Genomic DNA, 56,502 nt, shown 5'->3' with positions numbered 1-56,502 from the left:
CCCCGGGCCACGAGCCACAGCAGGTTGACGAAGCCGGCGACCAGAACCAGCACCACGACGCCCAGCGCCGCCATGGCGCGCAGGTCCGGCTCCTCCGGGTCGGCCAGCCGGGCCAGCAGGCGGGCGGGGCGGCCGCCGCGGCCTGACGCCCAGCGGTGGACGCGGTGCTGGGCCCAGCCGAGCAGCGGCACCAGCCGGCGCCAGATCCAGCGGGTCAGGACGATCAGCAGCCATAGCGCCAGGGCCAGCGCCGCCAGCAGCGCCACCAGCCGGCCGCTGACGGCGCCGAGCGCGCCCAGCGAGGCGCCCAGCACCGCGCCGCCCAGGATATGGGCCGGCGCCCAGACGAGCGCCGAGGCGATGTTGACGGCGTAGAACAGCCCCGGCCGCAGCCCCAGCGCGCCGGCCACCATCGGGATCATCGGCCGCAGCATCGGCAGGAAGCGGCCGAGCGCGATGCTCTTGCCGCCGTGCCGGCGGAAGAAGGCCTCGCCGCGGGCGACCAGCCCCGGATACCGGCTCATCGGCCACACGTTGAGAATCGTGCCGCGATAGCGCCGCCCCAGCTCGTACGACGCGCCGTCGCCGAGGATCGCCCCGGCCGTGGCCCAGATCAGCATGGGCCAGAGCGGCAGGTGGCCGAGGCCGACCACGGCGCCGACGCCGATCAGGATCGGCGAGCCGGGAATGAACAGCCCGACCACCGCCACCGATTCGGCCAGGGCGATCAGGAAGATCAGAATCCCGGCCCAGTGCGGATGCTGGCCGATGAACTCGATGACCGCCTGCGCGATGTCGGTCATGTCCTTGTCCGTCCTGCGGTCATCGCGACTCCATTCCCATGAACCGAGGCCATAGCTCGCGGCTTCCGCAGCTTTGTGCAACCCCGCCGGTTGCCGCGCGCGGCAAAGGCTGCCACATGAGAGCGGTTCTCGGATGGAGCGCGGAATGAAGACACGGGGGAGGATCCTGGCCCTGGCGGTGGCGGCCCTGCTCGGCTGGTCCGGCGCCGGCTGCGCGACGGCGCCCGAGGCGCCGCGGCCCGACGGCGGCGTGGTGCTGCTCGGCGAGACCCATGACCGGGTGACCGACCATCACTGGCAGCTGCAGCGGATCGCGGCGCTGCACGAGGAGGAGCCGGGCCTCGCCATCGGGCTGGAGATGCTGCCGCGCAGCCGCCAGGCCGCGCTCGACGCCTGGGTCGCCGGCACGCTCGACGAGGCCGGCTTCCGGCGCGAGGCCGACTGGGACCGGTCCTGGGGCTTCGATTTCGGCCTGTACCGGCCGATCTTCGCCTTCGCCCGGATGCACCGCATCCCGCTGATCGCGCTGAACGTCGACCGCACCGTGGTCCGTGCGGTCGGAAAGGACGGCTGGGCCGCGCTGCAGGCCTGGCCCGATCTCGATCTCGGCCGGCCGGTGGCGCCGTCGCCGGACTACAACCGCATGCTCGCCGCCGCCTTCGCCGGCCATGGCCGGGCGGCGGAGGGAGACGCCCTCAACCGCAGCTTCCGCCGCTTCGTCGAGGTCCAGCTGCTGTGGGACCGGGCGATGGCGGCGCGCATCGCCGAGGTCCGCTCGGCCGGCACGCCGCTGGTCGTCGTGCTGGCCGGCAGCGGCCATGTCCGCGACGGTATTCCGCGCCAGCTGCGCGACCTCGGCTACGGCAGCACCTCGCTGGTGGCGCCGGGCGGCGAGCGCGGCTCCTGAACTGGCGCATTCCGCCTGAATTGTGACATGAAGTTGGGCGATCGTCTGGTCCGGTTGCTGTGAATATTGAAAGGCGACTGGCGTGATTGCCCTCCGGCAAAGTGAATCCGATTCACTTTTTCATCGAATGACTGTCTCGGTCCGCACGAAGGGGCTGGCCTGTACGGCCGCTGCCGCACTGGCCCTGCACCTCGCCGTGCCGGCCACGGCCGCGGCGGCGACGCCGGTCGAGCTGACGCAGAAGCACCTGACTGCCGGCTCGATCGCCGAGGGCGAGAAGGCCCTGGCCGCGATCCTGGCGAAGAAGCCGGACGATGCCGAGGCGATCGCCGGGCTCGGCCTGATCCGCCTGGCCAAGGCGACGGAGCGTTTCAGCCAGTCCCTGTATCGCTACGGCTTCCGGCCGCCCGAAGATCCGATGATGACGGTACCGCTGCTGACCATGCCGGTGCCGCCGAACCCGGATCCGGAGGTGATCCGCTACGAGGACGCCCGCGCCATCCTGCAGGCGCTGGTCGACGACCTCGACGCCGTGGACCGCACGCTGCAACCGCTGGGGGATCGGCCGGCGAAGCTGCCCGTCGCCATGGGGCGGGTGAAGCTCGACCTCGCCGGCAACGGCCGGGGCCAGGCGACGCTGTACGAGGTCTACAACGCCGTGCTGCTGGGTGGGCAGGGCGATCCCGCCGATGCCGGCAAGCTGGTGATCGCCTTCGACACCGGCGACGTGCTGTGGCTGCGCGCCTACACCCATGTGCTGCGGGCGGGTGCCGAATTCCTGCTGGCGCGCGACTGGCACCGCAGCTTCGACGCGGCCGCGCATCTCCTGTTCCCACGGCCGGATTCGCCGCTGGCGGCGGCGCTGTCCCTGCCCACCCAGGGCGTGTTCACCGGGGCGGAGGACGGGCGGATCGCCGATGCCATCGCCTGGATCCACCTGCTGAACTGGCCGGTGGCGGAGGCCGACCGGCTGCCGCGGGCGCGCGAGCATCTCCTGGCCGCGGCGAAGCTCAGCCAGGAGATGTGGGCGTCGATCCGGGCCGAGACCGATGACGACCGCGAATGGCTGCCGAATGCGAAGCAGGCCAGCCTGATCCCCGGCATGACGATCACCGACGATCGCATCGAGTCCTGGCTGGCGCTGATGCAGGAATCGGAGGCGATCCTGAACGGCGACAAGCTGCTGCCGCACTGGCGCTTCGACCAGGGCTTCAACCTGCGCCGCCTGCTGGACTCTTCGCAGCCCTTCGACCTGGTGCTGCTGCTGACCGGCACCGACATGGTGCCCTATCTCGAAGACGGCCCGGTCAGCGAGCGGTCGTTCTGGGAGCAGGCGACCGAGGCCTTCGAGGGCGAGTTCCTGAGCTTCGCGGTCTGGATCAACTGACCGGCGTCAATGCGTCAGGATATTGACCAGCCGGCCGAACGGGTCGCGGACAAAGAAGCGGCGCACGCCCCAGGGCTCGTCGGCCGGGCCGTACTCGATCGGCAGGCCCAGCTCGACCGCTTTACGATGCACCGCGTCGACGTCGTCGACCTCGATCGACAGGTCCGGGACCGGGGTGCCGGAGCCGCCCTCGCTCATCACGCTGATCTGCGGCGTCATCGTGGTGTCGGAGGTGAAGGTCAGGATCCAGCCCATGTCCATGGCCAGTTTCAGCCCCAGCAGGTCACCGTAGAAGGCCTGCGCCCGGGCGACGTCGTCGGTGGCGATGTTCGTGACGATCCGCTTCACGGCCATGGGTGTCCTCCCGTCTTGGTCGCACACGAGCTCGACGGCTCGAGGCCGATACCATACGCGTTGCCTCTCCCGCTTGCGGGAGAGGTCGGAGACGCGAAGCGGCTCCGGGTGAGGGCCAGCGGCCGCGACGACCGGAGCCGCAGTGTCGGATCGTCCGCTCGCCGTGGCAAGGCGGCGCTTTCGGCAAGATCGCGCCACGCCCTCACCCGGACATCCTCCGGATGTCCGAGCTCTCCCGCCGTCACCTGTTCTGCCTCCGCATCATGCCGCGGCCGGCCGGCGCCCCTCCAGCAGGTCGCGCTGGCGGGCCAGGGCGGCGGCGGCGAATTCGGTGAAGGCGCTGACCCGCGCCGTGCGGCGCAGATCGTCATGAGTCAGCACCCATAGGGCGGCGCTCTCGGGAACGGTCGGGACCACGATCCGCACCAGCCCCTCGCTGCTGTCGCCGAGATAGCAGGGCAGGGCGGCCAGGCCGATCCCGGCGCGGGCCGCATTGCGCAGTTCGACCAGCGAATCCGCCCGCAGCGTGACCGCCGCGTCCGGCAGGGCCCGACGCATCCAGCGGGCGACGGCGGTGCCGGCCAGGCTGTCGTCCGGCGCCACCCAGGGATGCGCCGCCGGGTCGGCCGCGCCGACCCGCGCCGCCGGGTGGCTCGCCGCGGCGTAGACGGCGAAGGCGATGCCGGCGACGCGGCGGCCGACCAGCGTCTCCGGCGGCTCCAGCACCGGCCGGATGGCGACGTCGGCGTCGCGCCGGGTCAGGTTCGCCATCAGATTGGCGGTCGTGACCTCCAGCACGATGCCCGGATGCAGCTCGCGGAACTGGGCCAGCAGCGGCGGCAGCACCGACGCCATCAGCGTGTCGGCCGTCGCCACCCGCAGCGTGCCTTCGAGGCGCAGGTCCTGGCCGGCCAGGCGGCGCTCCAGCGCCTCGACCGTGGCCGCCATGCCGCGCGCCGCGGCCACCAGCTCCTCGCCGCCGGCGGTCAGGGCGTAGCCGCCGGGCAGCCGGTCGAACAGCCGCAGGCCCAGTCGTTGCTCGAAGCCGCCGATCCGGCGCAGCACCGTGGTGTGGTTGACGCCCAGCCGCCGCGCCGCCCCGGCCAGCGATCCGGCCTCGGCCACCGCCAGCACCGTGTGCAGGCCCTCCCAGTCGATCCGGTTGTCCATGGCATCCTGTGCGTGGGTGCAGTCGGATCTTGCGATATTACAGATCGAACTGCATGGGCGCACGGATCATCTTCGAACGGGCGGATGATCCGCCCTTGAGATCTTTTCGGAACGCCCATTCCCCATCGTCATCGCGAGGACCCCGGCCTTGAGCCGGGGGACGTGGCGATCCAGAGGCCGGTGCCGCTGGACGGCCGCGCCCCTTCGGGGCTCGCCATGACGGGGTGGGAGACGACGAAGAGGTCTCGCCTTGCGGAGAGACAGAGATGACCCCGATCCAGCTCTACACCTGGCAGACGCCGAACGGGCACAAGGCCTCGATCATGCTCGAGGAGACCGGCCTGCCCTACGAAGTCCATGTCGTCGACATCGAGCGCGGCGACCAGCACGACCCCGCCTTCCTGGCGCTGAACCCGAACAACAAGATCCCGGTGATCACCGACCCGGACCGCGGCCGCACCGTGTTCGAGAGCGGCGCGATCCTGACCTATCTCGCCGAGCGCTCCGGCAAGCTGCTGCCGGCCGATGCCGGGGAGCGGCTGACGGCGCTGCAATGGACCCTGTTCCAGGCCGCCCATCTCGGCCCGACGCTGGGCCAGCTCTGGAATTACAAGATCTTCGCGTCCGAGAAGATCCCTTACGTCATCGGCCGCTTCGAGAAGGAGGCGGCGCGGGTGTTCCGGGTGCTGGACGGCACGCTCGGCCGGCGCAGCCACCTGGCGGGCGAGGCCTACGGCATCGCCGATATCATGAGCTGGCCCTGGATCCATGCCGGGCTGGTCCATATCGGCCTCGACCTCGAGGCCAGTCCGAACCTGCGCCGCTGGTACGAGGCGATCGCCGCCCGGCCCGCCGTGCAGCGCGGCCTGCGCGTGCCCGTCCTCGACGGCCGCGACTGACCGAACGTCCGGTCGGAGAATCCGCCATGGAAACCCTGTTCGTCCCGATCGCGCTGCTGGCCGGCGGCCTGCTCGCGGTCCAGGCCGGCGCCAACGCCCAGCTCGCCAAGGCGACCGGCAGCCCCTTCGCCGCCACCACGCTGCAGCTTTCGGTCGGCACCGCGATCCTGCTGGCCGCGGCGCTGGTGACCGGCACGGTCTCGGCCCTGGCCGCCCTGCCGGGCGTGGTCTGGTGGCACGCGATCGGCGGCGTCGCCAGCGCCGTCTATGTGGTCTCGACCATCCTGCTGTTCCCACGGCTCGGCGCGGTGGTCAGCGTCGGGCTGTTCATCGCCGGCCAGATGCTGGCCTCGCTGGCGCTCGACGGCTTCGGCCTGCTCGGCGTGCCGGCGGCGGGCTTCGCCCCGGCGGCCCTCGCCGGCACGGCGCTGGTGCTGGCCGGGGCGGCGGCGATCGTGCTCGGCCAATCGGGCGGCGCCGCGGTGCCAGCCCTGTCGCGGGCCGGCTGGATCCTGCTGGCGCTGGCCGCCGGCGCGGTGCTGCCGGTGCAGGGCGCGGTCAATGCGCTGCTGCGCCGCGACCTCGGCGCGCCCTTTGCCGTCGGCGCGGTCAGCTTCCTGGTGGCGACCGCGGCGATGGCGGCGGTGCTGCTGCTGGCGCTGGCCCTGCCGCGCCAGCCCCGGCCGAGCCAGCCTCGGCTGCGTCTCGACGGCATCGCGGCGATGCCGTGGTGGGGCTGGCTCGGCGGCGTCGCCGGCGCCACCTACGTCACCACCGTGTTCACCGCGATCCCGGTGATCGGCACCGCCGCAGCGGTCGGGCTGACCGTCGCCGGCCAGCAGGTCGCCTCGGTCTTCGTCGACCGGCACGGCTGGTTCCGGCTGCCGCGGCGCCCGGTCTCGGCGCTGCGCCTGGCCGGGGTGGCGGCGCTGCTGGCCGGCGTCGTCGTGATCAAGCTGGGCTGAGTTCGTCCCACCGCCCGAGCCGGCCGGCCGACAGCCGCAGCGTGTCGGCCAGCGCCCGGGCCGGCTCGGACGGATCCTCCGCGGCGGTGCAGACCACGAACTCCGCCTCCGGCAGCGGCGGCAGCCCGTCCTCCGGCCCAACCACCCGCAGCCCCGGCCCGACGGCGCTCAGCGGCAGCGGCGTGGCGGCCAGCCCGGCCAGGGCCGCGGCGCGGACCCCGGCGACGCTGGGGCTGACATAGGCGATCCGCCAGGGGCGCCGTGCCCCGGCGAGCGCCGCCAGCGCCGCCTCCCGGTACGGGCAGGGATCGGGGAAGAAGGCCAGGGGGATCGGGTCGGGCAGGGGGCCGGCATCCCCGGCGACAGCCCAGGCCAGGGGCTCGCGCCACAGCGTCCAGCCGCGGCCGTCGCCGCGGCAGCGGCTGCACAGGATCAGGTCGAGCCGCCCGCCATCCAGCGACTGGAACAGCGATGTGGCGATGCCGACCTCGACCTCGATCCGCACCGCCGGGTGCTGCGCCCCGAAACGCCGAAGCACCTCCGGCAGCCCGGATCCGGCGACATCCTCCGACGCGCCGATCCGGATCCGGCCCGCCAGCGAAGACTCCGACAGGCTGGCCCGGGCATCCTGGTTCAGGCGCAGGATGCTGCGGGCGTAACCCAGCAGGGTCTCGCCGGCCTCGGTCAGGGCCACCGAGCGGGTGCTGCGGCGCAGCAGCGGCCGCCCGGCCTGGGCCTCCAGGCGGCGGATCTGGGCGCTCACCGTCGACTGGGTGAGGTGGAGATGCTCTGCGGCGCGGGTGAAGCCCTGCAGCTCCGCCACCGCCACGAAGCTGCGCAGCAGCTCGGTCTCGAACATGCGGTCAATATATCGTGGTTCGCCATCAATATCATGGGATCTATTCGTTTATCCTCTGAACGGCGAGCCGCTAGCCTGACTCCAGTCCCGCATAAGGAGAACCGCCATGGCACGGCTGCTCTATGTCGAAGCGTCGCCCCGCAAGCAGCGCTCGGCCTCGATCGAGGTCGCCCGCGCCTTCCTCGCCGCCTATCGGGAGGCCCATCCCGCCGACGAGATCGAGACGCTGGATCTCTGGGCCGTCGACCTGCCGGAATTCGACGGCGCGGCGATGGAGGCGAAATATGCCGGGCTCTCCGGCACGTCGCTGACCGAGGGGCAGGAGGCGGCATGGCGGCGGATCCGCGCGCTGGCGCAGCCCTTCCACGCGGCCGACAAGCTGCTCTTCGCCGTGCCGCTGTGGAACTTCGGCATCCCGTACAAGCTGAAGCACCTGATCGATGCGATCTCGCAGAAGGATGTGCTGTTCTCCTTCACCGATCAGGGCTTCTCCGGCCTGCTGCAGGGCCGGAAGGCCGCGGTGATCTATGCCCGCGGGCTCGATTACGGCCCCTCGGCCTTCACCCCCGCCGCCGGCTTCGACTTCCAGAAGCCCTATATGGAGATGTGGCTGCGCTTCATCGGCATCACCGACGTCACTGCGGTCACGGTCGAGAAGACCCTGTTCGGGCCGGAGGTCGACACCCAGGCTCGGGCCGAGGCGAAGAGCTGGGCGGAATCCGTCGCGAAGACCTTCTGAGGGGCTTCCCCGGACGGCTGCGGTGCCGATCCCTCCCGCTTGCGGTAGGATGGCCGGATCCACAGGGAGGCGGCCATGGAAACCGAGCAGGCGGTCGCGCGGCATTACGGCCGCAGCGGCATCGAGCAGGCGGTGATCGAGGCGCTGCGGGCCAGCGGCAAGGATGTCGACCGGCTCGTGCCCGGCGACCTCTCCGGCGCCGACGAGTTCCATCTCGGCTGGTACGCCGCCACGGCGGAGCTGGCGCAGGACCTCGGCCTCGGGCCGGATCTGCATGTGCTCGAGGTCGGCTGCGGCATCGGCGGGCCGGCCCGGCATTTCGCCGCGGCGCATGGCTGCCGGGTCACCGGCATCGACCTGACGGCGGAGTTCGTCGAGGCGGCCGAGGCCCTGACCCGCCGTTGCGGCCTGGCCGGACTGGTGTCGTTCCGCCAGGGCAGCGCGCTGGCCATGCCCTTCCCGGATGCGGCGTTCGACGCCGCCACGCTGATCCATGTCGGCATGAACATCGCCGACAAGGCGGCGCTGTTCGCCGAGGTGCGGCGGGTGCTGAAGCCCGGCGGGCGCTTCGGCGTCTACGACATCATGCGCGCGGGGCAGGGCGACCTGCCCTATCCGATGCCCTGGGCGGCGACGCCGGAGACCAGCTTCGTCGAGCCGCCCGAGACCTATCGGCGGCTGCTCGGGGAGGCCGGCTTCACCATCGAGGCGGAGCACGACCGCAGCGCGCTGGCGCTCACGCTCGGCCGCGAGATGCGCGAGCGGGCGGCCATCGAGGGCGCCCCGCCGCTCGGCCTCCACATCCTGATGGGCCCGGCGACGCGGGAGCGTATCGGCAATGTGATGGCGGCGCTGGAACGCGGCCTGATCGCGCCGGTGGAGATGGTGGCAAGGGCGGGGTGAGGCCGGTCGAGGTTGCATCCGGCAACCCCGACCGTCATTTGCGAGGAGGCGAAGCCGACGAAGCAATCCAGGGGCCACGCCAAACTGCCCTGGATTGCTTCGCTGCGCTCGCAATGACGGCATTGGGGGCTGGCGCAATCACCTACAAAATGATTTCATAATGAAATCATTTGTATCGGAGCGCGCCATGGCCTCGTCCTCTGCCGCCCCCACCCTGGAGCTCGGGCGCTGGCTGCCCTACCGGATGTTCGTCGTCGCCAGCCGGGTGGCGGAGCTGCTGGAGAGCTTCTACGGGCCGCGCTGGGGCCTGGGGCTGCCGGCCTGGCGCATCCTGGCGGTGGTGGCCGACCGGCCGGGCGTCAGCGCGCGGGAGATCGCGCGGGCCTGCGGCCTCGACGCGGTCGCGGTCAGCCGCGGCATCGCCCAGCTGGTCGCCCTCGGCTTCGCCCGGCGCGAGGCCGGAGCGCAGGACCGGCGCTACGCATCGGTGACCCTGACGCCGGAGGGGGAGGCCGCCTTCACCGAGATTGCGACGCTGGCGCGGGCGATCGAGGCCCGGCTGCTGGCGGCGCTGCCGGAGGCGGAGCAGGCGGCGCTCGACCGCGCCCTCGACCGGCTCGACACCGCCAGCGGGAAGCTCGTCGGCGCCGGCTGGCGGGCGCTGCTGGCCGAGGCCGCCGAAGCCGGAGAGGCGGGGCGGTGACCGCGGTCCTGTTCCTCGCCACCGCGCTGCTCTGGGGCGGCGGGGCGCTGGCCACCGCGCTGCAGGCCGGGCCGGTGGCGGCGACCGTCTCGGTCGGCTACCGCATGGCCGCGGCCGGCCTACTGATGCTGGGCCTCGGCGCCGCCACCGGCGCCCGGCTGCGCCTGTCCCGCGCCGACCTGCCCTGGGTGCTGCTGCAAGGCGTGCTGTTCTTCGGCCTCGCCTTCATCGCCTTCTACAACGCCACGCGGCTGATCCCGAGCGGCCTGGCGGCGCTGGTGCTGTCGCTCTCCGCCGTCTTCGCCGGGCTGCTCGGCCGGGTCTTCCTCGGCACCGCGCTGACGCCGCGGCTCTGGGCCGGGCTCGGCTGCGGCGTGCTCGGCCTGGCCATCGTCTTCGGCGGCGATCTTGGCAGGGTGGCGGCCGACGGGCGCAGCCTGACGGGACTCGCCTGGGCCGCGCTCGCGGCGCTGGCCACCGCCGGCGGCACCATTCTCGGCGCCCGCAACCAGAAGCGCGGCATCCCGATCCAGGCGGTGATGGGCTGGGGCGCCCTGACCGGAGCCGCCGTCGCCTTCGCCTGGTCGGCCGCAGCCGGGCGGCCTTCGCGATCGATACCTCGCCGCGCTATCTCGGCAGCCTGGCCTATCTCGCCGTCGCCGCCTCCTGCGTCACCTTCCTGATGTATTTCGACCTGGTCCGCCGTATCGGCCCGGCCCGCACCGCCTACACCCTGGCGCTGGTGCCGGTGGTCGCCCTGGCGCTGTCCGCCGGCTTCGAAGGCCTCGCCCTCGGCCCCGGCCTGCTGCTCGGCGCCGCCGCGATCCTCTGCGGCAACGTGCTGGTGCTGCGAAGCTAGGCCCTGAGGGCCGGGTCGGCGCGCAGCCCCTCCGCCAGGAAGTCGACCAGCGCCCGCACCCGGGCGGAGGCGCGGCGGCCCTCCTGGTGCACGACATGGATCGGGATCGGCGGCGGCTCGAACTCCTCCATCAGGACCACCAGCTGCCCGGCCCGGATCGCCGCCGCCGCCTGATAGGACATCACCCGGGTCAGGCCGCGCCCCGCCACCGCCGCCGCCACCGCGACATCGGCCTGGTTCACGATCAGCCGCGCCCTCGGCGTGATCGTCTCGGTCCGGTCGCCGTGATGGAAGGTCCAGTCGCGCGGCGTGTAGCCCTGGAAGAAGGGGATCGCCTCATGCTCCGCCAGCTCGGCCGGGCTGCGCGGCGCGCCATGCGCCGCCAGATAGGCGGGGGAGGCGCAGACCACCCGCCGCACCGAGCCGACGCGGATGGCGCTGAGGCCGGAATCCGGCAGATCGGCGATGCGGACGGCGACGTCGTAGCCCTCCTCGGCCAGATGGACGATGCGGTCGATGAAGAAGCTGCGCACCACCAGCCCCGGATAGCGGCCGGCGACATCGAACAGCACCGGCGCCACATGCAGCCGGCCGAACAGCACCGGCGCGGTGACCGCGACCGGCCCGCGCGGTTCGGCATGCAGACCGGCCGCCGCGGCCTCGGCCTCCTCGACCTCGGCCAGGATGCGGCGGCAATCCTCCAGGAAGCGTGACCCGGCCTCGGTCAGCCGCACGATCCGGGTGGTCCGGTGCAGCAGGCGGGCGCCGATCCGCTCCTCCACCGCCGCCACGGCGCGGGTCACGGCGGGCGGCGACAAAGCGAGCCGCCGGGCCGCCGGGGCGAAGCCGCCGGCCTCGGCGACGGCTACGAAGATGCGCATGCCATCCAGCCGGTCCATCATTCCCCCATTTGAAACGGTGATCTGCTGGCGGCGATTATTATCTACAGCGGGTGTAATGGACAAATCTTGCGGCGAACTCTCTGCCGAAAGGACGCCGCCATGCCGGTCCCCGCCCAGCCCATCCGCTTCTACCGCTTCGCCCTGTCCGGCCATTCCCACCGGGTCGAGCTGTTCCTGTCGCTGCTCGGCCTGCCCTTCGAGACCGTCGAGGTCGATCTTCGCCAGGGCGAGCATAAGACGCCCGAGTTCCTGGCGAAGAGCCCCTTCGGCCAGGTGCCGGCGATCGAGGACGGCGACGTCGCCCTGGCCGACAGCAACGCCATCCTGGTCTATCTCGCCGGCCGTTACGACGAGACCGGCCGCTGGCTGCCGCGCGACCCGCTGGCCGCGGCGGAGGTGCAGCGGTGGCTCTCGGTGGCCGCCGGCTTCCTGGCCTACGGCCCGGCGGCGGCGCGGCTGGTCACCGTCTTCGGCGCCCAGCTCGACCATGAGCGCGCCAAGGCCATCGCCGCCCGGCTGTTCGGGGTGATGGAGGCGCATCTGGCCCGGGGCGGCTTCCTCGCCGGCCCGGAGCCGACCGTCGCCGACGTGGCGATCTACAGCTACACCGCGGTGGCGCCGGAGGGCGGGGTCTCGCTGCAGCCCTATCCCAACATCCGCGCCTGGCTCGCCCGGATCGAGGCCCTGCCGGGCTTCGTGCCGATGCCGCGCAGCGCCGTGGCCGCGTGAGCCGACCTTTTTTCTCCCGCCAACCCAGCACGTCATTGCGAGCGCAGCGAAGCAATCCAGGGCCGCAAGAGCGGAAGCATGGATTGCTTCGTCGGCTTCGCCTCCTCGCAATGACGGTTGGGGCAGGCCTTTCGGAGACACATCATGCCCGACACCGTCACTCCCCCGCCGCTGCCCGGCTGGCCACATGAGGAGCCGCCCTTCCATCCGGGCGAACTGGCCGCCCAGGCCCGCGCCGGGGTGCGCGAGCGGCTGGCGGCCGCCGGCCGGCGGGTGATCCGCGGCATCATGCCGGACCAGCACCGCGACTTCTTCGCCATGCTGCCCTTCGTCGTGGTCGGCAGCCTCGACCGGCAGGGCCGGCCCTGGGCCTCGATCCTGTCAGGCCGGCCGGGCTTTCTGCAGTCGCCCGACCCGCGCACCCTGACCGTGGCGGCGCGGCCGGCCTTCGGCGACCCGCTGGGCGACAACCTCGCTGAGGGATCGCCGGTCGCGCTGCTCGGCATCCAGCTGGAGACGCGGCGGCGCAACCGGATGAACGGCACGATCACCGAAAGGGCCGAAGGCCGCTTCGCCGTCACGGTCGGGCAGAGCTTCGGCAACTGCCCGCAATACATCCAGGCGCGCACCCCGAGCTTCGTCGCGGAGCCGGAGAGCCTGGGCGCGCCGCGGCCGGTGCATGCCGAGGGACCGGTGCTGTCGCCACGGGCGGCGGCGCTGGTCGCCACGGCCGACACCTTCTTCATCGCCACCCGCTCCGCCGAGGCCGGAGAAGGCGGGGGGCCGAGCGAGGGCGTCGACGTCTCGCATCGCGGCGGCCGGCCCGGCTTCGTCCGGGTGACGGAGGAGGGCGGGCGCACGGTGCTGACCGCGCCGGACTTCGTCGGCAACTTCTACTTCAACACCTTCGGCAACATCGAGGCTGACCCGCGCGCCGGACTCGTCTTCGTCGATTTCGACACCGGCGGCGTGCTGCTGCTGACCGGCACCGCCGAGGTGGTGTGGGACGGGCCCGAGGTCGCGGCCTTCGCCGGAGCAGAGCGGCTGCTGCGCTTCCGGCTGGAGGAGGGGCTGTGGATCGAGGAGGCAGTGCCGCTGCGCTGGTCGGCGCCGGAACAGGCGCCGCAGCTCGCCGCCACCGGCATCTGGGACGAGGCCGAACGGGCGGCGAAGGCGCAAGCCGCGCGCAACACGCTGCGGCCCTTCACCGTGACCCGGATCGTGGAGGAGAGCGCGACCATCCGCTCCTTCATCCTGGAGCCTGCCGACGGCGGCAGCGTCGTGCCGTACCGGCCCGGCCAGTTCCTGCCGATCGCCCTCGACATCCCCGGCCGCGACCAGCCGGTGCGCCGCACCTACACCCTGTCCGACGCGCCGGACGGCCGTTCCTACCGGATCAGCGTCAAGCGCGAGACCGGGGGCTTGGCCAGCCGGTGGCTGCACGACCATGTCCGGGCCGGCGATACCATCCGGGCGCTGGCGCCGCGCGGCGATTTCACGCTCGACGCCGACAGCCGTAGGCCGGTGCTGCTGCTCTCGGCCGGGGTCGGGGTGACGCCGATGATCGCGATGCTGAACCATCTGATCGGCCGCAACCCCGACCGGCTGCGCCATCCCGGCCGCGGAATCTGGTTCGTCCACGCCGCGCGCGACGGGGCCGAGCACGCCTTCGGCACCCATGTCCGGGCCCTGGCGGCGCGGGCGCCGAGCCTGACCGTGCATGTCCGCTACAGCCGGCCGCGGCCGCAGGACGTCGAGGGCCGGGACTATGACGATGCCGGCCACATCGACACCGTTCTGCTGCGCCGGCTGCTGCCGCTCGACGATTACGACGTCTATCTCTGCGGCCCGGCCGGTTTCATGCAGGCGATGCGCGAGGTCCTGTCCGGCCTGGGCGTGCGGTCGGAGCGGATCCGCAGCGAGGCCTTCGCCGCCGGCTCGGCCGAGCCGATGGACCCGGCCGCCCTGCCGCCGGCGGTCGCCGCGGCCGAAGTCGAGTTCCGCGCCTCCGGCCGCAGCGCCGCCTGGGACTCGTCGAAGGGCTCGCTGCTCGACCTCGCCGAGGCAGCCGGGATCGCGGCGCCATGGAGCTGCCGCTCCGGCCTGTGCGGCACCTGCGCCGCGCGGGTGGCGGAGGGCGCCGTGACCTATGCCGAGCCGCCGGCCGGCGCACCGCAGCCGGGCGAGGCGCTGGTCTGCTGCGCCGTGCCCGCCAGCGGAAGGGTGGTGCTGGATCTGTGAGGCGCCGGGCAGGGATGCCGCCGTCCCGCCGTGACAACAGGAACCAATTCGCGTATCGCGTGTTCGATCGGTCCTGTGTGGGGGGAGCGCCTTCAGCATGTCGCTGCGGCAACGGCTCGGCCTGGGCGGGTTGAGACAAAGGACCATGGTCCGGCTGACCACGGGCATCGGCGGCTTCCTGGCCGCCGGGGTGGCCCTGGTCATGACCATCGCCTCCTACGGCAAGGACGAGGCGTTGCCGAGCTTCCGGGCCGGTGCGCCGATCGAGGCTGGGCAGTGGCGTGTGGTGCCGCTGAGCGCTCGGATCGATGGCGCCACACCGGACGGACGGCCGGTCCGGGGCGGCGGGAAGGCCGTGGTGGTCGAGGTCGAGCTGACCAACCGCACCGCCGAATCCAGCAACAGCTTCTATCGCCTGCTGACCTTGGACCCGCCGATCGGCGAGGACAGGCCGGACGTCTTCCTGCTGCGCGACCGTGACCGTGCCGCGGAGCTGCATCCGGACCTGACGGAGCGGCTGGCGATGGTCTGGATCCTGCCGCGGGAGGCCGCGGTGCCGGCAGTGCTGAAGCTCGCCGTCCACGGCTCGACCTATAAGCGGCGCGACAATCTCCGGGGACAGTCCGGGTGGTACAACCCGCAGGTGATCGGCACCGTCGACCTGCCCGTCCAGGGGGCCGACCCGGCATGATGCGGTGGCTCGGCCGATTGATGGCGCTGGCGGTCGCCGCCGTCCTGCTGCTGGCCATGCAGTGGACCACGCCCTATTACGACCGGAAGACCGATCCGATCCCGGTCCACGGCCGGATCGGCGAAACCGTCGCCGCCCGGAAGTTCACGGCCCGGATCGAGACGATCCAGTTCGCCCGGCAGCTCCGCTTCGAGGCCTATGGCAAACCGGTGGTGCGCGACACCTCCGGCCTCTGGGCGGTCGTCACCGCGACCCTGGCGGCGCGGTCGGAAAGCACCCTGGTGCACGAGGCGGTCTGGGAAGGGCCGACGGGGCTGCGCTATTCCCACAGCGACCGGCTTTCCGGCGTCCGGTCGCTTCTGGCCGGCGCCTTGCTTCAGCCCGGCCTGCCGCGGCGCGGCTGGTTCATCTTCGAGATCCGCGAGGACCAGGCCCGCGGCGCCACCTTCATGGCCCCGGGCGTCGGCACCACGCGGCTCGACTCCGTCGTCCGCATCACCCTCGGCGACGGCGGCGGGGCGTTGCCGATCGCCGACAGCCTGGACCTCTCCCGCACGCCGGGGGTGATCGAATGACCGCAGCCGAACAGCAGGACGACACCGCCGCCACCGCCCTGGTCCCGACCGACACCGGCGAACGCCGATGGCGCCGCCGCTGTCTCTGGGCGCTGCTGGTCGTGCTGCCCGTCACCTTCCTGATGAACGCAAAGGGCAACCTCGAGGAATGGTGGCAGGGTCAGGATCTGTTCGAGCAGGCGGTGCCCGCCGGCTCCGAGATCCGTTTCGCCGGGGCCGACTGGCGGCTGGAGACGGTCGAGGTGCTGCCGCTCAAGCAATCCGGATGGCCGCGCCGGCAGGGGCAGGGCACGCCGGTCCGGGTCCGCCTCGTCGCGACCGTGCGCGAGCCCGGCATCGAGACGCTGTGGACGCGCTGCCGGGTGCTGCTGCGGGACGATCAGGGGCGCCGCTGGTCGGCCGGCAGCTTCGGCGGCCCGCGCTCGACCGAGGGCACGATGACCTGCGGCGCCGCGACCCTGGAGCCGCGGCCGCCCGGCACCGTGCTGCGGATCGAGCACGACTTCACCGTCCCGCACGATTCGGTCGGGACCGTCGAGCCGACCGTGAGCATGGACGGCGAACGGCCCCGGTACCTGCGCTTCCAGCGCGGCAGCTGAACTTCAGGCGGCAGCCGCCGCCTCGGCCTCGGGCGCGGCGGGGGCTTGCGACCGGGCGAAGGCGGTCTCCAGCACCGCGGCGATCAGGCAGACGCGCAGCGGTTCGACCAGGATGCCCGGCGTGGTCCCGGACAGGTCGCCGAACAGCAGCGACAGGCCGTTGTTCAGGATCTGCCAGAGATCGAGCGGATGCGGCCCGATCAGTTGCGCCGCGCCGATCCACAGCCAGTCGGCCGCCCATCCGATCGCGCGCCAGCCGACGATGAGGACCAGGAGCAGGACGAGGTCGGCGTGCAGCACCAGCCGGACGCTGTTGGCGACCGGCAGGTAGCGGCTGCGATAGCCGCCGATGAAATGGCCGATGAAGTCGCGCGCGAATTTCGGCAGGGCGGCATAGCGGCTGCCGATGCGCTCCAGCCGCCGATGCCGCATCCAGCCCGGATCGCTGCCGAGGTCGTGGCCGTAGATCAAAGCCGCCAGCACCAGCCAGACCAGGGGCAGGAGGGCATAGAAGAACAGGCCGGTGGCGACCGTCCACGCATCGGGCAGGGCCTGCTCGACCGGTTCGGCGGCGGCGAAGGCGGTGGAGATCGGGTTCAGCACCGCCTGCCAGATCCCGTTCAGCCAGTCCCAGGCGGCGCCGCTGGCCACCCAGGCGAGGACCTCGTCCTTCCACTGCGACAGCACGAACAGACCGATGAAGATCCAGTTCGTCTCGCACAGCACGATCAGCAGCTTCCAGATCGGGGCGCCGGTCCGGTCGCGCAACGACTTGAACAGTCGGCGCAGGATCCAGGTGCCGACGACGGAGACGACGAGCCAGCGCGCCCCGATGGCGTCGAGCAGGTTGCCGCTCTCGCCGAAGGGGGCGAGCTCCAGCCCCAGGATCGAGTATTCCCGGATGGTGTCGCCGAGGAAACCCCAGGCGGCGTAATAGGCGAAGAACGGCACCAGGGCGATGGTCAGGGTGGTGGCGAAGCCGGCCAGCCGTTCCCGGCGCGTCGGCCCGGCCGGCCTGGATGCGCTGCCCGCATCGCCGGGGGCATTGGGGTCGGGGCCGGTGACCGGCACCGCCGTCCCGGCCGACAGGGCCTGGGCGGCGGCCACGGCCGGCAGCGCCGGCCGCATGATCAGGAAGCTCGTGACCGTGACGACCAGCTTGGTCAGCACCACGAGCGTCAACGCCGCGAAGCCGAGGGAGCGGTCGACGAAGCCGATCCGGGCCGACAGCAGCAGCAGCTGATCGTTGAGCAGAATGCCGATCAGCGCCAGAAGCGTGAGCTGCGGCCAGAAGCGCCACCACAGCTTTCCGGTCAGCACCAGCGGCGCCAGCAGCTCCCGATACATATTCCATCCCCCCACACCCGACGGGCCCAGTAACCCGCGACCTGCGTCTTTGTGCCCCATCCGGGCGGCGGAAGCGATGGTCCCGCGGTCCGACGGAACCGGGACCGTCCCGCCGTGTAGGGGCCGGTAGGGGGTCCGCTGACCGTAGACACGGATGGTGACGGACCAATGGATGCGCGCGTCGAGGACCGCCAGCGGCCGGTCGAGGAGAAGGAAAGGCCGGTCCCGGCGCGAAGCCGCGGGCGCCGGGCGCTGTGGATCGCCGGCGGCGTCGCGGTCGCGGCGCTGATCGCGGTCGCCACCTGGCGCGTGGTCACCGCTCCTGCCCCGCCGCCGGCCGGCGGCGGCCGCTTCGCCGGGATGCCGGCCCAGCCGGTCGGGGTCGCCATGGTCGGCCGCGGCGACATCCGGATCATGCTCGACGCGCTCGGCACCGTCACGCCGCTCGCCACCGTCACGGTCAGGACGCAGATCGCCGGCCAGCTGGTCGAGGTCGGGTTCCAGGAAGGCCAGATGGTCAAGAAGGGCAACTTCCTGGCCCAGATCGACCCGCGCCCCTACCAGGTGGCGCTGGAGCAGGACGAGGGCCAGCTCGCCCGCGACCAGGCGGCGCTGGCCCAGGCCCAGGCCGATCTGGCGCGCGATCAGCAGATGCTGAAGCAGAACGCGGTCTCGCGGCAGCAGGTCGACGATCAGGCCTTCCTGGTGCAGCAGGACCAGGGCACGGTCCAGTCCGACCAGGCCCAGGTCGACGCCCAGAAGCTCAACCTGCAATACGCCCGCATCACGGCGCCGATCGACGGCCGGGTCGGGCTGCGCCAGGTCGATCCCGGCAACTATGTGCAGACCTCGGACACCAACGGCATCGTCGTCATCACCCAGCTGCAGCCGATCTCGGTCGTGTTCTCGCTGCCGGAGGACGACCTGCCGCAGATCCAGGCCCGGCTGCGCGCCGGCGCCAGCCTGCCGGTGATCGCCTTCGACCGCTCCGGCACGACCGAGATCGCCACCGGCACGCTGTCGACCCTCGACAACCAGATCGACACCACCACCGGCACGGTCAAGCTGCGCGCCGCCTTCGACAATGCCGACGGGGCGCTGTTCCCGAACCAGTTCGTCAATGCCCGCCTCCTGGTCGACACACTGCACGACGCCGTCACCGTGCCGGTCGCCGCGGTCCAGAACGGCGCGCCGGGCGCCTTCGTCTATCTGGTCGATGCCGGCGGCACCGTCTCGGTCCGGCCGATCAGGACCGGCCCCGCGGAGGGCGGGATGGTCTCCGTTCAGGACGGCCTGCAGCCCGGCGACCGGGTGGTGGTCGACGGCACCGACCGGCTGCGCGACGGGGCGCATGTGACCGTGGCCGCCGGCGATGGGGCAGGGCAGGGCGCTGCCCCGGCAGACGGGCAGGCGGACCAGCAGCACCACCGTCAGGGCACCGGCGAGGGCCAGCACCGCCGCCGCGACAACCAGACTCAGCAGCCCCAGACAAACGGATGAGCGCCCTCCGGCAAGGAGGCTGCCCGTCGATCGACACGATCGATGAAGCCATAGCGCGCGTCCTCTCCCGCGGGGCGGCGCCTTTCCTGAAGAACTTGAACCCGCGTCTTTTTAGTCCCCCCTCCCCTTGCGGGAGGGGGCAGGGGGAGGGGTCTGCGCGCGTCCGCGCGCGAATGCCAGGGATGGTCTTCGTTATCGCCGCGGCCTGCCGATCGGCGCCGGTGCGAGCCGAAGGAACCCCCTCCCCCTATCCCCCTCCCGCGAAGGGAGGGGGGACTCATTTGGTTTCCGCCACCGGAGACGATCGCCTCCCCACCAGGTCGGAGGCCGGCCATGAACCCGTCGCGTCCCTTCATCCTGCGGCCGGTCGGCACCTCGCTGCTGATGGCGGCGATCCTGCTGGTCGGTGCCGTGGCCTACCGCTTCCTGCCGCTCTCGGCCCTGCCGGAGGTCGACTACCCGACCATCCAGGTTCAGACCTTCTATCCGGGGGCGAGCCCGGAGGTGATGACCTCCTCCGTCACCGCGCCGCTGGAGAAGCAGTTCGGCCAAATGCCGGGGCTGGACCAGATGACCTCGGCCAGCTCGGCCGGCGCCTCGGTCATCACCCTGCAGTTCGACCTCGACCTCAGCCTCGACGTGGCGGAGCAGGAGGTGCAGGCCGCGATCAATGCCGCCGGCAACCTCCTGCCCGGCGACCTGCCGGCGCCGCCGATCTATGCCAAGGTCAACCCGGCCGACGCGCCGATCCTGTCGCTGGCCGTCACCTCGAAGACGATCCCGCTGACCGACCTGCAGAACCTGGTCGACACCCGCTTGGCACAGAAGATCTCGCAGCAGCCTGGCGTCGGCCTGGTCAGCCTCAGCGGCGGCGCCCGGCCGGCGGTGCGCATCCAGGTGAACCCGCAGGCGCTGGCCGCCTACGGCCTCGCCATCGACGACATCCGCACCACCCTCGGCAACGCCAACGTCAACACGCCGAAGGGCAATTTCGACGGGCCGATGCGGTCGTCGACGATCAACGCCAATGACCAGATCACCCGGGCGCAGGACTACGAGGACGTGGTCGTCGCCTACCGCAACGGCGCGCCGATCCACCTGTCCGACGTCGCCACCGTGGTCAGCGGGCCGGAGAACGGCAGGCTCGCCGCCTGGGCGAACACCACGCCGGCGATCATCGTCGACGTCCGGCGCCAGCCCGGCGCCAACGTGATCGAGGTGGTGGACGGCATCAAGGCGATCCTGCCGCAGCTCGAGGCCGGCCTGCCCGCCGCGGCGGAGGTCGCGGTGCTCGACGACCGCACCGTCACGATCCGCGCCTCGGTCGCCGATGTCGGCTTCGAGCTGATGCTGGCCGTGGCGCTGGTGGTGATGGTGATCTTCCTGTTCCTGCGCACGGCGGCGGGCACCATCATCCCCAGCCTGTCGGTGCCGCTGTCGCTGGTCGGCACCCTGGCGGCGATGTACCTCTTGGGCTTCAGCCTCGACAACCTGTCGCTGATGGCCCTGACCATCGCCACCGGCTTCGTCGTCGACGACGCGATCGTGATGATCGAGAACATCGCCCGCTTCGTCGAGGCGGGGGAGCCGCCGCTGCAGGCGGCGCTGAAGGGGGCCGAGCAGATCGGCTTCACCATCATCTCGCTGACCGTGTCGCTGATCGCCGTCCTGATTCCGCTCCTGTTCATGGGCGAGGTTGTGGGCCGGCTGTTTCACGAATTCGCGATCACGCTGGCCGTCACCATCGTGATCTCGGCGGTGGTGTCGCTGACCCTGGTGCCGATGATGTGCGCCCGGCTGCTGCGGCACCGGCCGGCGGCCGAGCGCGGCCGCTTCGACCGCGCGGCCGAGCGCGCCTTCGACTGGGTCATCGGCCGGTACGGCCGCGCCCTCGGCTGGGTGCTGGACCACCAGGTGCTGACGCTGCTGGTCGCGGTGGCGACGCTGGTTCTGACCCTGGCGCTCTACGTCGTCATCCCGAAGGGCTTCTTCCCGGAGCAGGACACCGGGATGATCCAGGGCATCTCCGAGGCGGCGCAGACCGTCTCCTATGCCGAGATGGCGAAGCACCAGTCGGCCCTGGCCGAGGCGATCCTGAAGGATCCGGACGTCGCCGGCCTCAGCTCCTTCATCGGCGTCGACGACACCAACACCACGCTGAACAGCGGCCGCTTCCTGATCAACCTCAAGCCGCTCGGCCAGCGTACCGCGACAGCCGGAGAAATCATCGACCGGCTACGGCGCGAAACGGCGGGCGTGCCCGGCATCACCCTCTACATGCAGCCGGTGCAGGACCTGACGATCGATTCCACCGTCAGCCGCACCCAATACCAGTTTGTGCTGCAGAACGCCGATCTCGACCAGTTCCAGGACTGGGTGCCGAGGCTGATGCAGCGGCTGCAGCAGGTGCCGGAGATCACCGACGTCGCCAGCGACGACGAGCAGCAAGGCCTGGCCGTCGACCTGGTGATCGACCGCGCCACCGCCGCCCGCTTCGGCATCACCCCGGCGACGGTCGACAACGCGCTTTACGACGCCTTCGGCCAGCGCATCGTCTCGACCATCTACACCCAGGCCAACCAGTACCGCGTGATCCTGGAGGCCGCCCCGTCGCTGCAGCAGTCGCTGGACGGGCTGAAGGCCCTCTACCTGCCGTCCTCGCTGTCCTCGACCGGGCAGGTGCCGCTCTCCGCCATCGTCAGGGTCGAGCAGCGGGCCGGGCCGCTGCAGATCACCCATCTCGGCCAGTTCCCGGCGACGACGGTCTCCTTCAACCTGGCCCCGGGCGCCTCGCTGGGCGCGGCCGTCGAGGCGATCGGGAAGGCGGAGAAGGAGGTCGGCCTGCCCGACAGCTTCGTCACCGCCTTCCAGGGCTCGGCCGCCGCCTTCCGGTCCTCGCTGGCGAACGAGGCACTGCTGATCCTGGCCGCGATCGCGACCATGTACATCGTGCTGGGCGTGCTCTACGAGAGCTTCATCCACCCGGTCACGATCCTCTCCACACTCCCGTCGGCCGGCCTCGGCGCCCTCCTGGCGCTGATGGCGGCAGGGGATGGGCTCGATGTGATTGGGATCATCGGCATCATCCTCCTGATCGGGATCGTCAAGAAGAACGCGATCATGATGATCGACTTCGCGCTGCAGGCGGAGCGCGAGGAGGACAGGCCGCCGCGCGAGGCCATCTTCCAGGCCTGCCTGCTGCGCTTCCGGCCGATCCTGATGACCACCCTGGCGGCGCTGCTGGGCGCCCTGCCGCTGATGCTCGGCACCGGCATGGGGTCGGAGCTGCGGCGGCCGCTCGGCGTCGCCATCGTCGGCGGCCTCGTCGTCAGCCAGCTGCTGACCCTGTTTACCACGCCGGTGATCTACCTGGCTTTCGACCGGTTGGCCCAGCGGGTCACCGGGCGGCGGCCGCGCTCCCGCTTCAGCGCCGGGGAGGAGGGGGCGTGAACCTCTCCGCCCCCTTCATCGCCCGGCCGGTGGCGACCACGCTGCTGACCCTCGGCATCGTCCTGGCCGGCCTCTTCGCCTATCTGCAGCTGCCGGTGTCGCCCCTGCCCCAGGTCGACTTCCCGACCATCTCGGTCACCGCCTCGCTGCCCGGCGCCAGCCCGGAGACGGTGGCGGCCACGGTGGCGAGCCCGCTGGAGCGGCATCTCGGCGCCATCGCCGACGTCACCGAGATGACGTCGCAGAGCTCGGTCGGCCAGGCCCGGATCACGCTGCAATTCGGCCTCGACCGTGACATCGACGGCGCCGCGCGCGACGTGCAGGCGGCGATCAACGCGGCCCGGGCCGACCTGCCGGCGGCGCTGCGCAGCAACCCGACCTACCGCAAGGTCAACCCGTCCGACGCGCCGGTGCTGATCCTGGCCCTGACCTCGAAGACCCTGACCCGCGGCCAGATCTACGACGCCGCCAGCAACGTGCTGCAGCAGCGCCTGTCGCAGATCGAGGGCATCGGCAACGTGACGCTGGGCGGCGCCGCGCTGCCGGCGGTGCGGGTCGAGTTGAACCCCCAGGCGCTGGCCCGCTACGGCATCGGGCTCGAGGACGTCCGCGCGGCGCTGGCGGCGGCCAACGCCAACAGCCCGAAGGGCGCGATCGAGGAGGCCGGACGGCATTTCCAGATCACCAGCAACGACCAGGCCAGCCGGGCCGAGGACTACAGGCCGCTGGTGATCGCATACCGCAACGGCGCAGCGGTGCGGCTGTCGGACGTGGCCGAGGTGGTGGATTCGGTCGAGGACCTGCGCAACGCTGGCCTGGCCGACGGCCAGCCCGCGGTGCTGGTGCTGCTGTTCCGCGAGCCCGGGGCCAACATCATCGACACGGTCGACCGAGTGAAGACCGAGCTGCCGCATCTGCGCGCGGCGATGCCCAGGGACATCGAGATCACCCCGGCCGCCGACCGCACCGGGACCATCCGCGCCTCGCTGAACGACACCCAGCTCACGCTTCTGATCTCGGTCGCGCTGGTGATGCTGGTGGTCTTCGCCTTCCTGCGCGACCCGCGCGCCGCCATCGTCCCCGCAGTGGCGGTGCCGGTCTCGATCATCGGCACCTTCGGGGCGATGTACCTTCTGGGCTACAGCCTCGACAACCTGTCGCTGATGGCGCTGACCATCGCCACCGGCTTCGTCGTCGACGACGCCATCGTGGTGCTGGAGAACATCGCCCGCCATGTCGAGGCCGGCATGCCGCGGCGCCAGGCGGCGCTGCGCGGCGCGCGCGAGGTCGGCTTCACCGTGCTGTCGATCAGCATCTCGCTGGTCGCGGTGTTCCTGCCGATCCTGCTGATGGGCGGGCTGGTCGGCCGCATCTTCCGGGAGTTCGCGCTGACGCTCTCGGTCGCCATCGCCGTGTCGATGGCGATCTCGCTGACCGCCACGCCGATGCTGTGCGCCCTGCTGCTGCGCCGCCGGCCGCGCCCGGCGGGCCGCGGCCCCGGCCTGCTGACCCGGACGCTGCGGGTCTATGAGCGGACGCTCGCCTGGGCGCTGCGGCACAGCGGCTTCGTCATCCTGGTGCTGTTCGGCGTGGTCTGCCTCAACATCGCCCTCTTCGCGGTCATCCCCGAGGGCTTCTTCCCGCAGCAGAGCACCGGCCGGCTGGTCGGCGGCATCGTCGCGGACCAGAGCATCTCGTTCCAGCTGATGCAGCAGAAGCTGGCGCAGCTGATGGATATCGTCCGCGCCGACCCGGCGGTGGAGAGCGTCGTCGGCTTCACCGGCGGCGGGGGCGGCGGCCGGTCGCAGACCAACACCGGCCAGGTCTTCGTCACGCTGAAGCCGCTGCCTCAGCGCGGCGTCAGCGACAACGAGGTGATCGCCCGGATGCGCGGCAGGCTGGCCGTGGTGCCGGGCGTCCGCCTGTTCCTGGTCTCGGCCCAGGACATCCGCGCCGGCGGCCGGCAAAGCAACGCCGCCTACCAATACACGCTGCAGTCGGACTCCTCACAGGAGTTGCAGGAATGGGGGCCGAAGCTGGTACAGGCGCTGCAGCAGAGCCCGGTTCTGGCCGACGTCAACTCCGACCAGCAGCAGAAGGGGCTGGAGACCGACATCGTCATTGACCGCGACACCGCCTCGCGGCTCGGCATCACGCCGCAGCAGATCGACAACACCCTCTACGACGCCTTCGGCCAGCGCCAGGTCTCGACCATCTACAGCGCCATCAACCAGTACCACGTGGTGATGGAGGTGGCGCCGCAATACTGGCAGAGCCCGGAGATGCTGAAGGACCTGTACGTCAGCACCTCGGGCGGCAGCGCCAGCGGCACCGCCGGCACCAATGCGGCGGGCCGCACGATCGGCTCCGGCACCGTCAGCGAGGTGGCGCAGTCGGCCGCCAACGCCGCCACCAACGCGCTGGCCAATGCCGGCCGCAAGGGCACCTCCAGCGGCGCTGCGGTCAGCACCGTGCAGGAGACGATGGTGCCGCTGTCGGCGATCAGCCATACCGGCCCCGGCAACACGCCGCTCTCGGTCAACCACCAGGGCCTGTTCGCGGCGACCACCATCTCGTTCAACCTGGCGCCGGGCAAATCCCTCGGCGATGCCGCGGCGGCGGTGCAGCAGGCGATGGTCGAGCTGCACGTGCCCGCCACCATCCATGGCAGCTTCCAGGGCACGGCCCAGGTGTTCCAGAGCTCGCTGCGCGACGAGCCGGTGCTGATCCTGGCGGCGCTGGCCGCGGTCTACATCGTACTCGGCATCCTGTACGAGAGCACGATCCACCCCATCACCATCCTCTCGACCCTGCCCTCGGCCGGGGTCGGGGCGGTGCTGGCGTTGATGCTGTTCGGCACCGAGTTCAGCCTGATCGCGATGATCGGCGTCATCCTCTTGATCGGCATCGTCAAGAAGAACGCGATCATGATGATCGACTTCGCGCTGGAGGCGGAGCGCAGCCGCGGCCTCCCTCCGCGCGAGGCGATCCTCGAGGCCAGCCTGCTGCGTTTCCGCCCGATCCTGATGACGACGATGGCGGCGATCTTCGGCGCCATCCCGCTGGCGGTCGGCTTCGGCGCGGGCAGCGAACTGCGCCAGCCGCTCGGCATCGCCATCGTCGGCGGCCTCGTCGTCAGCCAGCTGCTGACGCTCTACACCACCCCGGTGCTGTACCTGGTGCTCGACCGGTTCCGCTTATGGGCGCGTGGGCACTGGCACCGAGCCTTCCCGCGCCTCGCCGGCGGGCCGCAGGCGGCGGAGTAGGGGCACCGGCCGATCCGGCATCATCGCTACAGCCGCGCATTCCTCAGGTGATCGGCGAGAAGGTCGATGAACAGCCTGGTCTTCGCCGGCATCAGCTTGCTGCCCGGCCACACCACTTGGATCGGCACCGGCGGCGGCTCATGGTCGACGAGGATGAGCTCGACCTGCCCGTCGTCGACGAGCCGGCGGATCTGCCATAGCGGCGTGAAGCCGATCCCCATTCCGGCGGTGACGGCGGCATACATCGAAGCGCCGTGGTCGGCCCGGAACCGGCCCGTCACCTGCACGGTCCTGACCGTGTCTCGGTCCTTGTACGGCCAGCGGCTGTCGTTCGGCCCCACCGACCGCACGACGCATTGATGCCGCAGCAGGGCGGTCGGGTGGTCGGGCCGGCCGTTCTTCGCGAAATAGGAGGGCGCGCCGAAGAAGACGCGGCGGAGTTCGCCGAGGCGCCTCGCCTTCAGGTCCGCGTCCTGCAGCTCTCCGATCCTGACGGCCAGGTCGAGCTGCTCCTCGACGAGGTCGGCGAACCTGTCGGACAGCTTCAGGTCCAGTTCGACGTGCGGGTGCCGTGCGATGAAGTCCGCCACCGCGGGCACGATGTAGGCGGGGGCGAAGAACACCGGCGCGCCGATGCGCAGCAGGCCCGCAGGCTCGATCCGGCGATTGCCGGCTTGCAGCGTCGCCTCGTTGATTTCCGCCACCGCCGGTTTCGCGCGGCTGTAGAACTCGATCCCGGCTTCCGTCGGATTCAGCTGCCGCGTGGTGCGGCGGACGAGCTCGACGCCGATGCTGCGCTCCAGCACGGAGAGCGATCGGCTGACCGACTGGAGCGGACGCCTCAGCCGGCGAGCGGCCGCCGTCAGGCTGCCGCTCTCGACAATGGCGATGAACGTCTCCAGGTCTCGAAGGCGGCCCATCCGTTCTCCCGGTTTGCTGGAGAGTGTATGGTCCGCATATCGTATTATCAACGAACCCGGGATGGCCTAGCCTGGAGGCTCCCTGTATCAGCCGTGATCCGAGCGGACCTCTGTCTTCCTCTTCTTCAGCTGAATCGCGAGGGGTGATCGATGTCGTTCCAGGCTTATCTCGACAATATCAAAGCAAAGACGGGCAAGAGCGCCGACGATTTCAAGACGCTGGCAGATCAGAAGGGTTTCACCCGACACGGCCGGCTGAAGAACGGCGTCAGGGCGGGCGAGATCGCGCAGTGGCTCAAGGATGAGTTCGAGCTCGGCCACGGTCACGCCATGGCGATCTACGCCGTCCTCAAAGGCTCGGATGCCGCGAGGACATAGGGAGAAGACGCATGACCGCCACGGCCGCGGAGACCGCCTCGAAACGGATGCGTTGGGCCGGCCATGGCCTGAGCACGCTCGTGATCCTCTTCCTGCTGATGGATGCGGCGATGAAGCTGCTGCGGCTGCCCGTCGTGCTGGACACCACCGCGCAGATCGGCTGGCCGGCCGCGAGCGTCGTCCCGCTCGGGATCATCCTGCTGATCTGCACCGCGCTCTATGCGCTGCCGCGGACAGCCGTGCTCGGCGCCGTGCTCCTCACGGCCTATCTCGGCGGTACGGTCGCCACCCATGCGCGCATCGGCAGCCCTCTCTTCAGCCACACGCTCTTTGGCGTCTATCTGGGCATCATGCTCTGGGGCGGCCTCTATCTCAGGGACGATCGCCTGCGCGGGCTCATCCCGTACCGTCGCTGAGCTCGGCAGGATGCATATCGTCCCGATGGCGGTGGTGGATGCGAAGAGCCGCGCGCTCGGCCGTCCCGGCCAGCGGCGCTCCTACTGCGATGGGCGACCCGAAGCCGGCAGGAAGAAGACCGCCGCACCGACGGCGTAAAGCGTCAGCGCCAGGCCGACGACGATGGTGAAGCCGAGATGCATGGCCAGGATGCTGGCGAGGACGGCGCCGACCACCGAGGCGCAGCCGTTGATGCCCCAGGCCCAGGGCATCAGCCCTGGCGTCTCCGCCGCCACCCGCCCGAGGCCGAGCGGGAAAGGCAGGCCCATGGCGAAGCCCAGGGGCGCGATCAGCAGGACCGCGACCGCCGCCTTGGCGAAGACCGGGAGGGCGGCGAGCCCCGTGAACACGAAAGGCAGCGCGATGAGGTAGAGACCGGCAAGGGAAGCGATGCCGGCCACGGCGATCGCGACCGCGAGAGGCCGATGCCGCGACAGTCGCCGGGAGAGGCCGCTGCCCAGCCCGGCGAAGACGAGGAAGGCCGCGAGCACCACGGCGACGGCCGCGAGCGGGTGGCCGATGAACAGGGTGAATCGCTGAATGAAGCTGATCTCGATGAAGATGAACGCGAAGCCGAGCATCAGGAAATAGATCGCCACCCGCCACCGCGCCAACGCTCCGCCCCCGGCGGACCTGGGACGCAGGATCGAGAGCGGCAGCAGGATCAGGGCGAGTCCGGCCGCCGCCGACAGCGGCAGCGCGGCCAGGACCACGAGGTAGCCGGCGTCCGCCTGGGTCAGCCCGCCCCGGCCGCGCAGCGCCCAGAGCTCCGGCAGCAGCCGCCATTTGACGAAGCGGAAGAAGTACGGCCGGTCGTCGGTGGCAGGGGCGATGTCGAAGCTGTAGTCGTCGAGGAAACGCTGGCGGGCCGGTCCGAGCAGCGCCGCGGCGACCTCGTGGAGGGATGGTTCGGCGAGACGGGTGAAGCGGTTCGCTTCCGCGGCCGACATCCCGGGATACCAGGCGACGTCGAAGGCGCGGGCCTCCGCGAACGCCCGGATCGCCGCGACGTCGGCGGCTGTGAGGGACCCGTTCTTGATCAGAAGCGTCGCCGTGTCCCAGCCGTGGATCATGGCGAGCCTGTCGCCAGGCGTCCGCACGCCCATGGCTTCCAGCGCCAGCACGGCGGTGGCGAAGAGCTTGACCGCGTCGCGCGGCGGCGACCGCACCCAGCGGGTGGCGGCCAGCACGCCGCCCGGGGCGAGGTGCCGCAGATAGGCCTGCAGGGCCTCGACCGTGTAGAGCCCGGTCTCGCCCAGCGCCTGGACGCCGGCAGCGGCGGCGATGAAGGAGTCGAGAAGCGCCACCTGGATCAGGTCCCATCGCCGGTCCCGGCTCGCCTCGACGAAGCTGCGCGCTTCGGCGGCGTGAAGCGTCACATCGGCACGGCCATAGACCCCTCCGGCGAAGTCGGAGAGGTCGTCCCGCACCAGATCGAGCAGCGCCGGGTTGAGCTCGACGGCATCGACATGCCGCGCCTCGTGAAGCAGCGCCCGCAGCACGTCGGCACCGCCGCCGGCGCCCAGGATGAGCGCGTGCGGGCGCTCCAGCAGATGAAAGGGCAGCGCCATCGTCTGCTGGTCGAGATAGGCCAGCGCGCCCGGATCACCGCTGAAGCGGACGATCGGGGTCAGGGATTCGGCGTCGGTGAAGATGCCGAGCTGCGGCGGCGGCTCGGTCGTCGCGCCGAGGCTCAGGCCCGGGGCGTGCCGCAGCGGGATGACCGGACTCTCCACGACCGTCAGGAGCCCGAGCGGGCTCGATCGTTGCGTCACGACCCGTGCGCCGGGCGCCGTCAGCGCCAGGCTCAGGCCCTTGTATGGCGAGGGCGACAGTTCCAGCCACGACGCCGGCCAGGCGGCGATGGAGATCGCCCCGAGGGCGGCGAGCGCGATGGCCCACCGGCGCGCGGCGCCGGCCCAGGCGGCAAATGCGGCGGCAGCGAAGCCGAGCCCGCCGACGAGACGCAGGCAGTCCTGCGGCCAGGCGACGACCAGCAGCGCCACGATCAGCATGGCGCCGAGGCCCGCGCCCAACAGATCGGCCCGGTAGAGGCTCGCGATGCGGTCCGCACTGTGGATGAAGGCCAGTCCGATCGCGGCGCCGACCGCGAAGAAGGGCAGGGCCAGCAACAGCTGGATCTGCGCGAGACGGACCTGCTGCCCGGCGTCCCAGATCACCTCGAGCGGGTTGAACGGCACGCGTTGCGCCAGGGCGAAGCCGCCGACGGCAGACACCGCGAACAGGACCCCAAACCCGGCGAAGGCCAAGGTGAACCGCCGTGCCAGGAGGCTCTTGGCAAAGACCAGGAACGTGCCGCTGGCGCCGATCCCGAGCAGCGCCACGCTGATGATCATGTAGGCGAAATGGTGCCACAGAAGGATCGAGAAGAGCCGCATCAGCAGGATCTCGAGGGCGATGGCGGCGCCCGCGAGGATGGCGATGGCGGTGAGGAGCGCCACGGGCTCAGCGGGCGCCGGCGCCGGTCAGAGGCACGAAGGAGACCGGCAGGAGAACCTCGGTGCGGACCTTGCCCTCTCCGTCCTTCGTGACCAGCATCAGGTTCTGGGTCATGAATGGCGGGCCGACCGGGATCACCATCCGGCCGCCCGGCTTGAGCTGGTTGACCAGGGGCGGCGGGATATGGCTCGCCGCCGCGGTGACGACGATGCCGTCATATGGGCCATGCTCGGGCCAGCCGTAGTAGCCGTCGCCGTGACGCGTGACGACGTTGTCGTAGCCCAGCGCTCTCAGCCGCTCTGCCGCCCGTTCGGCCAGCGGTTCGACGATCTCGATCGTGTAGACGTGGCGGACCAGGGGAGAGAGCACGGCCGCCTGGTAGCCGGACCCGGTGCCGATCTCCAGAACGACGCCGTCCTTCCCGGGGTCCAGAAGGTCGGTCATGAGCGCGACGACAAAGGGTTGGGAGATCGTCTGCCCGTAGCCGATCGGCAGCGGACGGTTCTCATAGGCTTTGTCGCGGGACTCGTCGGGCACGAATTCGTGCCGGGGCACCTGGCGCATCACCGACAGGACGGGCGGGTCGATGCCCTCGGACCCCAACGGCCCCGTATCGCCCCTGGCGAGGTCGATGATCGTCTCGACCATCCGCTCCCGCGCCGCCGCATGGTCCATCGCGGACACCGCGGAGGGGAGCAGAGACAGCGCTGCGGCGAGCGATATCAGTCTCCGATCCATGACTGAACCCTCGTTGCCGCCAGTCCTTCGAGACGGTTCGTCGGCGGCCGATACTTCAGTCTAGATCAAATTGTCCCTGACGGAGATCGCGCCAACGGGGTCGTCAGCGAGCGCGTAGGTTGGTTCGCGGCACGCGAACCCAACAGTACCGATGCCCCGGAACGGTCGAATGTTGGGTTCGCGGTCGCGAACCCAACCTACGAACGGTCCGGGCCCGATGCTACGGCAGGTCGACGATCTCGACCCAGTTCGCACCCTGGCCGACGGGGGCACGGCCCACCGGCGTCAGGCCGCCGCCCGCTTTGTCGATCCGGTAGACCGACAGCCGGTCCGACTTCTCGCCCGACGCGACGAGATAGGTGCCGCTCGCATCGATCCTGATGCCGCGCGGCTGCGTCTCCGTGGGGGTGTTGCCGAGATAGGCGGGCTTCCCGGTGTCGGGGTCGATAGAGAGCAGGGCGATCCGGCTGGTCGTCCGCTCCGTGGCGTAGAGGAACCGGCCGTCGGGCGTGATCTGAAGGTCCGCGGCCCAGATCTTCGGCTTGTCGCCGGCCGGCGCCCCCGGCGGGGGGCCCGGCACCAGCCCGGCCTCCGGCGGCACCGTGCCGGTGCTGTCGAGCTCGGTCAGGGTGCCCTTGGCCTGGTCGACGGCGAACCGGATGACGTTGCCGGACAGTTCGCACAGCACGTAGAGGTATTTGCCGTCCGGCGAGAAGACCGGATGGCGCGGGCCGTTGCCGGCCGCCACCTTGACGGCCGGGGGGTTATCCGGCGTCAGCCGGCCGGTCGCGGCGTCGAACGCGAACTGGGCGATCTGGTCGCTGCCGAGATTGGTCGCGTAGACGAAGCGGTTCGTCCGGTCGGCGCGGATCGCATGGGCGTTCTTGCCGGTCGGGATCACCTGGCTCGCTTCGGACCGGACCAGCCCGTCCGCGTCGATCGGGCTCACCGCGACCTTGTCGCCGCCGTAGGAGGCCGTGAACAGGAAGCGGCCGGTGGCGTCGGTCGACACATAGGCCATGCTGTCGGGCAGCGGCGCGGCCGCCTCCTGCCGCAGCGAGCCGTTGGCCGGATCGATGGCATAGGTCAGGACCGTGAAGGGCTGCGACCGGACCACGGCGTAGAGATGCCGCTTGTCCGGGCTGACCGCCATCGGCATCACCTGCTTCCCGGCCCGGGTCTTGCCGAGCGGCGTCAGCGCGCCGGTCGCCTTGTCCATGGCATAGCCGTCGATATCCCCGTCCGCCGCGTTGGAGACATAGACGAAGGTGCCGGCGGCAGCCGGCGCCGGACCGAAGGCGGTGAGCGATGAGGCCAAGGCGAGCATTCCTGCCAGCATCCGCAATGAAGTGTGAGTGGCCAAGACGATTCTTCCTCCCCGAATGAGAGCGGGCGCGTCTCGGCGCCTCTCTCGGCCCGGAAGGGTCTTATGGTCGCCGATGGCCGTCCAAGCCGAAGCGGGTATCGATCGATGCGGTCTGCGCATCGATCCATGCGGGGGTGACGGGAGTGCCACGGCCGGGTCTCGATCGGCCCGGCCGCGCACCGCTTCGCTTTGACCTCCCGTCGGGGGGCGGGACCGGGCCTTCGGTAAGGGTGTGGCAACCCGATCCCGCCCTTGGGGAACCCGGCGGCCAGCGGGGTGGGGATGCTGACCATGCCGCAGGGTAACCCAAGGAAAATCCTAGAAAAGCCGGCGATGAGCGGGAAGATCGCCATCCGGAGGGGACGGACTCCGTCCTCCGGCGGACCGGCCCGCCTCCGGGGGCGGTGGGCCGGCCCCGCCGCCGGAGGCGGGCATCCCGGATCTCGGCCCGCCGCGCAAGGCTTCATCCTTTCTGATGTGCCGACGTCACCCGGCCTCGCGGGGCGATCCTGACGGTGGCGGCGCGGGCGCGCGGGCCGATCATCGCGGCCAGATACGGGCTGCCGCCGTATTTGGCTCGATAGGCTGCATCGATCCGGTCCTGGATCGGCCCGTCGACCGGCTCGAAGGTGACATCGCGGGTCATTCCGGCGGCGGCGATCCGCCCGGCCTTCTGCCGCAACGCCGCCCGGTACCAGCGCGAGGCCGTGCCGTTGTAGGCGCGGACATAGAGCCCGTCCTCGACCGCGACGGACCAGATCCAGGTCGGCGTGCCGGTGGTCCGCCCGTCCTCCCGGAACGGCGCGACGTGCAGGTCGTCGGCCGCGGTGATCCGGTGCAGCTCGTCTTTTGGCCATTCCATTGCCGAATCTCCCTTACCGGTCCAGGAGTTCGATCGTCGCCGTCCGCGGCCCGGGGCGGCTCAGCGCCTCGATGCCGGACTCGACCGTTCCCAGATGGATGAGCCCGCGCGAGTAGCCGAAATCGTGATGAAAGATCGCGAGATTCCCCCAGGGCGCGTAGTAGGCGATGTCTCCGACCGAGGGATCGGATCCCGCCGGCGCATCCTCCTCGGACAACCGTCTCGGCAGATCGGCGATCTTCCCGGTCGATGCGTAGTCCCGCAGCGTCACGGTCAATGGCAGCAGGGATGCGAAGTCTCTGGCCGTCGCGCTGTCCTCGAGCGTGGCGGTCAGGACCGTGTCGTCGATCCGGATGCCGATCTTCATGGTGCCTGTCCGTCGATGGGATGCCTGCACGGATCCGATCCTTCCCGGCACGGCCGTCGCCGGTGCCGCGACGGCTCCGGCGGCCGTGAGGGCAGCGATGCCGCCGGCGGCAGCGAGGACGCGCCTGCGGTTGATCATCGCCTCCCTCTGGTGCGGTCGTCGGTGTCGGGACCCGGACTCTAAGGGCGTGGTGTCTTCGCGATTAGCCGCTACAATCCGCATGGACCTATAAGCAGTGCCGATAAATGCAGCGTGGACACCTGGATGACCTGGCCGCCCTCGTCGCCGTCGCGCGGGAACGGAGCTTCACCAAGGCGGCGGCGAAGCTGGCCGTCTCGCAATCGGCGCTGAGCCAGACGATCCGCCAGCTCGAGACCCGGCTGGGCATCCGGCTGCTGACGCGCACGACGCGCAGCGTCGGGCTGACCGAGGCGGGCGAGCGCCTGCTGCGCACGGTCGCCCCGCGGCTGCAGGAGATCGAGGCCGAGCTGGCTTCGGTCAGTGAGCTCGGAGAAAAGCCGTCCGGCACCATCCGGATCACTGCCGGCGACCATGCGATCCGGTCGGTCCTGTGGCCGAAGCTGGAGCGGTTCCTGCCCCGCTATCCCGACATCCGGGTCGAGCTCGCCATCGACTACGGGCTGACCGACATCGTCGCGGAACGCTACGACGCCGGCGTGCGCTGGGGCGAGCAGGTGGCCCGGGACATGGTCGCGGTACGCATCGGGCCGGACATCCGCTTCGCCGTGGTCGGGACGGGGTCGTATTTCGCGCGGCGGCCGCCGCCGCAGACGCCGCAGGACCTGGTCGCGCACAGCTGCATCAATCTGCGCCTGCCGACCTATGGCGGGCTCTACGCCTGGGAGTTCGAACGGGACGGCCGCGAGATGAAGGTGCGGGTCGAAGGCCAGCTCGTCTTCAACGGCATCTTCCAGGTCCTCGACGCCGCTCTGGCCGGCTTCGGCCTGGCCTATGTGCCGGAGGACCTGGCGCGGCCCCATCTCGCCAGGGGCCGCCTCCGGCGGGTGCTGGAGGAGTGGTGCCCGCCCTGGTCGGGCTATCACCTGTACTATCCGAGCCGGCGCCAGACCTCCGCCGCCTTCGCCCTGCTGGTCGACGCGCTGCGCCACCGGGGCTGAGGCGGGGCCGCCAAGCCTTCCACCCTCACTTCGCCTTCGCACCGAGGATGATGGGGACGGCGTCGAGCAGCCTGCGGGACCGGATCATGGTCTCCGTGTCGGCCCGGAATTTCTGGAAGTGCGGGGTCTGCAGATGCGTCCGGTAGGCGGTCTCGTCGGAATAGACCTCGAAGACCCTGACCCGAGCCGGATCGTCCTTTTCGAACACGGCGTAGAGCGCCAGGACGCCCGGCTCCACGCGAACGGCGGTCTCGATCTCGTCCCTGATCGCGGCGCTGAATTCCTGCGCCCGGGCCGGGTCGATCTCCAGCTCCGCCAGGCGGATATACGGCTCCTGCACCTGGTCGGCGGAAGCGCCGCCCGGCGAGAGCGTGAGCAGCGAGGCGGCGATAACCGTCCTGGCGTTCATGGCGGGCCTGCTATTTCGGGCGCTTCTCGAACACGTCCTTCGCCACCGGCAGGGCCGAGAAGACGTTCGGCCAGCCGGCATAGAAGGCCAGCTGCGTCAGGGCTTCCGCGGCCTGCGGCTGGGTCAGGCCGTTGTCCATGGCCCGGTTCAGGTGATAGGGCATCTGGGCGACCTGGCCGGTGGCGACCAGGGCGCTGACCGTGACCAGGCTGCGGTCGCGCGGCGCCAGGTCTGGGCGCAGCCACAGGTCCCGGAACAGCACATCCGTGGTGTACTGCACGACCCCCGGGGCGACCGCGCCGAACTGCTCTCCGACGCGCGCCGCGCGCTGCGCCTCGGCCGCCTCGTCGAGCGGCAGGAGGGCCGGCGCGGCGGCGGGCAGCTGGTCGCTGCCGATCCCGCGCGCGGCGAAGACGTCCTGGGCGACGGTCGCCGCCGCCGTCGCGTTGCCCCAGCCGGAATAGAAGGCGAGGTGGGTGATGATCTCCGAGATCTCGCGGGGCGCCACGCCGCTGTCGAGAGCGAGGCCGAGATGGAACGGCAGCTCGACGGTCTGGTTGCGCGCGATCAGGGCGGCGAGGGTGACGATGCTCCGGTCCCGCGCCGACAGGTCCGGGCGCTTCCAGACCCCGCCCAGCAGCGTGTCCCGCGTGTATCTCTCCAGGGCGGGGGCGACCATGTGCGGATCCTTCTCCGATGGCTCCGCCTGCGCCGCCGAGGCGGTCGTCAGGCACAGGACGGCGATGACGGCGGCAAGAGGACTCATGACAGCCCTGTCGATCGTTGCGTCGAGCCGGAAGGCCGCCCGGCGTGTGCCGGGTTCGCCGTCTTCCGGTTATAGCGGGCGCCGCGGCACGCGATTAGCCGGGGGAATGCGCATGAGCCTATTAGACGGCCTTATGGATCCGCAGGCGTCGACGCCGGCACACGCCTTCCGGTGACGGGAGCGACACCGTAAGGTGATCGGACCTGCACCCGACCATCCGATCCGGAGGCTGCCGATGGCCGAGATCCTGTTGTTCCACCACGCCCAGGGGCTGACCCCCGGCGTGCATGCCTTCGCCGATGATCTGCGGGCCGCCGGGCACGTCGTGCACACGCCGGACCTGTTCGACGGGCGCACGTTCCGCAGCATCGACGAGGGCCTCGCCCATATCCGCACGATCGGGTTCGAGGAGATGCGGGAGCGTGGCGTCCGCGTCGCCGACGGCCTGCCGCCCGGGCTCGTCTATGCCGGATTCTCCTTCGGCGTCCTGCCGGCGCAGAAGCTGGCGCAGACACGGCCGGGGGCCCGCGGGGCCCTGCTGTTCCACTCCTGCCTGCCGATCAGCGGCGACTGGGCCTTCGGCCCCTGGCCGGACGGCGTCCCGGTCCAGATCCACGGCATGGACAACGACCCGATCTTCGTCGGCGAGGGCGACATCGACGCGGCCCGCGAGATCGTGGCGAAGGTCGAGGACGCGGAGCTGTTCCTGTATCCCGGCGACCAGCACTACTTCGCCGACAGCTCGCTTCCGTCCTACGACCCGGATGCGGCCGCGCTGCTCACCAAGCGGGTGCTCGCGTTCCTGGATCGCATCTGACGCTGTTCATTTCCCAGCCCGGCAACAGCGCAGGTCGGGTTCGCTGCAGGCGAACCCGACCTCGTGATCCTCACGGACGGCGCGTCCGGATCTGCAAGGCACGGGTCGGGGCGGCACTCCGCCCCGACCCGATGATGGTCACAGCACGAAATCGTCCGCCGTCAATGTGACCGCCCCTCCGGTGAGGCGGATCTGCGCATCGGCCTTTCCGTCGCCGTTCGCGTCGATGTAGACGGCGGTCTGGGTGATGCCGACGAGGATCCGGACTTCCCCGGCGGTGCCGCTGAACGCCGCCGTACCGATGAAGGTGCCGTGGCCGCCCGTGATGCCCGACACGTCGATCGTATCGCCCTGGCTCCGGGAGAAGTCGTTGATCCGGTCGAACGCGCCGACGGGGGTGTCCGCAACGGAGGAGAAGACGAAGGTATCCGCCCCGGCGCCGCCGGACAGGAGGTCGGCGCCGCCGCGGCCATTGAGGATGTCGGCGCCGTTCCAGCCGTACAGATAATTGGCGATGTGGTTGCCGGTGAGGGTGTCGTTCAAGGTGCTGCCGACGACGTTCTCGACGCTGCTGTAGGTGTCGCCGGCGGCATCCCCGGTGTTCACCGCGGGGTTGGCCAGGTTCACCGTCACGCCGGCGCTGGCATTGTCGTACAGCACGGTGTCGACGCCGGCACCGCCGATCAGGACGTCGGCCCCCGCGCCGCCGACGAGCCGGTCGTTGCCGGCGCCGCCATCGAGCCTGTCCGTGCCGCCGAGTCCGGACAGGAAATTGGCGCCGCCATTGCCGGTCAGGACGTCGTCGAAGTAGGAGCCGCGCAGCCATTCGATATTGGTGAGCGTGTCGCCCTCGGCATCGCCGCCGCTGGCGGTATGGGCGGCGAGGCTGACCTTCACTCCGGCGCCCGAGTAGACGTAGTCCGCCATGTCCTGGCTGCCGGCGCCGCCGTCCAGGATGTCGGCCCCGCCGTTGCCGGCAAGATTGTCGTTGCCGGCGCCGCCGATCAGGGTGTTGGCGCCGGAATCGCCGCCCAGGTAATCGTTATGGGCCGATCCGGTGAGATTCTCGATGCTGTTCAGGACGTCGCCCTTGGCGTCGCCACCCCTGGCGGTGCCCCTCGCCAGATTGACGAAGACGGCTTCGCAGGAGTCCTGGTAATCGGCGGTGTCGCGGCCGTTGCCGCCGTTCAGCGTGTCGGCCCCGGCACCACCGCGCAGCTTGTCGTTGCCGTTGTCGCCGTTCAGGACGTCGTCGCCGCAGAAGCCGATGAGGAAATCGGCCACGCAGGACCCGGAGATCGTGTCGTTCTCCGAGAACAGGTCGGCGAGGATCTTCAGCTCGTTGCCGCCGGTGACCAGTCCGGCGAGGTCGCCCAGCGCCTCGGAGAAGCCGGTGATGCTGAAGACCGGCGTGTTGCCGGGTCGCGAGTAGGTGAGGCTGTCGACATAGCCGGTGAAGTCGGATGGCGGGTTGTAGCCCAGGCCGCTGCCCGTGACGTGGAGAAGGCCGCCGTCATTGAAGCAGACGTCGATCGTGGTCGCCGTGATGGCGGGGTCGCCAGCGAATCCTGAAGTCGCGATCTGGCCGATCGAGCCGAAATGAATACCGTTGCCGTTGATGCCGGTGCCGTTCAGCACTGAAAAGACAGCCACTGCAATGCCTCCAAAACGCCAATCTGGAATTGGTTCGATTTCATAAAAATAAATGAAATCTTTGATCGAGATTTGAGTAATTCGGTATGAGAGGGCTCGTACGAAAGGACAGCGGTCCCCATACCCCTTCCCCGGAGGGGGAATGTCCCAGGCCGATGGACCCCGGCGACCGGATGAGGGCCCGGCGTGTCGTGAACTGCTCGTGGCGTCGAGAGAGCTGGAAAATCCCGCGCTCACCCGTTGCGGGCCATGGCCTTCACGGACGGCGGGCGCGGATATGCAGGAAGAGCGGCAGGCGCTGCCACCGACGGCCGGCTTCCGCGACGATCGCATGGTCCGGAACGCTCGGCTCGCGCAGCGCCTCGACCAGGAATCCGGCTTCCTCGAGCGCCAGGAAATAGGCCTCGAGAGGCCGGTGCCGGCTGTGAAACGTCATCGTCAAGCCGTCCCGCTCGACCGCGTCCGAGTACTGGAAGGGGCGAAGATAGTCCCCCTCGATGACGAAGGGCGCGTCGGCGGTCCGGCGTTCGAAACGGCCGGCCGAATTGATGGGATGGACGATCGCCAGGCACAGTTTCCCGCCGGGTTCGAGGATCCGCGCGATCTCCCGGACCGCGGCGGGCATCGCGTCGATGTCGTGGAGCGACATGAAGGCGACCGCGAGGTCGGCGCTGGCGTCCTCCAGCGGAAGCGCGGCCGCATCGGCCCGCCGGACATCCATCGACGGATCCGCCTCGCGGGCCGCGGCGACGAGGGTGGGGGATGCGTCGATGCCGACGACCCGGTGCCCGAGCCGCTTCAGATCCCGCGTCAGACGGCCTTCGCCGCAGCCGATGTCCACCGTCCGCCGGCCGGGCGGTGGCAGAAGCCGGAGGAAGTGGTCGCGGTGGTGTCGCCAATAGCTGTCGTGGCCGGGCTGCCGGGCCCATCGGATCCATTGCTGGGCCTGGGCTTCCCAGCTGTCGGCGAGATCCATGGGGCCATCCTCCCGTTTTGGCGCTCTCGGAGAGCTTCGGTCAGCGCGGAGGGCCACTGTAGCTCACCCCGGAAACAGATTCCGCGCCATGAAATCCACGAACACCCGCAGCTTGGGCGCGGGATGGCGGCTCTGCGGCCACAGCAGGCGGAACACGCCCTCGTGCTCGGTGTGATCGGCCAGCACCACCGCCAGCCGGCCCTCCCGGATCTGCCGGCGGATGGCGAAGTCCGGCAGGCAGGCGATGCCCAGCCCCGCCTCGGCCATGGCGATCAGCGGCTCGATCGTGTTCGCCACCGCCGTGCTCGGCAGCGCCACCTCGCGGCGAAGCGGCCAGGGCTCCAGCTTGCCGCTGGTGGCGAAGCGGTGCTGCAGGCAGGCGTGGCCTGCCAGCTCCTCCGGCGCCCGCGGCACGCCCCGGCGCTCGAGATAGCCGGGCGACGCCACGAGCTGCAGCCGGAAGATCCCCAGGAACCGGCTCATCAGCCGGGAATCGCTGACCTCGCCCGCGCGCACCACCGCGTCGAAGCCCTCCTCGATCACCTCGACCAGCCGGTCGCTGAAGTCGAGATCCAGCTCGATCTCGGGATAGGCCTGCATGAAGGCGTTGAGGGTCGGCATCATCAGCATGCCCGCGAGAGGCAGGCTGATTCGCAGCCGGCCGCGCGGCGCGCCCCGGCTCTGCGCCAGCTCCATCTCCGCGGTCTCGATCTCGCTGAAGATCCGCCGGCAGCGTTCCAGGAACAGCGCGCCTTCCGGCGTCAGCGTCACCGAGCGGGTGGAGCGGTGGAACAGCCGCACGCCCAGCCGGTCCTCCAGCCGCGCCACCGCCTTGCCGATGGCGGAGGCGGAGACGCCGAGCTGCCGCCCCGCCGCGGTGAAGCTGCGCGCATCCGCCGCCCGGACGAAGGCGTGGAGCGCGCCGAGGCTGTCGGTGTGCCGCAGGGTCATTCCGGACATCCGTGTCGCAAGTGTCCGGAACTATAGCCCAGTTCTCCGGAATGTCCGGCGAACTCATCTTGACGGCGAACAGTCTCACCGAAGGAGGCCGCCATGCCCCAGGACATCGCCACGCCGCAGCATCACGACCGGTTCCCGTACTCCGCCATCGTCGACCGCCCGCCCTTGCGCTGGCCGAACGGCGCCCGGGTGGCGGTCTGGGTGATCCCGAACATCGAGCATTTCCTGTTCGACCGGCCGTCCAGCGCGATCAACCCGCACACCGCCGGCCTGGTCCCCGACGTGCTGAACTATTCCTGGCGCGACTACGGCGTCCGCGTCGGCATCTGGCGGCTGATGGAGGTGATGGAGAAGCACGGCTTCAAGGGCACGGTGGCGCTCAACTCCGATGTCGTCCGGCACTATCCGCGCATCATCGAGGCCGGGCGGGCGCTCGGCTGGGAGTGGATGGGCCATGGCGTCACCAACTCGACGCTGATCCACGCCCAGCCGGAGGAAGAGGAGCGGGAGATCATCCGCAGCGTGGTCGACACCATCGGCCAGGCCACCGGTGCGCGGCCGCGCGGCTGGCTCAGCCCGGCCCTGACGGAATCGCACCGGACGCTCGACCTGCTGGCCGAGGCCGGCATCGGCTACGTCGCCAACTGGGTGAACGACGAACAGCCCTATCCGATGCGGGTGAAGTCCGGCTCGATGCTGTCGCTGCCCTATTCGATCGAGATCAACGACTTCAACGCCTTCCTCTTCCAGGGCCAGACGGGCGAGCAGTTCGCGCAGACGATCCGCGACCAGTTCGATGTCCTCTACGAGGATGGCGCCACGACCGGCAGGGTGATGGGCATCGCCCTGCACCCGTTCCTGATCGGCCATCCGCACCGGGCGAAGCATTTCGCCGGGGCGCTGGCCCACATCGCCTCGCACCGCGACGTCTGGCTCGCCACCGGCGGCGAGATCGCGGACTGGTACAGGCAGGCCTACGCGACGGCCTGATCGGTCCCGGTCCAGCGCTGCGGCGTCGGCGGCAGGTCCTCCTCCGCCAGCGCCCTGACGGCGCTGGGGGCCAGGGCGTGCAGCGCGGTGCGCCGCCGCGTCGCCAGGACGATGGCGGCGCCCGCCGCCGCCCCCAGGGTCATCCAGTGCGGCTCCATCCGCAGGCTGGCGAAGGCGACATGCGTGGCGGAGGCGGCGACGGGGACCAGCAGGTTGGCGGCCTCTTCCGGCCTGGGCAGCAGCATGCCGAAGCGCATGCCATAGGGCTTGGGCACCTTCTTGAACATCATGCCTTCCCGGACGGCGTGCTTGCCGTCGGGGGTCGCCGTCCACTGGATCGGCTTGCAGTCCAGCGGATAGCGGGCCAGCCCGATATCCGCCGCATCCGTCCGGCCGTTCAGGACGTCGTGCTCGGTCAGGAGATCGCAGCCGGCGAGGCGGCGCCCCTCGCGGACATACAGCGCCGGCGGCCAGCCCGCCGTGTCCTGGTACTCGTCGCGGCAGAAGCCGAATTCGGAGAAGAAGCGCCGCGTCTCCTCCGGCACGCTCTCGTCGTGGCGGATGAAGTGCAGGATCTTCGCCGTGTATTCCCGGTACCGGTAGGCGATCCTGCGCCTGCCGTCCGGGCCGGCGTTCAGCCAGTCCATGTCCGCCAGCGGCAGGTTGATCGGCGCCGCGTGGCCGGAGTTCATGTCGTATTTGCCGCCCTTCAGCTGGGCCAGGTTGAAGAACACCGAATTGAAGGTGGTGCCGTGGACGATGGAAACGCTGCCCGCGCCCTTCTTCCGGGCCGACAAGGTCAGCCGCCGGAACAGCTCCATCTCCCGGCCGTCGTAGCTGTCCGGTTCGGGGATGGGGATCCGATTGTCGGGGCTGCGCGTCAGCGTCAGGCGATAGCAGAAGGACTGCAGCCGTGAATCGGCCTGGCCCGGCTTCATCCCGTCGGGCGGCGTCAGGAAGGGCAGCAGCTTTCCTTGGTCGTCCCGGGCCGGGGTCGGCTCGTCGAGCGGGGGCGGCAGCATCGAGCCCAAGGGACGCCGCCCGGCGAGCGATTCCGCATGGGCGTCGCTGCCCTCGCGACCGATGGCGTGGGACACCTCGGCCAGGGGCAGCAGGTCGCCTTCATAGGTCGCGTCGATCCAGAAATCGGCACCGACCCGGCCGCCATCCTCCAGCGTCGCGTGACCCAGGGCGGGGCCGGTCTTGGCGACCGACGAGATCCGGGCCCCGGTCCTGGTCTCGACATCCGCCTCGGCCAGCAGGCCCCGCAGGATCCGGCCCAGGACATGCGGCTCGGCCCGGAACTCAAGGTCCGGGCTGCTATAGGCGGCGCCGGCCCGCTTGAACACCTCCCGGGCGGCGCCGCGCAGGCCGGACCCGTTGCCGATCAGGTCGGTCGCGTTCAGTCCGCTCGTCATCAGCCCGCCCAGATGCGACGTCTGCTCCAGCAGCAGGACGCGCAGCCCCAGCTTCCCCATCAGGCTGGCGGCGACGATCCCCGCCGGGGTCGCGCCGTAGACGACGGCATCGTAATGTCGCAAAGCCAATCTCCATGACTATGGATCGGCTGCGACAAGGCCGATCCCGGGCGTGCCATCCCTGTCGGTCGATCGGAGCGGGTCGCTCGGCATCGGCTCCACGCGCATGCCGACCGGCGCTCCACCGGATCGTCCGGATCGGATGACGGGCGGACCGGCATGCTGCCGCGCAGCACCGTCGACCCCGTCATCGGGTATGGGACTAGCTGGTCCGGATCTCCCCCACAGCAGATCTTTTCGAACGGCGGCGACGTCCGGGCCCCTCGCCATCGCACCCCTGCCGAGGCGCCCGGATGGATCGTCACTGGGACGATCTTCCGGCAAGTCTGCCCCGCGCGCAACGCCGTTCCGCTGCGTTCCGTTTATTCCGATAATAGGTATTATCTCTCATAATCTGGCGCCTGCGCTTCCCGGCGAGGCGGGCGTCCTGCCGCATCGCCGGATGCGCATCTGCGCTCCCTCGGCGGTTTGCTCAAGGGGCCCAGCCGGCGAGCGAGCTGAGGGGAAGCAGGCGGAAGGATCAGTCGATCGTGGCGAACTCGATCTGGCTCAGGCGGACGGTATCGCCGATGACGTCGATCGTCCGGATCCGCCCTTCCGCGATGTCCATCGCCAGCGCGTATCGCAGGCGGCCGCCCTGTGCGGCCGCAATTCCGGGCGCCCCGTTGACCAGCATCACCGTTGCGGACCGGGCGCGCGCTGCGAAAGCCAGAGCGCCCCTCGCAACCGCCATGGGCCCGCGCGCCTCCACCGGCCTGCGTCCGGGAGACGCGGATGCGTCGACGCGGATCACGACATTCGGGTCGAGCAGCGCCACGACCGCATCCATATTGCCGGCACGAACCGCGTCCAGAAACTCGGCGGCAACTCGCCGCCTTCCGCTCAGTTCGGCAGCCCCGATCGCGGAGCGGCCTCGCACCTGGCGGCGCGCCCGGCTCGCCAGCTGTCGCGCCGTCGCCGTGGTGCGCCCGAGGATCGGAGCGATCTCGCGGAAGGGGATGTCGAACACGTCGTACAGGACGAACTCTACTCGTTCGGGAGGGGTGAGCTTGTCCAGCAAGATCGCCAGGGCGAGGCCGACCGCATCGGCGACCAGCTCTTCCTGTTCGAAATCCGCGATGTCATTCGCGGCAGCCGACCGGTCCGCCAGCGCCGCGAGCGTCTCCTCGCGCGTCCTTCGGGCGCGCAGCATGTCGAGGCAGATCCGCGCCACCACGGTGGTGAGCCATCCGCTCAGATTGTCGATGCCTCCGGTATCGGAGCGGCTGAGGCGCAGCCATGCTTCCTGCACGGCGTCATCCGCCTCCGTCGAGGAGCCGAGCAGGCGATAGGCGACCTCACGCAGCCGCCTGCGATCGGCTTCGAACCGCTCCGCCAGCCATTGGTCCCGGGCCATACGTCACATCTTGCCATCGTCGTCCGTCATTCTGTTGACGGACATGGCGAGGCCGACGTGACAGCCGGCGGCCCCGCTGGAAGGAGGCGTCACATGCAATCGGCCAGTCCTTTGATCCTCGTCTTCACCGGCCTGCTCGGAACCTGGTTCGGCGCGGCCGTCTTCTACGTCCTCATCATCGGCCCCGCCGCCGCGCAGGCAGGCCCGTCAGCCGTCGGATTCCTGCTGACGCTGGCGCGGCGCCGCGGCGCCGGTCCCTTCTACGCGGTGCTGGCGTTCCTGACGGTCATCACCGGCGTTTCGATGCTCCTGGTGGAAGGGATGTACAGATTGGCAAGTTCGAGCGATCTGTGGGGGAGCCTCAGCGTCGGCCTGACGGCCCTCGCGCTCGTGCTCGGTGCGTCGGCCAACCGGATCGCCGAGAGGAAGTGGATCGATGCGGTCAAAACGGCCGAGGGGGCCTGCAGCAGCGGCGCCTGAGGCGGAGGTGTCCGCGGCGCTGTCCCGCGCCGAAAGGACGAATGCCGTGACCACGACGGTGCTCGGGCTCGCGCTCGTCTGCGCGATCATCGGTCGAATGGCGGCATAGCGAAATGGCCTGCCATCCGAAGCTGCAGGGTGGCGTCCCCGGAGAGATTCGAACTCCCGACCCGCTGCTTAGGACGCAGCCGCTCTATCCTGCTGAGCTACGGGGACCCGGGCGCCCTTATAGCAAGCCGGCGGGGGCGATGACACCCCCGCCGTGATGCCGCGCGAATATCCGCCCGTTCAGTCCTCGACGAAGCTGCGCTGGAAGGCGTGGACCAGCGGGTCGACGGCGTATTGCAGGGCGGTGCGGGTGCCGGTCTGGATCGAGGCCTCGGCCGGCATGCCCGCGGAAAGATTGATCTGCGGCGCCACCTGCTTCAGCAGCGTCGGGTCGACCTCGACCTTGGCCAGGAAGTAGGAGCGCTTGGTCTGCTCGTCCTGGGTGCTGTCGGCCGCGACGTAGATCACCTTGCCGTCGATCCGCGGCATGTTGCGCTGGTGATAGGCGGTGAAGCGCACCAGCGCCGACTGGCCCTCGCGCACCGTGTCGATGTCGTGCGGCTGCACCTGCACGTCGATCACCAGCCGATCGTTCTTCGGCACCAGCTCCAGGATCGGGGCGCCGGGCTGAATCACGCCGCCGAGCGTGTGGTACTTCAGGTTCACCACCACGCCGTCGACCGGCGCCACGATGCGGGTGCGGCCGACCACGTCGCCGGCGGAGCGCATCTTCTCCTCCAACTGCGCCAGCTCCTTCTGGGTGGTGGCACGCTCCTCCGCGATCTTGTCGCGGAAGTCGCTGTCCAGCGCCAGCATCCGCATCTGGCTCTCGCCGATGATCTGCTCGGCCTTGGCGATGGCGGACACGTCGGAGGCCTTCTCGCCGGCGATCCGCGCCTGGCCGCGCTGCAGCTCCAGGAGGCGGGTCTTGCGCTCCAGCCCCTTGGCCACCAGCGGCGCGACGCCGTTGATCTCTTCCTGGATCAGGGCCAACTGGGTGTCGCCGGCGACGATCTGGGCGCGCAGCCCCTCGATGTCGGCGCGGCTCTGGGCGATGCGCTGCTCCAGCACCGATTTCTGGCCCAGGATCGATTCCCGGCGCGACTTGAACTGCTCCTGCTGCGCCCGCACCAGGGCCGCGGCCACCGGGTTGGCCGCCGCATCGTCCAGCACCTCCTGCGGCAGGGTGATCGATGCCGCGCCGGATTGCTCGGCATCCAGCCGGGCCAGCGCCGTGATGTCGGCCAGGCGCTGCATGCGCACCGAATCATAGGCCGCCAAGTCGCGCGTGTCGTCCAGCACCAGCAGGGTGTCGCCGGCCTTGACCTCGGCGCCGTCCTTGACCAGCAGCTCGCGGATGATGCCGCCCTCGAGATGCTGCACCGTGCGGCGGTTGCCTTCCGGGCTGACCACACCGTTGGCGATCGCGGCGCTGGCCAGCGGCGCCACCGCGGCCCAGGCGCCGAAGCCGAAGATGAAGACGCCAATGACGGCGCCGCCGATCAGGCTCAGGCGGTTCAGGGCGCGGGCGTTCCGCCGCAGCACCGTCGCCGTTTCATCCGGCGGAGCGGGCAGGCGAGGGCTGCTGCGGACGGCCGGCGGCTGTGGCTGTCCAGGCTCCTGAGGGATAAGCGACATTTTCCGAACTTCCCTTTGGCGCCGGCGCGGTCTCGGCGGCGCGTGGTCCAGCGATGCGGGCCAGCACCTCGGCCCGCGGTCCCAGCAAGGCGATCTCGCCGTCGCGCATCACCAGCAGGCGGTCGGCGTCGGCGAGGATCTGCGGACGGTGCGCGACCAGGACCACGGTCGTGCCCCGGGCCTTCAGCCCGGCGATCGTGGCCATCAGCGCCGCCTCGCCATCCGCGTCGAGGTTGGAGTTGGGCTCGTCCAGCACCACCAGCTTGGGCTGGCCGAACACGGCGCGGGCCAGGCCGACGCGCTGGCGCTGGCCGCCGGACAGCGGCACCCCGCCATCCCCGATCGGCGTGTCGTAGCCCTGCGGCAGCCGCACGATCATGTCGTGCACGCCGGCCAGCTGCGCCGCCGCCACCACCGCGTCGGAATCGACCTCGCCCATGCGGGCGATGTTCTCGGCGACGGTGCCGGGGAACACGTCGACCGCCTGCGGCAGATAGCCGATATGGGGCCCCAGCGTCTCCGGCGACCACTGCGCCAAGTCGGCCCCGTCCAGGCGGACCGCGCCGTCACTCGCCGGGTAGATGCCGACCAGCAGGCGGCACAGCGTGCTCTTGCCCGAGGCCGAGGGGCCGACCACGCCCAGCACCTCGCCGGCCGCGATCTCGAAGCTGACCCGCTTGATGATCGGCGTCCGGTTCTGCGGCGCCAGGAACACCAGCTTGTCGATCTGCACCTTGCCGCTCGGCGGCGGCAGGGTCAGCCCGTCGCGGCGCTTCGGCAGGGCGGTCAGGATCTTCTCGATCGAGTCATAGGCCTGGCGGGCGCTGATGAACTGGCGCCAGGAGCTGATCGCCTGCTCGACCGGGGCCAGCGCGCGGGACAGCAGCATCGACCCGGCGATCATGCCGCCCGAGGTCAGCTCGCCATGCAGCAGCAGATAGGCGCCGACGCCCATCACCAGGCTCTGCACGAAGATGCGGACGAATTTCGAGGCGCCGCTGATGATCGACGACAGGTCGGCGCCGTGCTCCTGCCCCTGCAGCGCCGCTTCCTGGTCGCGGCGCCAGCGGGCCAGCAGCGCCGGCAGCATGCCCATGGCGCGCACCGTCTCGGCGCTGCGGATCGCGCCCTCCGCCTGGCGCTGGGCGGTGACCTGCAGCTTGTTGGCCTCGGTGGTCGGGCCGCGCAGCATCTTCTCGTTCGCCAGCGCCAGGCCGAACAGGACGATGGCGGAGACCAGCGCCGTCACCCCGAGCGCCCAGTGCAGCAGGAACATGACGATGATGAAGACCGGCGCCCAGGGCGCGTCGAACAGCGGGCCGATCGCCGGGCCGCCGATGAAGGCGCGGATCTGCCCCAGGTCGCGCAGCGCCTGGCCGCCCACCGGGGCGCCCAGCACCGCGCCGTTCACCCCGGTCTCGACCAGCGTGCCGGCCAGCTGGCGCTCGAACCGGGTGCCGATCCGGGCGAGGAGGGCGGAGCGCAGCCCGTCGAGCCAGCCGAGGATGATGAAGGCGAAGCAGGCGACGAGGGTCAGGAACACCAGCGTCTCGACATGCGCGCTGCCCAGAACCCGGTCGAAGATCTGGTAAGAATAGATCGGCGAGACCATGACCAGCAGGTTGGTGGCGAAGCTGAACGCCCCTGCCACCAGGAACCAGGGCCTGACCGACTGCAGGGCCCGGCGGGCGGCGCTCGGCGGTGTCGATTCGGTCTTCGCCATAATCTTTGTCCCCTTATCGGCCCACCGGGCCTGCCGCCCCGGCCGACATCCTTATACATTATACTGGTCAGGAAGCAGACCGCTCCGCTACCGGAAAGCGAGCTGAATCCCCTTTTGGACCCGTAATTGATTAATTCATTCCGAGCTTTGTAATTGTGTCACAGGGAACACCGATTGTCGCGACAGATTCCGCGCTTCGCTTGGCAAAATCCTGACTTTTTCGCGACCGATCCCTTCGCCCTTGGCGGCCGGCCGGCGGGGGGTTAGGATGGTTCCTGCATGGAACAAAGAAGCAACATCGACTCCCTGGCCCGGCTGCAGACAGCGCAGGTCACGCGCGGCGTCCGCCGCTGGTTCGCCGCCGCCGGCCAGGCCAGCCTGCCGGAGTTCGGGCTGCCCGACGGCCGCCGCGCCGACATCTTCGCGGTCGACGGGGCGGGCGGCATCACCGTGGTCGAGGTCAAGGTCTCGATCGCCGATTTTCGCGGCGACCGGAAATGGCCGAACTACGCCGCCTATTGCGACCGCTTCTGCTTCGCCGTGCCGGAGGATTTCCCGCAGGAGCTGATCGGCCCGGATTGCGGCCTGATCGTCGCCGACGGCTTCGACGCCGTGCTGCTGCGCCCGCCGCCGGAGCACCGCCTGCCGCCGCCGCGGCGCAAGGCGCTGGTGCTGGACTTCGCCCGGGTCGCGGCCCAGCGTCTGCACCTGCTGGAGGATGAGGGCGCGCTGGTCGGCTGGCGCGGCACCGGCGCGATCTGAGGCTGCTAGGCGCGCGCCCTTCGCGGCGGGGCCGTGCTGGCGCGCGGCAGCGGCTGGTTCGGCAGCACCGTCCTGAGCGGGACATCGGCGTCGCCGTCCAGCAGCGTCAGCAGGATCTCCGCCGCCTTGGCCCCGAGGGCCGCCGTCGGCTGCCGGATCGTGCTCAGCGGCGGCTCGCAGAAGGTGCCGACCGGGGCGCCGTCGAAGCCGAGGACGGACAGGTCCCCGGGCACGGCCACGCCCTGCGCCCGGACCGTGCCCATGAAGGCGATCGCGGCGTCGTCCCAGCAGGCGACCGCCGCCGTCGGCCGCCGCTTCAGCGCCAGCCAGGCCCGGGCGGCCTCGACGCCGCTCCGGAAGCCGGTCTGGAACGAAGGGGCGCCGTTGTGGCGGATCACCGCGCGGCTGGGCAGGCCGGCGGCTGCCAGCGCGTCCACCAGGCCGCCGGACCGCTCGGCCTCGTGATAGTTGCCGGCCGGCCCGGCGACGTAGAAGAACGACCGGTGGCCCAGTCCGATCAGCTGCAGCACCGCATCGCGCATCGCCTCGCGGTCGTCGGCGACCACGCTCGGGATGCCCTCCGCGCTGCGGTCGTTCAACACCGACACGAGCGGGACGCCGGCGCCGGCGAGCGACCGCCGTCCGTGGGACGGCAGCTCTGTCGATCCCAGCACGATCGCGCCGCGGACGATGCCGCCGACCGCCAGGTCGGGAATGTGCTTCTCCGCTGCCGCAACACGACTGCGGCTGGCGATGATGAGGTTGAAGCCGGCGTCCGAGAGGGTGGCGGCGGCGCTCTGCAGCACCTCGGACATGATCTGCGAGGCATCGTTGGCGATCGCCGGCTGCGACAGCACGGCCATGACGATGTCGGAGGTGCCGATACGCAGGCTCCGGGCGGCGGCGTTGGGAACATAGCCGAGCTGCTCGACCGCGGCGATGATCCGGCGGCGGGTCTTCTCGTTGACCCGGCCGGGATTGGCCAGGGCGCGGCTGACCGTCGACGTCGCAACGCCGGCCAGCCGCGCCACGTCGCGCATGAGCGGGCCGAACGTCCTGCCGTCCCTGGGGCACCTTCCCATGGTCCTGCCTAGGCTTTCTCATTTTGCCGCCTCTCATGCCGGCCGGCGGCGATGCGCCGTCGCGAGCACGGTTGTCGGCCAATGCGGTCGGTCGAAAGCCCCCCATTAGCCTTGCGAAAAGGCGTTGCAAAGAGCGGTAACGTTGCCACTATTTGGCAAACGATTGCCAGATCCGCTGGAAGATCGTCGCTCGCGCGCCGGCATCGGATGGCGCCTCATCGCACCTCCCGCGCGATGAGGCATTTGTTGTTGCTGAGCAGTAAAAAGTGGAAAGACGGCCATTCCTGGATGCAGCATGTCGCGATATCTTCATTTTCTGTTTCGCGAAATAATATGACCTAAATAAAGAAATCTTCTTGTTTTTGAAAACGCTCCGATCTTTGATTCATATTGATTGCAATTTGTCTTAAAGTAGCAAATCAAGACTCAATAGATTCTTCTAGCGCTTTTTCCAGAATCGGATTTTTCTTGCTACGGCGTGAGCAAAACTCAATCGAGAGGGATCGCCATGGCGAATATCAACGGTACGGCGGGGAACGACGGTCTCGACACTCTCACCGGCACGGCCAGCGCCGACACCATCAACGGCCTAGCCGGCAATGACATCATGGAGGGCTTGGCGGGCGCCGACGTGCTGAACGGCGGCGACGGCATCGACGCCATCAGCTACGGCAACTCGAACGCGGCCGTCGTGATCAACCTGGCCACCGGCGCTGCGTCGGGCGGGCACGCCGCGGGCGACAGCTTCACCGGCATCGAGAACGTTGTCGGCAGCCAGTACAACGACACGCTCACCGGCGATGCCGGGGCGAACTGGTTGCACGGCAGCCCGGGCAACGACACCCTGAACGGCGGCGCCGGCGACGACATCCTGTCGGGGGGCAGCGGCGCCGGGACCGGCGCGACCTACGGCGCCGACGTCCTGAACGGCGGCGATGGGAACGATACCGTCGACTACAGCCGCGAAGGGCAGCAGGCCGCGGTCAGCGTCAACCTGGCGACCGGCGCCAAGGGCGGCGTGGCCGCGGACGACACCTACGCCAGCATCGAGAACGTCACCGGCACCACCTTCGACGACAGCCTGATCGGCGACGCCGGCGCCAACGTCCTCAACGGCCATGACGGCGATGACGGGCTGCGCGGCGGCGCCGGGGCCGACAGCCTGATCGGCGGCGCCGGCAACGACACCGCGGGCTACGGCGACTCGGTGGCCGGGGTCACGGTCGATCTCACCACCGGCACCGGTACCGGCGGCGACGCCGAAGGCGACACGTTGACCGGGATCGAGAACCTGAACGGGTCCAACCTGGCCGACGACATCCTGACCGGCAACACCGGCGCCAATATCCTGAACGGTCAGGCCGGCAACGACACGCTCCGTGGCGGCGCGGGCGCCGACACCCTCAATGGCGGCGACGGGGTCGACTTCGCCAGCTACGAGGGCTCTGCCGCCGCGGTCATCATCGACTTGGCCGCCGCCGTCGCCTCGGGCGGCGACGCCGAGGGCGACACGTTGACCGCGATCGAGAATCTGCGCGGTTCGAGCCACGACGACCGCCTGGCCGGCGCCGCCGGTGCCAACACCCTGGACGGCGGGGACGGCGACGATTCCCTGCAGGGCGGGGCCGGCGCCGATTCCCTCGTCGGCGGCAACGGCAGCGACACGGCCAACTACTCCGGCGAGTCCGTTGCGGTCACGGTGAATCTGGCGACCAACACCGCCAGCGGCGGCAACGCGGCGGGCGACACCTTCGACAGCATCGAGAATCTCGAAGGCACCCTGAACGGCGACCAGCTGACCGGCGACGATGGGGCGAACTACATCCACGGCCATCAGGGCGACGACGTCATCAACGGCGGCGGCGGCGACGACATCCTGTCGGGTGGCAGCGGCCAGGGTCAGAACGGCGGCGGAGCCAACGGCAACGACGTGATCAATGGCGGCGACGGCAACGACACCGTCGACTACAGCCGCGAGGGGCAGGTCGCCGCCGTGACCGTCAACCTGGCGATCGGCACCGTCGGCGGCGTGGGCGTCGGCGACACGCTGACCAGCATCGAGAACGCCACCGGCACCACCTTCAACGACAGCCTGATCGGCAGCGACGGCGCCAACGTCCTCGACGGCCATGACGGCGACGACGGGCTGCGCGGCGGCGCCGGCACCGACAGCCTGATCGGCGGTGCCGGCACCGACACGGCGGGCTATGGGGATTCGGCGGCCGGGGTGATGGTCGACCTCACCGCCGGCACCGGCGCCGGGGGCGACGCCGAGGGCGACACGCTGGCAACGATCGAGAACGTGAACGGCTCCGCCTTCAACGACACCCTGATCGGCGCGGCGGGGGCCAATGTGCTGGCCGGCGGCGCCGGCGACGATACGCTCCGCGGCGGCGCGGGTGCCGACACGCTGAACGGCGCCGACGGCTCGGACTTCGCCAGCTACGAAGGCTCGGCCGCGGCGGTCACGGTCAATCTGCAGGCCGGCACGGCGTCGGGCGGCGACGCCCAGGGCGACACGCTGACCGCCATCGAGAACCTCATCGGCTCCGGCAATGCGGACCAGCTCACCGGCAGCGCCGCCGACAACATCCTCCGCGGCGGGGCCGGGACCGACACCATCAATGGCGGCGGCGGCAACGACTCCGTCGATGCCGGCAGCGAGAACGACGTCGTCTCCGGCGGAGCCGGCATCGACTCGCTGTGGGGCGGCGCCGGCGACGACGAGATCGACGGCGGCGACGGCAATGACAGCCTCCAGGGCGCGGCCGGGGCCGATGCCATCACCGGCGGCGCCGGTATCGACACCGCCTCCTACACCGCCAGCCGGGCCGGGGTGACGGTCGACCTCGCCACCGGCACCGGCATCGGCGGCGATGCCGAAGGCGACACCCTGACCGGGGTCGAGAACCTGGTCGGGTCCAACGCGAACGACACCCTGTCCGGCAATGGCGGCAACAACGGGCTCTGGGGCGGTGCGGGCGACGACGTGCTCACCGGCGGGGCGGGGGCCGACACGCTGAAGGGCGGGGCCGGCAACGACAGCTTCGTCTACGCCGCGATCGGCGACAGCACCGTGGCCGCCTCGGGCAAGGACGTGATCGCCGACTTCACGACGGGCGACCGGATCGACCTGTCCGGCATCGACGCCGACAGCAACACCGGCAACGGCGACACCGCCTTCGCCTTCGGCACCGGCAACTTCACCGCCGCCGCCGGGCAGGTGCGGGTGGTCGATTTCGGCGACGGCCGCCAGGGCGTCTATCTCGAGGTCAACGGCGACAAGACGCCGGATGCGATCATCACCGTTTATTCCGACCACGCCCTGACCGCGGCGGATTTCGTGCTGTAGCCTCGCTTCGGACCGGGCGCTGTCGCAAGCGCCCGGTCGTTTTCACTGTGACGTCAGGGCGCTCGCGGCCGCCGGCGAGGTTGTTCACGCAGCCTGAGGGCCCTTGGCGACGAAAACAGTGTCGGACGGGTCGAGCCCAGCGGCGTCCAGCATTGCTCCATAGATCCGCCAGGCGACATCGGGCGAAACCCCGCCGGCACGGGCGCCGGCGGCGAGCATCTGGCTGTTCGGCTTCCGGGGAGCCCGCCTCGGTACGGCGTGCTTCTTGTCCTCGGGCCGTTGCGGCCCGTCCTGCGGAAACTGGATGGACACGTCGTACATGATTCAGTCTGGGATATTTCATATTATTTTATGCAATATTTTGAACTCTGCTCCTGATGTCAATGCTGACTGTCCGTTTCAGGATCGGTGATGCCGATGCGGGCCTGAGCGCAGCGAGAACGACATCATCTCAGGCGAGGCCGACGACGACATCTTCGCCTATTCGGACGTGGCGCAGAGCACGGTCCCCTATTCGGGCCTTCGGGGCCTAATGCCGGCGCCGGCGCGGAGGTGCGGACGTCGCGTCCGCGGGCGGCCGCCAGGGGCGTCTATCTCGACGCCAATGGCGACAGACGGCGGATGCGATCATCACCGTCTATTCCGACCACGCCCCGACCGCGGCGGATTTCGTGCTGTAGGGCGGTCAAGGGGGCCGGGCGCCCGGTCATGTTGCGCTGAGATGGCCTGGTCTGATCTGTCAGAAATTTGACGGTCTCAATTCCTTGTATCATGACAATTCAGTTACCAATGTTCTTTCATTTCTAATAAGAAAATATAATTCCATAGGACAGTGGATAACAAAAGTCTTGCTCAATGCACAAATTTTGGTACTGAATCGCATTGATAGGCGATTTGTCCTGCCTGTTGCGACAATTTTACTAAATCATCCACCGGCGAGTCTTTCTGCTCGCGACACACGCATTCGGCGCCGGCGGAACGCGATGCACCCACGCGACATCTTGGAGGGAAGGCGGCAATGGCGATAGTCAACGGCACCGCGGGCAACGACCAGCTCTACGGCAATGATGGCGAAGCCGATACCGTGAACGGCCTGGGCGGCGACGACCAGCTGCAGGGCGGCGGCGGCAACGACACTCTGAATGGCGGCGATGGGAACGATCTCCTCACCGGCGAGGCAGGTGCCGACAGGCTTGTCGGCGGCGCCGGCAGCGATACCGCCGACTGGTTCCGCCAGAACGGGCTCTCCGCGGGGGTCACCGTTAATCTGGCGACCGGCGCCACCGGCGGCGCGGCCGCGGGCGACACGCTGAGCGGAATCGAGAATCTCAGAGGCGGCGCCTTCAACGACACGCTGACCGGCGATGCCGGGGCGAACACTCTCACCGGCGCAGACGGGAATGACACCCTGGCTGGCGGGACGGCAACGACACTCTCACGGGTGGAGCCGGCGCGGACCGCCTGAACGGTGGTGCCGGGATCGACACGGCCAACTACAGCCAGGAGACCTCGCGGATCTCGATCAATCTGCAGAACAATCAGATCGGCGGCGCAGCCACGGGCGACACGCTGACGAATATCGAGAATTTGGGCGGTACGTCTTTCAACGACTATATCGCCGGCAATGACAGTGCGAATGTGCTGAGAGGCTTCGGCGGCGCCGATCAACTCCGCGGCGGGGCCGGCGCGGATACTCTGGATGGCGGCGACGGCAACGACGACTTGTACGACACCGCCGGCGGCGACCGTCTGTTCGGCGGCAACGGCAACGATCTCCTGCAGGGTGGCGTGGGCGCGGATGTGCTGAACGGCGGTGCGGGAACCGATACCGCGGCCTATGGGGCCTCGGCGGCCGGCGTCACGGTCGATCTCGCCGCCGGCACCGCCTCGGGCGGTGACGCCGAGGGCGACACGCTGACCGGGATCGAGAACCTGACCGGGTCCGCCCAGGCCGACCGCTTCTACGGCAGCGCGGGCGCGAACACCCTCAGCGGCGGCGCCGGCAATGATTATCTTCAGGGCGGCGCGGGCGCCGACGCGCTCAACGGCGGCGCCGGGGTGGATTGGATCGATTATTGGGACTCGTCCGTCGGCGTCTCGGTCAACCTCGGGACCGGCAGGGGCAGCGGCGGCCAGGCCCAGGGGGACACCATCACCGGCGTCGAGAATATCGCCGGCTCCAATATCAATGACACCCTGGTCGGCGATGCCGGTGTGAACCGGCTCAACGGCCGCGCTGGCGCCGACAACCTCAACGGCGGTGCCGGCGACGACCAACTCGTCGGTGGCGCCGGGGCCGATGTCCTAACCGGCGGCGCCGGCTACGACAGCGCCCTCTACGACAACGCCTCCGCCGGCGTGACGGCGAGCCTGGCCAGCCCCTCGGCCAACACCGGCGACGCCGCCGGCGATACCTACAGCGGCATCGAGCACCTCATCGGCAGCCAGTTCGCGGACACCCTGACCGGCAACGGTGCCTCCAACTACCTGTACGGCTGGGGCGGCGACGATGTGCTCAACGGCGCCGGCGGCGCCGATGTGCTGCGCGGTGGTGCGGGCGCGGACACCTTCGTCTTCGCCTCCGCCACGAGTTCCGCCGCCAGCGCACCCGACCGGATCAACGACTTTTCGCAGAGCCAGGGCGACACGATCGACCTGTCGGGCATCACGGGCGGCAGCGGCAGCTTCATCGGCACGGCGGAATTCAGCGGCGCCGCCGGCGAGGTCCGCTTCGTCCTGGGCACCACCCAGACCTCCGTCTATGTCGATGCCGACGGCGACGGAACGGCCGACGCGCAGATCCGCCTCATGACGGCGGTCACGCTGACGGCGGACGATTTCGTCCTGTAACTCCTGTCGGCCCGGGCGTCTCATGCGCCCGGGCCGTCATTTCCGCCGCGCCATGTGAAGCCGAATTCGGCGGGCCAACCGCGGGTGGTTAATTTCGGCGACGGCCGCCAGGCGTTTACCTCAAACGCCGGCTGCGACAAGAGCCCGGACTCGATCATCACCGTCTATTCCGACCACGCCCTGACCGCGTCGGATTTCGTGCTGTAGCGGTCCCTAGAGCACTTTCCGATCTTCAGGAATCGTGGGGGATTCCCGAAGGCTGGGAATTCTGATTCAAGATGCAGGCTGGTGAGGGAGGCCAGCTTGCATGACGCGACCTCTTTCGATGGACATCCGGGACCGGCTGGTTCGGGCGGTGGACGGCGGCATGACGCGGCGCTCTGCGGCCAAGCGCTTCGGGGTTGCCGCCTCGACGGCGATCAAGTGGGTTGAGCAGTGGCAGCGTACCGGCGCGGTGGCGCCGCGACCGCGGGGCGGTGATCATCGCTCGCAGCGGCTCGAGGCCCATGCCGAGGAGATCCTGGGGCT

At 70.2% G+C, this 56,502-nt stretch carries 51 protein-coding genes, 1 tRNA gene and 1 pseudogene (1 of these 53 only partly in view); 29 read left to right on the top strand and 24 right to left on the bottom strand.

The genetic code is table 11. The features are described 5' to 3' along the window. Positions 1-803 carry the start of a bifunctional DedA family/phosphatase PAP2 family protein gene (locus tag G537_RS39350; protein ID WP_051248905.1) on the bottom strand. It extends 1,168 nt beyond the left edge of the window, so only the first 803 of its 1,971 coding nucleotides appear in the window; it begins with the start codon at positions 801-803; its stop codon lies off the left edge, out of view. A gap of 145 nt (positions 804-948) precedes the next feature. On the opposite strand from G537_RS39350, the gene G537_RS39345 reads away from it, so the two are divergent. Both G537_RS39345 and G537_RS0122630 read left to right on the top strand, forming a co-directional pair. Then, complete coding sequence (locus tag G537_RS39345; RefSeq protein WP_051248902.1) at positions 949-1,710, top strand: ChaN family lipoprotein; 762 nt, start codon at positions 949-951, stop codon at positions 1,708-1,710. A gap of 127 nt (positions 1,711-1,837) precedes the next feature. Beyond that, positions 1,838-3,097 (top strand): hypothetical protein, encoded by a 1,260-nt coding sequence (locus G537_RS0122630; protein WP_051248899.1) that lies wholly within the window; start codon positions 1,838-1,840, stop codon positions 3,095-3,097. Positions 3,098-3,103: 6 nt separating this feature from the next. Here G537_RS0122630 and G537_RS0122625 read toward each other — a convergent pair whose 3' ends face one another. Both G537_RS0122625 and G537_RS0122620 read right to left on the bottom strand, forming a co-directional pair. After that, complete coding sequence (locus G537_RS0122625) at positions 3,104-3,451, bottom strand: VOC family protein (RefSeq protein WP_026872058.1); 348 nt, start codon at positions 3,449-3,451, stop codon at positions 3,104-3,106. 261 nt (positions 3,452-3,712) lie between these two features. Then, complete coding sequence (locus G537_RS0122620; protein ID WP_026872057.1) at positions 3,713-4,621, bottom strand: LysR family transcriptional regulator; 909 nt, start codon at positions 4,619-4,621, stop codon at positions 3,713-3,715. Positions 4,622-4,887: 266 nt separating this feature from the next. Here G537_RS0122620 and G537_RS0122615 point away from each other — a divergent pair, with 266 nt between their 5' ends. After that, a complete protein-coding gene (locus G537_RS0122615) occupies positions 4,888-5,520 on the top strand; it encodes a glutathione S-transferase family protein (RefSeq protein WP_026872056.1) in 633 nt (210 codons plus the stop codon). A 26-nt stretch (positions 5,521-5,546) separates the two neighbouring features. After that, the gene (locus G537_RS0122610) at positions 5,547-6,485 is read left to right on the top strand and encodes a DMT family transporter (protein WP_026872055.1); all 939 of its coding nucleotides are present in this window, start codon (positions 5,547-5,549) and stop codon (positions 6,483-6,485) included. Here the strand turns inward: G537_RS0122610 and G537_RS0122605 are convergent. After that, the gene (locus G537_RS0122605) at positions 6,472-7,344 is read right to left on the bottom strand and encodes a LysR substrate-binding domain-containing protein (RefSeq protein WP_026872054.1); all 873 of its coding nucleotides are present in this window, start codon (positions 7,342-7,344) and stop codon (positions 6,472-6,474) included. The two genes, G537_RS0122610 and G537_RS0122605, sit on opposite strands and share 14 nt — an antisense overlap. Positions 7,345-7,450: 106 nt before the next feature. Here G537_RS0122605 and G537_RS0122600 point away from each other — a divergent pair, with 106 nt between their 5' ends. The 5 genes from G537_RS0122600 (at position 7,451) to G537_RS45720 (ending at position 10,548) form a co-directional block, all read left to right on the top strand. Beyond that, on the top strand, positions 7,451-8,083 hold the full coding sequence (locus tag G537_RS0122600; RefSeq protein ID WP_026872053.1) for an FMN-dependent NADH-azoreductase: 633 nt from the start codon (positions 7,451-7,453) through the stop codon (positions 8,081-8,083). A 75-nt stretch (positions 8,084-8,158) separates the two neighbouring features. After that, positions 8,159-8,986 (top strand): class I SAM-dependent methyltransferase, encoded by an 828-nt coding sequence (locus G537_RS0122595; RefSeq protein WP_026872052.1) that lies wholly within the window; start codon positions 8,159-8,161, stop codon positions 8,984-8,986. A 187-nt stretch (positions 8,987-9,173) separates the two neighbouring features. Continuing rightward, complete coding sequence (locus G537_RS0122590) at positions 9,174-9,689, top strand: MarR family winged helix-turn-helix transcriptional regulator (RefSeq protein ID WP_155888723.1); 516 nt, start codon at positions 9,174-9,176, stop codon at positions 9,687-9,689. After that, positions 9,686-10,372 (top strand): DMT family transporter, encoded by a 687-nt coding sequence (locus G537_RS39340; RefSeq protein ID WP_211230469.1) that lies wholly within the window; start codon positions 9,686-9,688, stop codon positions 10,370-10,372. The genes G537_RS0122590 and G537_RS39340 overlap by 4 nt, the downstream gene beginning before the upstream one ends. Continuing rightward, positions 10,372-10,548, top strand: a complete 177-nt coding sequence (locus G537_RS45720) for a hypothetical protein (RefSeq protein ID WP_211230473.1) — start codon at positions 10,372-10,374, stop codon at positions 10,546-10,548. Before G537_RS39340 ends, G537_RS45720 begins: the two co-directional genes overlap by 1 nt. On the opposite strand, the gene G537_RS0122580 is transcribed toward G537_RS45720, so the two are convergent. Further along, positions 10,545-11,429 (bottom strand): LysR family transcriptional regulator, encoded by an 885-nt coding sequence (locus G537_RS0122580; RefSeq protein WP_245579079.1) that lies wholly within the window; start codon positions 11,427-11,429, stop codon positions 10,545-10,547. The two genes, G537_RS45720 and G537_RS0122580, sit on opposite strands and share 4 nt — an antisense overlap. Positions 11,430-11,549: 120 nt before the next feature. Here G537_RS0122580 and G537_RS0122575 point away from each other — a divergent pair, with 120 nt between their 5' ends. The 5 genes from G537_RS0122575 to G537_RS0122555 all read left to right on the top strand — a co-directional run bounded on the left by G537_RS0122575 (position 11,550) and on the right by G537_RS0122555 (position 16,285). Further along, on the top strand, positions 11,550-12,179 hold the full coding sequence (locus tag G537_RS0122575; protein ID WP_026872049.1) for a glutathione S-transferase family protein: 630 nt from the start codon (positions 11,550-11,552) through the stop codon (positions 12,177-12,179). 144 nt (positions 12,180-12,323) lie between these two features. After that, on the top strand, positions 12,324-14,420 hold the full coding sequence (locus G537_RS0122570; protein WP_026872048.1) for a pyridoxamine 5'-phosphate oxidase family protein: 2,097 nt from the start codon (positions 12,324-12,326) through the stop codon (positions 14,418-14,420). A 97-nt stretch (positions 14,421-14,517) separates the two neighbouring features. Beyond that, positions 14,518-15,111, top strand: coding sequence for a hypothetical protein (locus tag G537_RS0122565; protein ID WP_155888722.1), 594 nt, complete (start codon positions 14,518-14,520; stop codon positions 15,109-15,111). Continuing rightward, positions 15,108-15,686, top strand: a complete 579-nt coding sequence (locus G537_RS39335; RefSeq protein WP_155888721.1) for a hypothetical protein — start codon at positions 15,108-15,110, stop codon at positions 15,684-15,686. Before G537_RS0122565 ends, G537_RS39335 begins: the two co-directional genes overlap by 4 nt. Next, the gene (locus G537_RS0122555) at positions 15,683-16,285 is read left to right on the top strand and encodes a hypothetical protein (RefSeq protein ID WP_026872046.1); all 603 of its coding nucleotides are present in this window, start codon (positions 15,683-15,685) and stop codon (positions 16,283-16,285) included. Before G537_RS39335 ends, G537_RS0122555 begins: the two co-directional genes overlap by 4 nt. 3 nt (positions 16,286-16,288) lie before the next feature. On the opposite strand, the gene G537_RS0122550 is transcribed toward G537_RS0122555, so the two are convergent. Continuing rightward, positions 16,289-17,632 (bottom strand): hypothetical protein, encoded by a 1,344-nt coding sequence (locus G537_RS0122550; protein ID WP_026872045.1) that lies wholly within the window; start codon positions 17,630-17,632, stop codon positions 16,289-16,291. Positions 17,633-17,800: 168 nt separating this feature from the next. Between G537_RS0122550 and G537_RS39330 the strand changes: the two genes are divergently transcribed. From G537_RS39330 to G537_RS0122535, 3 genes are all read left to right on the top strand, one after another. After that, positions 17,801-19,132 (top strand): MdtA/MuxA family multidrug efflux RND transporter periplasmic adaptor subunit, encoded by a 1,332-nt coding sequence (locus G537_RS39330; protein WP_051248894.1) that lies wholly within the window; start codon positions 17,801-17,803, stop codon positions 19,130-19,132. 333 nt (positions 19,133-19,465) lie between these two features. After that, positions 19,466-22,582 (top strand): MdtB/MuxB family multidrug efflux RND transporter permease subunit, encoded by a 3,117-nt coding sequence (locus G537_RS0122540; RefSeq protein ID WP_026872044.1) that lies wholly within the window; start codon positions 19,466-19,468, stop codon positions 22,580-22,582. Continuing rightward, positions 22,579-25,848 (top strand): efflux RND transporter permease subunit, encoded by a 3,270-nt coding sequence (locus G537_RS0122535; RefSeq protein ID WP_026872043.1) that lies wholly within the window; start codon positions 22,579-22,581, stop codon positions 25,846-25,848. The genes G537_RS0122540 and G537_RS0122535 overlap by 4 nt, the downstream gene beginning before the upstream one ends. A 26-nt stretch (positions 25,849-25,874) precedes the next feature. Here the strand turns inward: G537_RS0122535 and G537_RS0122530 are convergent, their stop codons facing one another. Beyond that, positions 25,875-26,768: a LysR family transcriptional regulator gene (locus G537_RS0122530; protein ID WP_026872042.1), complete on the bottom strand. Its 894-nt coding sequence runs from the start codon at positions 26,766-26,768 to the stop codon at positions 25,875-25,877. Positions 26,769-26,918: 150 nt separating this feature from the next. Here G537_RS0122530 and G537_RS0122525 point away from each other — a divergent pair, with 150 nt between their 5' ends. Together G537_RS0122525 and G537_RS0122520 are read left to right on the top strand one after the other, a co-directional pair. Beyond that, a complete protein-coding gene (locus G537_RS0122525) occupies positions 26,919-27,146 on the top strand; it encodes a DUF4287 domain-containing protein (RefSeq protein WP_026872041.1) in 228 nt (75 codons plus the stop codon). 11 nt (positions 27,147-27,157) lie between these two features. After that, positions 27,158-27,562, top strand: a complete 405-nt coding sequence (locus G537_RS0122520) for a DoxX family protein (protein WP_051248892.1) — start codon at positions 27,158-27,160, stop codon at positions 27,560-27,562. Between the two features lie 81 nt (positions 27,563-27,643). Here the strand turns inward: G537_RS0122520 and G537_RS0122515 are convergent, their stop codons facing one another. The 5 genes from G537_RS0122515 to G537_RS0122495 all read right to left on the bottom strand — a co-directional run bounded on the left by G537_RS0122515 (position 27,644) and on the right by G537_RS0122495 (position 33,533). Further along, positions 27,644-30,064, bottom strand: coding sequence for a polyamine aminopropyltransferase (locus tag G537_RS0122515; RefSeq protein ID WP_026872039.1), 2,421 nt, complete (start codon positions 30,062-30,064; stop codon positions 27,644-27,646). Positions 30,065-30,068: 4 nt separating this feature from the next. Then, a complete protein-coding gene (locus tag G537_RS0122510; protein WP_026872038.1) occupies positions 30,069-30,800 on the bottom strand; it encodes a protein-L-isoaspartate(D-aspartate) O-methyltransferase in 732 nt (243 codons plus the stop codon). A gap of 220 nt (positions 30,801-31,020) precedes the next feature. Continuing rightward, positions 31,021-32,118 (bottom strand): lactonase family protein, encoded by a 1,098-nt coding sequence (locus G537_RS0122505; protein ID WP_211230468.1) that lies wholly within the window; start codon positions 32,116-32,118, stop codon positions 31,021-31,023. 511 nt (positions 32,119-32,629) lie between these two features. Further along, positions 32,630-33,028: a DUF2255 family protein gene (locus tag G537_RS0122500; RefSeq protein ID WP_026872036.1), complete on the bottom strand. Its 399-nt coding sequence runs from the start codon at positions 33,026-33,028 to the stop codon at positions 32,630-32,632. A 13-nt stretch (positions 33,029-33,041) separates the two neighbouring features. Next, positions 33,042-33,533 (bottom strand): cyclophilin-like fold protein, encoded by a 492-nt coding sequence (locus tag G537_RS0122495; protein WP_026872035.1) that lies wholly within the window; start codon positions 33,531-33,533, stop codon positions 33,042-33,044. Positions 33,534-33,640: 107 nt separating this feature from the next. On the opposite strand from G537_RS0122495, the gene G537_RS0122490 reads away from it, so the two are divergent. Further along, a complete protein-coding gene (locus tag G537_RS0122490) occupies positions 33,641-34,534 on the top strand; it encodes a LysR family transcriptional regulator (protein ID WP_026872034.1) in 894 nt (297 codons plus the stop codon). 25 nt (positions 34,535-34,559) lie between these two features. On the opposite strand, the gene G537_RS0122485 is transcribed toward G537_RS0122490, so the two are convergent. Beyond that, on the bottom strand, positions 34,560-34,943 hold the full coding sequence (locus G537_RS0122485) for a putative quinol monooxygenase (RefSeq protein WP_026872033.1): 384 nt from the start codon (positions 34,941-34,943) through the stop codon (positions 34,560-34,562). Positions 34,944-34,953: 10 nt separating this feature from the next. Further along, positions 34,954-35,709 carry a carboxymuconolactone decarboxylase family protein gene (locus G537_RS0122480; protein ID WP_026872032.1) on the bottom strand — a complete coding sequence of 252 codons (756 nt, stop codon included), beginning with the start codon at positions 35,707-35,709 and terminating at the stop codon, positions 34,954-34,956. 235 nt (positions 35,710-35,944) lie between these two features. Between G537_RS0122480 and G537_RS0122475 the strand changes: the two genes are divergently transcribed. Continuing rightward, on the top strand, positions 35,945-36,526 hold the full coding sequence (locus G537_RS0122475; protein WP_026872031.1) for a dienelactone hydrolase family protein: 582 nt from the start codon (positions 35,945-35,947) through the stop codon (positions 36,524-36,526). A 138-nt stretch (positions 36,527-36,664) separates the two neighbouring features. Here the strand turns inward: G537_RS0122475 and G537_RS45450 are convergent, their stop codons facing one another. The 3 genes from G537_RS45450 to G537_RS0122460 form a co-directional block, all read right to left on the bottom strand. Beyond that, positions 36,665-38,179 (bottom strand): calcium-binding protein, encoded by a 1,515-nt coding sequence (locus G537_RS45450; RefSeq protein WP_162146138.1) that lies wholly within the window; start codon positions 38,177-38,179, stop codon positions 36,665-36,667. 256 nt (positions 38,180-38,435) lie between these two features. Beyond that, entirely contained in the window at positions 38,436-39,155 is a 720-nt protein-coding gene (locus G537_RS0122465; protein WP_026872030.1) for a class I SAM-dependent methyltransferase, read from the bottom strand. Positions 39,156-39,218: 63 nt separating this feature from the next. Continuing rightward, positions 39,219-40,106, bottom strand: coding sequence for a LysR family transcriptional regulator (locus G537_RS0122460; RefSeq protein ID WP_051248886.1), 888 nt, complete (start codon positions 40,104-40,106; stop codon positions 39,219-39,221). A gap of 102 nt (positions 40,107-40,208) precedes the next feature. Here G537_RS0122460 and G537_RS0122455 point away from each other — a divergent pair, with 102 nt between their 5' ends. Then, entirely contained in the window at positions 40,209-41,105 is an 897-nt protein-coding gene (locus G537_RS0122455; RefSeq protein ID WP_034852669.1) for a polysaccharide deacetylase family protein, read from the top strand. Here the strand turns inward: G537_RS0122455 and G537_RS0122450 are convergent. Continuing rightward, complete coding sequence (locus tag G537_RS0122450) at positions 41,090-42,646, bottom strand: FAD-dependent oxidoreductase (protein ID WP_026872027.1); 1,557 nt, start codon at positions 42,644-42,646, stop codon at positions 41,090-41,092. The two genes, G537_RS0122455 and G537_RS0122450, sit on opposite strands and share 16 nt — an antisense overlap. A gap of 517 nt (positions 42,647-43,163) precedes the next feature. Continuing rightward, positions 43,164-44,039 (bottom strand): sigma-70 family RNA polymerase sigma factor, encoded by an 876-nt coding sequence (locus tag G537_RS0122445; RefSeq protein ID WP_026872026.1) that lies wholly within the window; start codon positions 44,037-44,039, stop codon positions 43,164-43,166. Positions 44,040-44,132: 93 nt separating this feature from the next. On the opposite strand from G537_RS0122445, the gene G537_RS0122440 reads away from it, so the two are divergent. Further along, the gene (locus tag G537_RS0122440; RefSeq protein WP_026872025.1) at positions 44,133-44,519 is read left to right on the top strand and encodes a hypothetical protein; all 387 of its coding nucleotides are present in this window, start codon (positions 44,133-44,135) and stop codon (positions 44,517-44,519) included. 139 nt (positions 44,520-44,658) lie between these two features. On the opposite strand, the gene G537_RS0122435 is transcribed toward G537_RS0122440, so the two are convergent. The 3 genes from G537_RS0122435 to G537_RS39320 form a co-directional block, all read right to left on the bottom strand. Further along, positions 44,659-44,735, bottom strand: a tRNA-Arg gene (locus G537_RS0122435). Positions 44,736-44,807: 72 nt separating this feature from the next. Continuing rightward, positions 44,808-46,112 carry an HlyD family type I secretion periplasmic adaptor subunit gene (locus tag G537_RS0122430; RefSeq protein WP_051248884.1) on the bottom strand — a complete coding sequence of 435 codons (1,305 nt, stop codon included), beginning with the start codon at positions 46,110-46,112 and terminating at the stop codon, positions 44,808-44,810. 10 nt (positions 46,113-46,122) lie between these two features. Further along, a complete protein-coding gene (locus tag G537_RS39320; RefSeq protein WP_051248882.1) occupies positions 46,123-47,928 on the bottom strand; it encodes a type I secretion system permease/ATPase in 1,806 nt (601 codons plus the stop codon). A 279-nt stretch (positions 47,929-48,207) separates the two neighbouring features. Here G537_RS39320 and G537_RS0122420 point away from each other — a divergent pair, with 279 nt between their 5' ends. Further along, positions 48,208-48,690 (top strand): MmcB family DNA repair protein, encoded by a 483-nt coding sequence (locus tag G537_RS0122420; RefSeq protein WP_051248879.1) that lies wholly within the window; start codon positions 48,208-48,210, stop codon positions 48,688-48,690. A 5-nt stretch (positions 48,691-48,695) separates the two neighbouring features. Here the strand turns inward: G537_RS0122420 and G537_RS0122415 are convergent, their stop codons facing one another. Then, complete coding sequence (locus tag G537_RS0122415; protein ID WP_026872022.1) at positions 48,696-49,730, bottom strand: LacI family DNA-binding transcriptional regulator; 1,035 nt, start codon at positions 49,728-49,730, stop codon at positions 48,696-48,698. Positions 49,731-50,280: 550 nt separating this feature from the next. Between G537_RS0122415 and G537_RS39315 the strand changes: the two genes are divergently transcribed. Beyond that, positions 50,281-53,124 (top strand): beta strand repeat-containing protein, encoded by a 2,844-nt coding sequence (locus G537_RS39315; protein WP_051248877.1) that lies wholly within the window; start codon positions 50,281-50,283, stop codon positions 53,122-53,124. 84 nt (positions 53,125-53,208) lie between these two features. Here the strand turns inward: G537_RS39315 and G537_RS0122405 are convergent, their stop codons facing one another. Continuing rightward, a complete protein-coding gene (locus tag G537_RS0122405) occupies positions 53,209-53,445 on the bottom strand; it encodes a hypothetical protein (RefSeq protein WP_026872021.1) in 237 nt (78 codons plus the stop codon). A gap of 697 nt (positions 53,446-54,142) precedes the next feature. Here G537_RS0122405 and G537_RS45445 point away from each other — a divergent pair. The 4 genes and pseudogenes from G537_RS45445 to G537_RS0122385 all read left to right on the top strand — a co-directional run. Then, positions 54,143-54,523, top strand: a pseudogene (locus tag G537_RS45445) (calcium-binding protein); the annotation flags it as partial. A 188-nt stretch (positions 54,524-54,711) separates the two neighbouring features. Beyond that, entirely contained in the window at positions 54,712-55,974 is a 1,263-nt protein-coding gene (locus G537_RS39310; protein WP_051248875.1) for a calcium-binding protein, read from the top strand. Positions 55,975-56,058: 84 nt separating this feature from the next. Next, the gene (locus G537_RS45440) at positions 56,059-56,181 is read left to right on the top strand and encodes a hypothetical protein (protein ID WP_281171500.1); all 123 of its coding nucleotides are present in this window, start codon (positions 56,059-56,061) and stop codon (positions 56,179-56,181) included. A 100-nt stretch (positions 56,182-56,281) separates the two neighbouring features. Further along, a partial coding sequence (locus G537_RS0122385; protein ID WP_026872099.1) for a helix-turn-helix domain-containing protein occupies positions 56,282-56,502 on the top strand: 221 nt, incomplete at its 3' end.

The sequence above is a fragment of the Inquilinus limosus DSM 16000 genome (genome assembly GCF_000423185.1).
GTDB classification, from domain to species: domain Bacteria; phylum Pseudomonadota; class Alphaproteobacteria; order DSM-16000; family Inquilinaceae; genus Inquilinus; species Inquilinus limosus.
The sequence above is the reverse complement of the archived record's forward strand: the minus strand, read 5'-3'. Positions and strand labels throughout refer to the sequence as shown.

Coding starts and splice junctions, on each gene's coding strand:
- G537_RS0122445 (WP_026872026.1), bottom strand. CDS start 44,039: ATGGCCCGGGACCAATGGCTGGCGGAGCGGTTCGAAGCCGATCGCAGG.
- G537_RS39315 (WP_051248877.1), top strand. CDS start 50,281: ATGGCGAATATCAACGGTACGGCGGGGAACGACGGTCTCGACACTCTC.
- G537_RS0122415 (WP_026872022.1), bottom strand. CDS start 49,730: ATGCGCGACGTGGCGCGGCTGGCCGGCGTTGCGACGTCGACGGTCAGC.
- G537_RS39320 (WP_051248882.1), bottom strand. CDS start 47,928: ATGGCGAAGACCGAATCGACACCGCCGAGCGCCGCCCGCCGGGCCCTG.
- G537_RS0122590 (WP_155888723.1), top strand. CDS start 9,174: ATGGCCTCGTCCTCTGCCGCCCCCACCCTGGAGCTCGGGCGCTGGCTG.
- G537_RS0122555 (WP_026872046.1), top strand. CDS start 15,683: ATGACCGCAGCCGAACAGCAGGACGACACCGCCGCCACCGCCCTGGTC.
- G537_RS0122520 (WP_051248892.1), top strand. CDS start 27,158: ATGACCGCCACGGCCGCGGAGACCGCCTCGAAACGGATGCGTTGGGCC.
- G537_RS0122495 (WP_026872035.1), bottom strand. CDS start 33,533: ATGATCAACCGCAGGCGCGTCCTCGCTGCCGCCGGCGGCATCGCTGCC.
- G537_RS0122550 (WP_026872045.1), bottom strand. CDS start 17,632: ATGTATCGGGAGCTGCTGGCGCCGCTGGTGCTGACCGGAAAGCTGTGG.
- G537_RS39335 (WP_155888721.1), top strand. CDS start 15,108: ATGATGCGGTGGCTCGGCCGATTGATGGCGCTGGCGGTCGCCGCCGTC.
- G537_RS0122485 (WP_026872033.1), bottom strand. CDS start 34,943: ATGAACGCCAGGACGGTTATCGCCGCCTCGCTGCTCACGCTCTCGCCG.
- G537_RS0122480 (WP_026872032.1), bottom strand. CDS start 35,709: ATGAGTCCTCTTGCCGCCGTCATCGCCGTCCTGTGCCTGACGACCGCC.
- G537_RS0122610 (WP_026872055.1), top strand. CDS start 5,547: ATGGAAACCCTGTTCGTCCCGATCGCGCTGCTGGCCGGCGGCCTGCTC.
- G537_RS0122490 (WP_026872034.1), top strand. CDS start 33,641: ATGCAGCGTGGACACCTGGATGACCTGGCCGCCCTCGTCGCCGTCGCG.
- G537_RS39330 (WP_051248894.1), top strand. CDS start 17,801: ATGGATGCGCGCGTCGAGGACCGCCAGCGGCCGGTCGAGGAGAAGGAA.
- G537_RS0122420 (WP_051248879.1), top strand. CDS start 48,208: ATGGAACAAAGAAGCAACATCGACTCCCTGGCCCGGCTGCAGACAGCG.
- G537_RS0122595 (WP_026872052.1), top strand. CDS start 8,159: ATGGAAACCGAGCAGGCGGTCGCGCGGCATTACGGCCGCAGCGGCATC.
- G537_RS0122580 (WP_245579079.1), bottom strand. CDS start 11,429: ATGCGCATCTTCGTAGCCGTCGCCGAGGCCGGCGGCTTCGCCCCGGCG.
- G537_RS0122620 (WP_026872057.1), bottom strand. CDS start 4,621: ATGGACAACCGGATCGACTGGGAGGGCCTGCACACGGTGCTGGCGGTG.
- G537_RS0122460 (WP_051248886.1), bottom strand. CDS start 40,106: ATGACCCTGCGGCACACCGACAGCCTCGGCGCGCTCCACGCCTTCGTC.
- G537_RS0122575 (WP_026872049.1), top strand. CDS start 11,550: ATGCCGGTCCCCGCCCAGCCCATCCGCTTCTACCGCTTCGCCCTGTCC.
- G537_RS45720 (WP_211230473.1), top strand. CDS start 10,372: ATGTATTTCGACCTGGTCCGCCGTATCGGCCCGGCCCGCACCGCCTAC.
- G537_RS0122455 (WP_034852669.1), top strand. CDS start 40,209: ATGCCCCAGGACATCGCCACGCCGCAGCATCACGACCGGTTCCCGTAC.
- G537_RS0122530 (WP_026872042.1), bottom strand. CDS start 26,768: ATGGGCCGCCTTCGAGACCTGGAGACGTTCATCGCCATTGTCGAGAGC.
- G537_RS0122615 (WP_026872056.1), top strand. CDS start 4,888: ATGACCCCGATCCAGCTCTACACCTGGCAGACGCCGAACGGGCACAAG.
- G537_RS39345 (WP_051248902.1), top strand. CDS start 949: ATGAAGACACGGGGGAGGATCCTGGCCCTGGCGGTGGCGGCCCTGCTC.
- G537_RS0122465 (WP_026872030.1), bottom strand. CDS start 39,155: ATGGATCTCGCCGACAGCTGGGAAGCCCAGGCCCAGCAATGGATCCGA.
- G537_RS0122630 (WP_051248899.1), top strand. CDS start 1,838: ATGACTGTCTCGGTCCGCACGAAGGGGCTGGCCTGTACGGCCGCTGCC.
- G537_RS0122570 (WP_026872048.1), top strand. CDS start 12,324: ATGCCCGACACCGTCACTCCCCCGCCGCTGCCCGGCTGGCCACATGAG.
- G537_RS0122500 (WP_026872036.1), bottom strand. CDS start 33,028: ATGGAATGGCCAAAAGACGAGCTGCACCGGATCACCGCGGCCGACGAC.
- G537_RS0122405 (WP_026872021.1), bottom strand. CDS start 53,445: ATGTACGACGTGTCCATCCAGTTTCCGCAGGACGGGCCGCAACGGCCC.
- G537_RS0122525 (WP_026872041.1), top strand. CDS start 26,919: ATGTCGTTCCAGGCTTATCTCGACAATATCAAAGCAAAGACGGGCAAG.
- G537_RS0122625 (WP_026872058.1), bottom strand. CDS start 3,451: ATGGCCGTGAAGCGGATCGTCACGAACATCGCCACCGACGACGTCGCC.
- G537_RS0122475 (WP_026872031.1), top strand. CDS start 35,945: ATGGCCGAGATCCTGTTGTTCCACCACGCCCAGGGGCTGACCCCCGGC.
- G537_RS0122565 (WP_155888722.1), top strand. CDS start 14,518: ATGTCGCTGCGGCAACGGCTCGGCCTGGGCGGGTTGAGACAAAGGACC.
- G537_RS0122510 (WP_026872038.1), bottom strand. CDS start 30,800: ATGGATCGGAGACTGATATCGCTCGCCGCAGCGCTGTCTCTGCTCCCC.
- G537_RS0122540 (WP_026872044.1), top strand. CDS start 19,466: ATGAACCCGTCGCGTCCCTTCATCCTGCGGCCGGTCGGCACCTCGCTG.
- G537_RS0122600 (WP_026872053.1), top strand. CDS start 7,451: ATGGCACGGCTGCTCTATGTCGAAGCGTCGCCCCGCAAGCAGCGCTCG.
- G537_RS0122605 (WP_026872054.1), bottom strand. CDS start 7,344: ATGTTCGAGACCGAGCTGCTGCGCAGCTTCGTGGCGGTGGCGGAGCTG.
- G537_RS0122440 (WP_026872025.1), top strand. CDS start 44,133: ATGCAATCGGCCAGTCCTTTGATCCTCGTCTTCACCGGCCTGCTCGGA.